Source organism: Asticcacaulis sp. YBE204, from assembly GCF_000495855.1.
Taxonomy (GTDB): domain Bacteria; phylum Pseudomonadota; class Alphaproteobacteria; order Caulobacterales; family Caulobacteraceae; genus Asticcacaulis.
The window spans coordinates 1-54372 of record NZ_AWGF01000021.1; the positions used below are offsets into that span (position 1 = coordinate 1).

General features: G+C 60.8%; 63 protein-coding genes, 1 tRNA gene and 1 pseudogene (1 of these 65 only partly in view). 43 read left to right on the forward strand and 22 right to left on the reverse strand.

From position 1 onward, the window contains the following. On the reverse strand, positions 1-656 hold a 656-nt coding region (locus AEYBE204_RS38330), incomplete at its 3' end, for a hypothetical protein (RefSeq protein ID WP_200862203.1). Between the two features lie 266 nt (positions 657-922). On the opposite strand from AEYBE204_RS38330, the gene AEYBE204_RS38335 reads away from it, so the two are divergent. From AEYBE204_RS38335 to AEYBE204_RS40490, 4 genes are all read left to right on the forward strand, one after another. Further along, positions 923-3511 (forward strand): TonB-dependent receptor, encoded by a 2589-nt coding sequence (locus AEYBE204_RS38335; protein WP_035442326.1) that lies wholly within the window; start codon positions 923-925, stop codon positions 3509-3511. A 17-nt stretch (positions 3512-3528) separates the two neighbouring features. Beyond that, a complete protein-coding gene (locus tag AEYBE204_RS38340) occupies positions 3529-4398 on the forward strand; it encodes a tyrosine-protein phosphatase (protein WP_023463966.1) in 870 nt (289 codons plus the stop codon). A 196-nt stretch (positions 4399-4594) separates the two neighbouring features. Continuing rightward, positions 4595-4885 carry a hypothetical protein gene (locus AEYBE204_RS38345; protein ID WP_023463967.1) on the forward strand — a complete coding sequence of 97 codons (291 nt, stop codon included), beginning with the start codon at positions 4595-4597 and terminating at the stop codon, positions 4883-4885. 61 nt (positions 4886-4946) lie between these two features. Next, entirely contained in the window at positions 4947-5120 is a 174-nt protein-coding gene (locus tag AEYBE204_RS40490) for a hypothetical protein (RefSeq protein WP_023463968.1), read from the forward strand. A 722-nt stretch (positions 5121-5842) separates the two neighbouring features. On the opposite strand, the gene AEYBE204_RS38350 is transcribed toward AEYBE204_RS40490, so the two are convergent. The 4 genes from AEYBE204_RS38350 to AEYBE204_RS38365 are packed head-to-tail and all read right to left on the reverse strand — an operon-like array spanning position 5843 to position 9921. Continuing rightward, positions 5843-6568 carry an SDR family NAD(P)-dependent oxidoreductase gene (locus tag AEYBE204_RS38350; protein WP_023463970.1) on the reverse strand — a complete coding sequence of 242 codons (726 nt, stop codon included), beginning with the start codon at positions 6566-6568 and terminating at the stop codon, positions 5843-5845. Next, a complete protein-coding gene (dgoD, locus tag AEYBE204_RS38355; protein WP_023463971.1) occupies positions 6562-7713 on the reverse strand; it encodes a galactonate dehydratase in 1152 nt (383 codons plus the stop codon). Before dgoD ends, AEYBE204_RS38350 begins: the two co-directional genes overlap by 7 nt. A gap of 25 nt (positions 7714-7738) precedes the next feature. Further along, on the reverse strand, positions 7739-8437 hold the full coding sequence (locus AEYBE204_RS38360; protein ID WP_031231563.1) for a FadR/GntR family transcriptional regulator: 699 nt from the start codon (positions 8435-8437) through the stop codon (positions 7739-7741). 50 nt (positions 8438-8487) lie between these two features. Further along, a complete protein-coding gene (locus AEYBE204_RS38365; RefSeq protein WP_023463973.1) occupies positions 8488-9921 on the reverse strand; it encodes a sugar porter family MFS transporter in 1434 nt (477 codons plus the stop codon). A 177-nt stretch (positions 9922-10098) separates the two neighbouring features. On the opposite strand from AEYBE204_RS38365, the gene AEYBE204_RS38370 reads away from it, so the two are divergent. Then, positions 10099-11373 (forward strand): WD40 repeat domain-containing protein, encoded by a 1275-nt coding sequence (locus AEYBE204_RS38370; protein WP_023463974.1) that lies wholly within the window; start codon positions 10099-10101, stop codon positions 11371-11373. 16 nt (positions 11374-11389) lie between these two features. On the opposite strand, the gene AEYBE204_RS38375 is transcribed toward AEYBE204_RS38370, so the two are convergent. Next, positions 11390-13774 (reverse strand): serine/threonine-protein kinase, encoded by a 2385-nt coding sequence (locus AEYBE204_RS38375; protein WP_023463975.1) that lies wholly within the window; start codon positions 13772-13774, stop codon positions 11390-11392. Between the two features lie 2 nt (positions 13775-13776). Beyond that, the gene (locus AEYBE204_RS38380) at positions 13777-14337 is read right to left on the reverse strand and encodes an ECF-type sigma factor (RefSeq protein WP_023463976.1); all 561 of its coding nucleotides are present in this window, start codon (positions 14335-14337) and stop codon (positions 13777-13779) included. Positions 14338-14518: 181 nt separating this feature from the next. Between AEYBE204_RS38380 and AEYBE204_RS38385 the strand changes: the two genes are divergently transcribed. The 27 genes and pseudogenes from AEYBE204_RS38385 (at position 14519) to AEYBE204_RS38485 (ending at position 31882) form a co-directional block, all read left to right on the forward strand. Next, positions 14519-14734 carry a hypothetical protein gene (locus tag AEYBE204_RS38385; protein WP_155908501.1) on the forward strand — a complete coding sequence of 72 codons (216 nt, stop codon included), beginning with the start codon at positions 14519-14521 and terminating at the stop codon, positions 14732-14734. Between the two features lie 2 nt (positions 14735-14736). Then, complete coding sequence (locus AEYBE204_RS38390) at positions 14737-14931, forward strand: hypothetical protein (protein WP_023463978.1); 195 nt, start codon at positions 14737-14739, stop codon at positions 14929-14931. After that, positions 14932-15696, forward strand: a complete 765-nt coding sequence (locus AEYBE204_RS0120825) for a papain-like cysteine protease family protein (RefSeq protein WP_023463979.1) — start codon at positions 14932-14934, stop codon at positions 15694-15696. 15 nt (positions 15697-15711) lie between these two features. Next, positions 15712-16569 (forward strand): SHOCT domain-containing protein, encoded by an 858-nt coding sequence (locus tag AEYBE204_RS39735; protein ID WP_155908503.1) that lies wholly within the window; start codon positions 15712-15714, stop codon positions 16567-16569. A 4-nt stretch (positions 16570-16573) separates the two neighbouring features. Continuing rightward, entirely contained in the window at positions 16574-17152 is a 579-nt protein-coding gene (locus AEYBE204_RS38395; RefSeq protein WP_023463982.1) for a hypothetical protein, read from the forward strand. Beyond that, on the forward strand, positions 17152-17658 hold the full coding sequence (locus tag AEYBE204_RS38400; RefSeq protein ID WP_023463983.1) for a hypothetical protein: 507 nt from the start codon (positions 17152-17154) through the stop codon (positions 17656-17658). The genes AEYBE204_RS38395 and AEYBE204_RS38400 overlap by 1 nt, the downstream gene beginning before the upstream one ends. Further along, entirely contained in the window at positions 17655-19139 is a 1485-nt protein-coding gene (locus AEYBE204_RS38405; protein ID WP_023463984.1) for a zinc-ribbon domain-containing protein, read from the forward strand. The genes AEYBE204_RS38400 and AEYBE204_RS38405 overlap by 4 nt, the downstream gene beginning before the upstream one ends. Positions 19140-19150: 11 nt before the next feature. Beyond that, entirely contained in the window at positions 19151-19777 is a 627-nt protein-coding gene (locus AEYBE204_RS38410) for a hypothetical protein (protein WP_023463985.1), read from the forward strand. Further along, a complete protein-coding gene (locus AEYBE204_RS38415; RefSeq protein ID WP_023463986.1) occupies positions 19777-20220 on the forward strand; it encodes a hypothetical protein in 444 nt (147 codons plus the stop codon). Before AEYBE204_RS38410 ends, AEYBE204_RS38415 begins: the two co-directional genes overlap by 1 nt. A 9-nt stretch (positions 20221-20229) precedes the next feature. After that, on the forward strand, positions 20230-20775 hold the full coding sequence (locus AEYBE204_RS38420; RefSeq protein ID WP_023463987.1) for a hypothetical protein: 546 nt from the start codon (positions 20230-20232) through the stop codon (positions 20773-20775). Positions 20776-21145: 370 nt separating this feature from the next. Next, on the forward strand, positions 21146-21532 hold the full coding sequence (locus AEYBE204_RS40495) for a hypothetical protein (RefSeq protein ID WP_155908505.1): 387 nt from the start codon (positions 21146-21148) through the stop codon (positions 21530-21532). 5 nt (positions 21533-21537) lie between these two features. Beyond that, a complete protein-coding gene (locus AEYBE204_RS38430; RefSeq protein WP_023463989.1) occupies positions 21538-22029 on the forward strand; it encodes a hypothetical protein in 492 nt (163 codons plus the stop codon). A 239-nt stretch (positions 22030-22268) separates the two neighbouring features. Continuing rightward, positions 22269-23531 carry a site-specific integrase gene (locus AEYBE204_RS38435; RefSeq protein ID WP_023463990.1) on the forward strand — a complete coding sequence of 421 codons (1263 nt, stop codon included), beginning with the start codon at positions 22269-22271 and terminating at the stop codon, positions 23529-23531. Then, positions 23528-24181, forward strand: a complete 654-nt coding sequence (locus tag AEYBE204_RS38440) for a hypothetical protein (protein ID WP_023463991.1) — start codon at positions 23528-23530, stop codon at positions 24179-24181. Before AEYBE204_RS38435 ends, AEYBE204_RS38440 begins: the two co-directional genes overlap by 4 nt. A gap of 104 nt (positions 24182-24285) precedes the next feature. Continuing rightward, positions 24286-24438, forward strand: a pseudogene (locus tag AEYBE204_RS41140) (helix-turn-helix transcriptional regulator); the annotation flags it as partial. A gap of 11 nt (positions 24439-24449) precedes the next feature. Then, positions 24450-24665 carry a hypothetical protein gene (locus AEYBE204_RS40500; protein WP_155908507.1) on the forward strand — a complete coding sequence of 72 codons (216 nt, stop codon included), beginning with the start codon at positions 24450-24452 and terminating at the stop codon, positions 24663-24665. Next, positions 24662-24943, forward strand: coding sequence for a hypothetical protein (locus AEYBE204_RS40135; protein ID WP_081724759.1), 282 nt, complete (start codon positions 24662-24664; stop codon positions 24941-24943). The genes AEYBE204_RS40500 and AEYBE204_RS40135 overlap by 4 nt, the downstream gene beginning before the upstream one ends. Further along, a complete protein-coding gene (locus AEYBE204_RS39745; protein WP_155908509.1) occupies positions 24930-25385 on the forward strand; it encodes a hypothetical protein in 456 nt (151 codons plus the stop codon). Before AEYBE204_RS40135 ends, AEYBE204_RS39745 begins: the two co-directional genes overlap by 14 nt. 346 nt (positions 25386-25731) lie before the next feature. Beyond that, a complete protein-coding gene (locus AEYBE204_RS38450) occupies positions 25732-26112 on the forward strand; it encodes a helix-turn-helix domain-containing protein (protein WP_023463995.1) in 381 nt (126 codons plus the stop codon). Between the two features lie 19 nt (positions 26113-26131). Further along, positions 26132-26302 (forward strand): hypothetical protein, encoded by a 171-nt coding sequence (locus AEYBE204_RS40505; RefSeq protein WP_023463996.1) that lies wholly within the window; start codon positions 26132-26134, stop codon positions 26300-26302. A gap of 3 nt (positions 26303-26305) precedes the next feature. After that, positions 26306-28462 (forward strand): hypothetical protein, encoded by a 2157-nt coding sequence (locus AEYBE204_RS38455; protein WP_023463997.1) that lies wholly within the window; start codon positions 26306-26308, stop codon positions 28460-28462. A gap of 31 nt (positions 28463-28493) precedes the next feature. Then, positions 28494-29516 (forward strand): phage major capsid protein, encoded by a 1023-nt coding sequence (locus tag AEYBE204_RS38460; RefSeq protein ID WP_023463998.1) that lies wholly within the window; start codon positions 28494-28496, stop codon positions 29514-29516. Next, entirely contained in the window at positions 29516-29824 is a 309-nt protein-coding gene (locus AEYBE204_RS38465; RefSeq protein ID WP_023463999.1) for a hypothetical protein, read from the forward strand. The genes AEYBE204_RS38460 and AEYBE204_RS38465 overlap by 1 nt, the downstream gene beginning before the upstream one ends. After that, positions 29821-30042: a hypothetical protein gene (locus AEYBE204_RS38470; protein ID WP_023464000.1), complete on the forward strand. Its 222-nt coding sequence runs from the start codon at positions 29821-29823 to the stop codon at positions 30040-30042. The genes AEYBE204_RS38465 and AEYBE204_RS38470 overlap by 4 nt, the downstream gene beginning before the upstream one ends. Then, positions 30039-30380 (forward strand): GTA-gp10 family protein, encoded by a 342-nt coding sequence (locus tag AEYBE204_RS38475; RefSeq protein WP_023464001.1) that lies wholly within the window; start codon positions 30039-30041, stop codon positions 30378-30380. The genes AEYBE204_RS38470 and AEYBE204_RS38475 overlap by 4 nt, the downstream gene beginning before the upstream one ends. 849 nt (positions 30381-31229) lie before the next feature. Then, a complete protein-coding gene (locus tag AEYBE204_RS38480; RefSeq protein WP_023464003.1) occupies positions 31230-31640 on the forward strand; it encodes a hypothetical protein in 411 nt (136 codons plus the stop codon). Continuing rightward, complete coding sequence (locus AEYBE204_RS38485; protein ID WP_023464004.1) at positions 31637-31882, forward strand: hypothetical protein; 246 nt, start codon at positions 31637-31639, stop codon at positions 31880-31882. The genes AEYBE204_RS38480 and AEYBE204_RS38485 overlap by 4 nt, the downstream gene beginning before the upstream one ends. A gap of 131 nt (positions 31883-32013) precedes the next feature. On the opposite strand, the gene AEYBE204_RS38490 is transcribed toward AEYBE204_RS38485, so the two are convergent. Continuing rightward, positions 32014-32104 (reverse strand) — tRNA-Ser (locus tag AEYBE204_RS38490). Positions 32105-32300: 196 nt separating this feature from the next. On the opposite strand from AEYBE204_RS38490, the gene AEYBE204_RS38495 reads away from it, so the two are divergent. From AEYBE204_RS38495 to AEYBE204_RS38510, 4 genes are read left to right on the forward strand one after another with little or no spacing between them, the layout of a single operon-like run. Then, a complete protein-coding gene (locus tag AEYBE204_RS38495; protein ID WP_023464005.1) occupies positions 32301-33878 on the forward strand; it encodes an undecaprenyl-phosphate glucose phosphotransferase in 1578 nt (525 codons plus the stop codon). 34 nt (positions 33879-33912) lie between these two features. After that, a complete protein-coding gene (locus tag AEYBE204_RS38500; RefSeq protein ID WP_023464006.1) occupies positions 33913-35376 on the forward strand; it encodes a lipopolysaccharide biosynthesis protein in 1464 nt (487 codons plus the stop codon). After that, entirely contained in the window at positions 35373-36305 is a 933-nt protein-coding gene (locus AEYBE204_RS38505) for a glycosyltransferase family 2 protein (RefSeq protein WP_023464007.1), read from the forward strand. The genes AEYBE204_RS38500 and AEYBE204_RS38505 overlap by 4 nt, the downstream gene beginning before the upstream one ends. Continuing rightward, positions 36305-37069 (forward strand): polysaccharide deacetylase family protein, encoded by a 765-nt coding sequence (locus AEYBE204_RS38510; protein WP_023464008.1) that lies wholly within the window; start codon positions 36305-36307, stop codon positions 37067-37069. The genes AEYBE204_RS38505 and AEYBE204_RS38510 overlap by 1 nt, the downstream gene beginning before the upstream one ends. On the opposite strand, the gene AEYBE204_RS38515 is transcribed toward AEYBE204_RS38510, so the two are convergent. The 4 genes from AEYBE204_RS38515 to AEYBE204_RS38530 form a co-directional block, all read right to left on the reverse strand. Further along, positions 37066-37434, reverse strand: coding sequence for a hypothetical protein (locus tag AEYBE204_RS38515; protein ID WP_023464009.1), 369 nt, complete (start codon positions 37432-37434; stop codon positions 37066-37068). The two genes, AEYBE204_RS38510 and AEYBE204_RS38515, sit on opposite strands and share 4 nt — an antisense overlap. A gap of 25 nt (positions 37435-37459) precedes the next feature. Beyond that, the gene (locus tag AEYBE204_RS38520; protein ID WP_023464010.1) at positions 37460-38764 is read right to left on the reverse strand and encodes an O-antigen ligase; all 1305 of its coding nucleotides are present in this window, start codon (positions 38762-38764) and stop codon (positions 37460-37462) included. Between the two features lie 65 nt (positions 38765-38829). Next, complete coding sequence (locus AEYBE204_RS38525; RefSeq protein ID WP_023464011.1) at positions 38830-39540, reverse strand: hypothetical protein; 711 nt, start codon at positions 39538-39540, stop codon at positions 38830-38832. Between the two features lie 122 nt (positions 39541-39662). Continuing rightward, a complete protein-coding gene (locus AEYBE204_RS38530; RefSeq protein ID WP_023464012.1) occupies positions 39663-41183 on the reverse strand; it encodes a Wzz/FepE/Etk N-terminal domain-containing protein in 1521 nt (506 codons plus the stop codon). A gap of 167 nt (positions 41184-41350) precedes the next feature. Here AEYBE204_RS38530 and AEYBE204_RS38535 point away from each other — a divergent pair, with 167 nt between their 5' ends. Then, complete coding sequence (locus AEYBE204_RS38535) at positions 41351-42049, forward strand: polysaccharide biosynthesis/export family protein (protein WP_023464013.1); 699 nt, start codon at positions 41351-41353, stop codon at positions 42047-42049. 9 nt (positions 42050-42058) lie between these two features. On the opposite strand, the gene AEYBE204_RS38540 is transcribed toward AEYBE204_RS38535, so the two are convergent. Then, on the reverse strand, positions 42059-42349 hold the full coding sequence (locus AEYBE204_RS38540) for a hypothetical protein (protein ID WP_023464014.1): 291 nt from the start codon (positions 42347-42349) through the stop codon (positions 42059-42061). A 496-nt stretch (positions 42350-42845) separates the two neighbouring features. Here AEYBE204_RS38540 and AEYBE204_RS39750 point away from each other — a divergent pair, with 496 nt between their 5' ends. Both AEYBE204_RS39750 and AEYBE204_RS38545 read left to right on the forward strand, forming a co-directional pair. Continuing rightward, positions 42846-43829 carry an RcnB family protein gene (locus AEYBE204_RS39750; RefSeq protein WP_162148420.1) on the forward strand — a complete coding sequence of 328 codons (984 nt, stop codon included), beginning with the start codon at positions 42846-42848 and terminating at the stop codon, positions 43827-43829. Positions 43830-44040: 211 nt separating this feature from the next. After that, complete coding sequence (locus tag AEYBE204_RS38545; RefSeq protein ID WP_023464016.1) at positions 44041-44487, forward strand: hypothetical protein; 447 nt, start codon at positions 44041-44043, stop codon at positions 44485-44487. Here the strand turns inward: AEYBE204_RS38545 and AEYBE204_RS38550 are convergent. Further along, the gene (locus tag AEYBE204_RS38550) at positions 44484-45875 is read right to left on the reverse strand and encodes an ABC transporter permease (RefSeq protein ID WP_023464017.1); all 1392 of its coding nucleotides are present in this window, start codon (positions 45873-45875) and stop codon (positions 44484-44486) included. The two genes, AEYBE204_RS38545 and AEYBE204_RS38550, sit on opposite strands and share 4 nt — an antisense overlap. After that, a complete protein-coding gene (locus AEYBE204_RS38555; protein WP_023464018.1) occupies positions 45875-46813 on the reverse strand; it encodes an ABC transporter ATP-binding protein in 939 nt (312 codons plus the stop codon). Before AEYBE204_RS38555 ends, AEYBE204_RS38550 begins: the two co-directional genes overlap by 1 nt. A gap of 345 nt (positions 46814-47158) precedes the next feature. On the opposite strand from AEYBE204_RS38555, the gene AEYBE204_RS38560 reads away from it, so the two are divergent. Then, a complete protein-coding gene (locus tag AEYBE204_RS38560; protein ID WP_023464019.1) occupies positions 47159-47626 on the forward strand; it encodes a hypothetical protein in 468 nt (155 codons plus the stop codon). A 40-nt stretch (positions 47627-47666) separates the two neighbouring features. Next, entirely contained in the window at positions 47667-47837 is a 171-nt protein-coding gene (locus AEYBE204_RS40510; protein ID WP_023464020.1) for a hypothetical protein, read from the forward strand. Positions 47838-47902: 65 nt separating this feature from the next. Here the strand turns inward: AEYBE204_RS40510 and AEYBE204_RS38565 are convergent, their stop codons facing one another. Continuing rightward, a complete protein-coding gene (locus tag AEYBE204_RS38565; protein ID WP_023464021.1) occupies positions 47903-48127 on the reverse strand; it encodes a hypothetical protein in 225 nt (74 codons plus the stop codon). On the opposite strand from AEYBE204_RS38565, the gene AEYBE204_RS38570 reads away from it, so the two are divergent. Next, positions 48128-48316, forward strand: a complete 189-nt coding sequence (locus AEYBE204_RS38570; protein WP_023464022.1) for a hypothetical protein — start codon at positions 48128-48130, stop codon at positions 48314-48316. It abuts the gene before it with no gap. Positions 48317-48391: 75 nt separating this feature from the next. On the opposite strand, the gene gatB is transcribed toward AEYBE204_RS38570, so the two are convergent. The 6 genes from gatB to AEYBE204_RS39760 form a co-directional block, all read right to left on the reverse strand. Beyond that, positions 48392-49894: an Asp-tRNA(Asn)/Glu-tRNA(Gln) amidotransferase subunit GatB gene (gene gatB, locus AEYBE204_RS38575; protein WP_023464023.1), complete on the reverse strand. Its 1503-nt coding sequence runs from the start codon at positions 49892-49894 to the stop codon at positions 48392-48394. A 59-nt stretch (positions 49895-49953) separates the two neighbouring features. Beyond that, a complete protein-coding gene (locus AEYBE204_RS38580) occupies positions 49954-50322 on the reverse strand; it encodes a type II toxin-antitoxin system VapC family toxin (RefSeq protein WP_023464024.1) in 369 nt (122 codons plus the stop codon). Next, positions 50319-50561: a type II toxin-antitoxin system Phd/YefM family antitoxin gene (locus AEYBE204_RS38585; RefSeq protein WP_023464025.1), complete on the reverse strand. Its 243-nt coding sequence runs from the start codon at positions 50559-50561 to the stop codon at positions 50319-50321. The genes AEYBE204_RS38580 and AEYBE204_RS38585 overlap by 4 nt, the downstream gene beginning before the upstream one ends. A gap of 96 nt (positions 50562-50657) precedes the next feature. Beyond that, the gene (locus tag AEYBE204_RS38590; protein ID WP_023464026.1) at positions 50658-51143 is read right to left on the reverse strand and encodes a hypothetical protein; all 486 of its coding nucleotides are present in this window, start codon (positions 51141-51143) and stop codon (positions 50658-50660) included. A 222-nt stretch (positions 51144-51365) separates the two neighbouring features. After that, positions 51366-51839, reverse strand: coding sequence for a glycine zipper 2TM domain-containing protein (locus AEYBE204_RS39755; RefSeq protein ID WP_023464027.1), 474 nt, complete (start codon positions 51837-51839; stop codon positions 51366-51368). Between the two features lie 191 nt (positions 51840-52030). Next, entirely contained in the window at positions 52031-52477 is a 447-nt protein-coding gene (locus tag AEYBE204_RS39760) for a glycine zipper 2TM domain-containing protein (RefSeq protein ID WP_023464028.1), read from the reverse strand. Between the two features lie 324 nt (positions 52478-52801). On the opposite strand from AEYBE204_RS39760, the gene AEYBE204_RS38600 reads away from it, so the two are divergent. Next, positions 52802-54372, forward strand: the 5' portion of a protein-coding gene (locus AEYBE204_RS38600) for a TonB-dependent receptor (RefSeq protein ID WP_023464029.1). The gene runs 658 nt beyond the window's last position; the window shows 1571 of its 2229 coding nt (coding positions 1-1571); the start codon lies at positions 52802-52804; the stop codon falls past the right edge of the window.

Below are 54372 nucleotides of genomic sequence, written 5' to 3' on the forward strand. Positions count from 1 at the left end.
CGCGCATGGACCGAGCCGTCGACCAGAACCGGCGCGGCGAAGCGCTGGGTTTCCCGGCGGGCATGATCGCGCAGAGGCCCCGCCCCCGCCTCGCCGTCGCGCAGGGCCCGCGCCCACGCCACGCAGGTTTCGGACAGGCAGGCCCGGTCGAAGGTCTCGCGCCAGCGAATGCGGTGCAGAAAGCTTTCGCCATTGAAAAAGAGGCGCAGTAGTTCGGCCTGCGCCGTCATACCCGTCCGCTCGGCCACCTCGTCCCAGAAGCGCACCCACAGACCGTGCCATTGACGGCGGGCATCGATAAAGTCCGGGTTGCGCGCCGCCAGCATCTGACACTCCGTCCAGGCAAAGGCCAGATCGGCCTGCCCCCGGCACCAGTCGTCGATCAGCGCCGCCAGCATGTGCCCCAGAGCCTCCGGCGGCAGGGTCCCGGCGTCGAACCGTCCAAATCTGGACAGGGTTTCGTCGCACCACAGGATCGCCTGTGCGATGGCGTCGGCCTGAGCCGAACATAACATCTGTTCAAAACTGCCAAAATAGTAATTAATTTGTGAGGCCTGGGCATGAGCATTTTGCGCCACAAGGCGCGCGCTCATCTGGTCGCGCCCATGCGTCCGCCACAGACTATTGACCGCCCCCAGAAGGCGATCGGCCGCCATGATCTTTTGATCCGAAACGCTTTTTACGCCAACATAGTGTTCCAAAAGACCGACCGACCCTGCGTACGTATATAATTACCACCTCCCCTCTATAAACCGCTTCGGGCCGGTCGCGCCACAATCAAATGTGGTTAACGTACGTTATAATTCTTTTATATAATCGTTCAAATTATTACATACAAACGTTCTAATTCGCACCCCACGATCTTTCATGCCTGGGGCACATCATGTTCACTTCCTGTAAAAACAACTTCCGGGCGGCCGCCATGGCCAGCCTGTCCACGCTCGCCTTTACCGCCGGTATGGCGTCGGCCAATGAGGCACCCGCGCCTGCGCCGACCGACGACGTCACCGACGTCGTCGTCTATGCGCCGTTGCGCGACTCGCAACTGGCCGCGCTGCGCGAACAACGCAACGCCGACAACCTCGTCAGCGTCATCGCCTCGGACACGGTCGGGCGCTTCCCGGACCAGAACTCCGCCGCCGCCCTGTCGCGCCTGCCCGCCGTCGCCGTTCAGCGCGACCAGGGTCAGGAGCGCTATATTCAGGTGCGCGGCGCGCCGAACCGCTGGACCAGCGTCTCTTTCGACGGCGTGCCGGTGATCGGCGTCGATGAAGGTGGCGCGGGCCGCGCTTTCCGCTTCGACGCGGTCCCGGCGGTCATCCTGCAATCGCTGGCCGTCAACAAGTCGCTGACGCCGGACCTCCCCGCCGAAGCCGTGGTGGCGCAGATCGATCTGCGCACCTATTCGCCGATGAACCGCAAGGGCTACGACGTTCAGGGCGAACTGGGCCTCGGTCAGATGGAACTGGGCGAAGGCGAGCAGCGTCAGGGCAGCCTTCGCGGCGCGTGGTCGAACGGCACCTTCGGCGTCATGGCCGCCGTGTCGCACTACCGCCGCGAACAGATCACCGACAACCGCGAATTCGCCTACGACACCAACCACGTCCTGTCGTCGTTCGACGCGCGCAACTACCGTCTGGTGCGTGAAAACAACGGCGCGTCGCTGGGGCTGGAATGGCGTCCCGCCGAAGGCCACGAACTGTTCCTGAAGTGGGTGTCATCGGAATTCAACGACGACGAAGAGCGCAACCACTATACCTTCCAGCTCGGCAGCGCCCTGTCCGGCACGCGCACGGCGACCGGCGGCGATCTGGTCGGTGTCCCCGTCCGGTCGACTGCCGAATTCGGCGAATACCGCACCAAGAACGAACTGACCACGCTGGGTGGTCAGCACGCTCTCAACGACGGCTGGGGTCTGAGCTGGCGTCTGAACAGCACGAAGATGACCAACGACACCTATCTGCCGTTGCTCATGCAGAACCAGCAATTGAACCCGCTGCTCCGTCCGTCGATCTCCTATAAGCTCGATGACCCGAACTTCCCGATCATCAGCCTGTACAAGACCGTGACGGGCGCGACCGCCGGGACCTACGCCCGCGGCGCGGCGACGACCGGTTTCGACCAGAGCGCCTTCGATTTCAATATCGCCCTGCCGATCGTCTCGAACATCAAGGCCGATAGCTGGACCGCCAAGGCCGACCTGACGCGCGACACCGGCAACTGGGTCTACAAGCTGGGCTATCAGCACGATCACCGCGAGATCGAAGGCAATACGATGGGGCAGCCGACCGTCATTCTGACGGCGCTTCTGCCGCGCATCGGCCAGAGCGATCTGAAAGCCTCGGACTATGTGACGGGCGAAGCGTGGAGCACCGGCTTCCCGCTCGGCATCAGCCTGAACTATCTCGACAACCGCAAGATGCGTAACGATATGGAGACCAGGCTGAACGCCTTGGCCGCTGCGGGGCTCTACAACCCCGCCGCCAATATCGACCCGACCAGCCGCTACGACATCACCGAAAAGCTGACGGCAGGCTACGGCATGGCCAAGGTCGTCTTCGACGGCGGTCAGGTCGTCTTCGGTGCCCGCGTCGAGACCATGAACCAGCGCATCGCCGGCTTCACCAAGTCCGGCACGGTCATCACCCCGCTGGTGGTCGAAAACGACTATACCGACCTGTTCCCCAGCATCAACGCGAAGTTCGACCTGTCGGACAAGATCGTCCTGCGCGGCGCCATCCAGCGCGGCATCGCTCGTCCCTCCTTCGGCGCCATCCGTACCGGGGCCTCGATCAACGACACCTCGTCGCCCGGCACGATCTCCGGCGGCAACCCATACCTCAAGCCGGAATATACCTGGGGCACGGATGTTTCGTTCGAATATTACATCGCGAAGGATAGCGTCGCCTCGGCGGGCTTCTTCTATCGTAAGGTTGACAACGTCCTCTACGACTCCAAGACCAAGATCACCACTGACGCCTACGACGCCAATGGCCTCGACCGTACCGGCTACGACTTCACCTCGACCCTGAACGGCGACAACGGCAAGCTCTACGGCCTTGAGTTCAACTATCAGCAGACCTTCTCGACCTTGCCCTCGCCCTTCGATGGTCTGGGGGTCAGCGGCAACCTCGCCCTGCTCGACGGCGAATTCGACACCCCTGCGCGCAAGGGCGTACCCTTCCCCGGCACCTCGAAGACCATCGTCAACACGTCGGTTTCTTACGAGAAATACGGCGTCTCGGCGCGGCTGTCGTACCAGTGGCGCGACGACTGGGCCGATACGCTCGGCGGTCTGGGCCTCGGCTCGGGCGGCGACGAATACCGCAAGGCCTACGGCAATCTCGACCTGACCCTGCGCTATGCGGTGAACAAGAACATCACCGTCTTCGCCGACGCCTCCAACCTGACCGACGAGACCTACATCGCCTATGAGGGCGACGTGAGCCACCCGTCGGAAGTCGAACAGATCGGCCGCCGCGTCCTCGTCGGCCTGCGTTTCAACTACTAAAATAAAGGATAAAACACATGAAACTCCGCCTCAAAAGCGTCGCCGCTGCGGCGCTCCTCTCCACCGCGTCGTTCGCGCCGATCGCCTTCGCGCAGACGCCCGCCGCGACCGCCGAAGCCCAACCGCGCCTGATCGCCATCGAGGGTGGCAACAATTTCCGCGACCTCGGCGGTTACAAGACCACCGACGGCCACGAAGTGAAGTGGGGCGTCCTCTACCGCTCGGCGGCGATGAACCGCATCACGCCCAAGGGCTTCGACGAGCTGCGCCAGCGCGGCATCAAGACCAATGTCGACTTCCGCGCCACGCAGGAACGTCAGGGCGCGCCGATGGTGTGGCCCGCCGATATGGGCGTCACCGTCTATGCGCAGGACTACGACATGGACACGACGCCGTTCATGGCCTTCTTCGCGCAGAAGGACGTCACCGCCGAACAGACCCGCGCCATGATGGCGACCTTCTATCGCGACGCGCCGTTCAAGTTTGCCGGTCAGTACAAGCGCCTGCTGCGTCTGATCATCGATGGCGACACGCCGCTGGTCTATAACTGTTCGGCGGGCAAGGACCGCACGGGCGTCGCCACGGCCCTGATCCTGACGCTGGTCGGCGTACCGCGCGCCACGGTGACCGAGGACTACCTGCTGTCGAACCGGTACTACAAGCCCGAAATACCCGCCGCCGGGGCCAAGGAAGACCCGCAGATGGCCGCCTTCCGCCGCCTTCCGCCGGAAGTCCTTCAGGCCCTGATGGGCGTCGATGCCCGTTATCTCGATGCGGCGTTCGCGGCGATTAACGAACGCGAGGGCGGCTGGCAGCGCTATGTGCGCGAAGACCTCGGCCTGACCGCCGAGGACGAAGTCAAGCTCAAGGCGCGCCTTTTGAAGTAAGGGTTTGAGGCAACTGCGCCGATTCTCCGGGTCGGCGCGGTTTCATTTTTGACGCAAACGACAACCTTTTGTTAAGTTTTGACTTGCGGTTTCATTTTTGACGCAAACGACAACCTTTTGTTAAGTTTTGACTTCACGCCACACGGGACTTGAGCCATAGTGGGCACAGTAAGGCAAAAGTCGACGAAGGTGCGTAATGGCATTGAATGGAGACTACGTGTTCCGGCCGGGCGAACTGTCCGATCCGGTCAGGGCTGATCTGGGGCTGCCGGACAATGCCTGGTTTATCGTCCTCGATCCCGACCATCACCGGGCCTATTATATCGACCGTCAGGGTTCGCTTTTCGAACAAACCATCGTCCATGACACTCCGGCGACGCTTGAGGCCGCCGTCAGGGACAAGCCGGTGCAACCCGCCCGAAGCCTGCCCTATCGCATACGCGCCCCCAAGCCATCCATCGATAGCGACCGCCTTATGTCGGTTTAGCCGGGAGTCTGCCTCAGCAGGCTTACTATATAATGGAAGAACACTGACTGCCGCAAATTTTGTGACTCGCGAGCAAGCGCGTCAGGCCTTCGACCGGCTACGCCGTGCCAATGTCGAGGCCAGATATTCCGCCGATTACACCGTCAGCGACGAAGAACTCGACTGGCTCACAGACCGCGTCACCCGCCTGCAAGACACCGTCAGGGCCCTCTGCGACGAGCGGATCAGCCGTTAAAGGCGACAGTGCCGTCAGGCGCATTGATTAAATGGATGTTTTGCCAAGACACAGCACGCGCTGCGACCGACGGCACTGTAAATAGGCCCATCAAGTCAAGGATCTATGGCCTCGACAACTACATGCCTCCTGATATCTTGCCGATCACCGGCAAGATATCAGGAGGCATGTTTAAGTTCATAAACACAGGTATTTAGTCAAAACAGCCTCATGGCGCAATCACGAACTCCCTGTGTGTAGACAAAAATTTAACCAAATTAGGAAAAGTTGCTTTTATATTATGGTAATAATAAAATTTACATCACAAAAATAAAGTCAATTTAATTTTATTTTTTAATCTTAATACTCCAAAAAATACTTGAAACAAGAAAAGTTCCTATTGCCGCTATATATATATTGCATTTAATTCATTATTTTGTTTTTTTGTCATATATAAAAATCCATCACCTTTTTGCGAGAAAACGTAGCTAAAGGTTGAATCTTTTTCCAAAACCCAACTTTCATTTATTTCTGATGTTATCTTCGAATATGAAAATAGCAGGTAAGCCGCTATCAAAGATGTTAAAATTCTCATAGAAAACAATATGTACATTCTCATTTTAATAATCCCGAAATTAGCAATCTTTAGGCCTAAATCCCGTGATATTCCTGCACTCTTGCGCTTTAGTTGGCTTTGGGGCGGGCTCATTTAGTGGTGCGGTTTGAGGAGGCGAGTGCGGCACTCAGAGCTTGGCCAGACGTCCGCCGTCCACGACCATCGACGCCCCGGTAACGAAGCGCGCTTCGTCACTGAGCAGGAAGGCCACGGCGGCAGCGATGTCCTCGGGCTGGCCGATATCGGCGGGGTCGATGATCTCAGCGCCGGATTTGATGTTCGGGCTTTCGCGCAGCATCGGCGTGTCGATGGCGCCGGGCAGGACCGCATTGGCGCGGATAGCTTTCGGCTTGCCCTCGATCGAGGCCGTGCGTGCCAGAGATGACAGAGCCGCCTTGGCTGCCGCATAGGGCGCAACCAGCGGCGAGGTCTGGTGCGTGTGGATGCTGCCGACAAAGACGAGGCTACCGCCCCGGTCCATTGTGGCAAAGGCGCGTTGCGTCAGGTGCGCGGCAGCGTAGAAGTTGATCGACATCAGACGATGCCAGTCGTCGCCGGTCAGCTCAGCCAGCCCCTTGTAGATCATGGCCCCGGCGACATTGACCACACCATCAATATAGCCATACCGAGCTATCGCCTCGTCATAGGCCGCCTTGACCGCTGCCTCATCCGACACATCGCACGGCAGAGCCAAAACCCCCAGTTCGGTCGCCACGGCCTCAAGCGCTTCGGCATTGCGGTCGATCAGGGCCAACTGTGCCCCCTCGCCCGCCAGATATCTGGCCGTCGCCTCACCGATACCGCTGGCCGCGCCGGTAATCAGAATCATCTTGCCGGAAAACCGCTTCACCATTCCCTCACGAAACCATCCGGGCCGCGCCAGACCGGGTTCCGCCACGGCGGGCAGTCGCGGCTCAGACGGCGCACCTTGTCTTCATCGACTTCGACGCCCAGACCCGGCCCGGTCAGGGCGGCGACCATGCCGTCCTTAACCTCGAAGATTTCGGGATTGGTCATATAGCTCAGCAGGTCGTGCCCGCCGGTATTGTAGTGGATACCGAGCGACATTTCCTGAATGACGAAGTTGGGCGTCGCCAGCGCGATCTGCATACAGGCGGCCAGAGCGATGGGCCCCAGCGGACAGTGCGGGGCGATGGCGACGTCATAGGCCTCGGCCATGGCGGCCATGCGGCGGACCTCTGAAATACCTCCCGCGTGGCTCAGATCGGGTTGCAATATATCGACCGAGGCCGCTTGCAGAAACGGCTTGATGTCCCAGCGGCTGTAAAGGCGTTCACCCAGCGCGATGGGGATGGTGGTCAGTTTCGACAACTGCTCGATGGCTTCGGGGTGTTCGCTAAGCAACGGTTCCTCGATGAACAGCGGTTGCAGCGGCTCCAGCGCGCGGGCCAGTTGTTTGGCCATCGGCTTATGCACCCGACCGTGGAAGTCGAGTCCGGCGTCCATGCCCTCGGCCTTGACGGCTTCGAGACGACCCAGCGTGGCGTTCAGGGCGCGCGGGCTGTCGAGCCAGCCCATCTCCTCGGTACCGTTCATCTTGACGCAATTGAAGCCCTGCGCCTTACGCACGCGGGCGGCCTCGACGACGTCCGATGGGCGATCGCCGCCTATCCACGCATAGACCGGCACGAAATCGCGCACCTTACCGCCCAGCAACTGATGTACCGGTACGCCCAGCGTTTTGCCTTTCAGGTCCCACAGCGCCTGATCGAGGCCGGAAATTGCCGACATCAGGACCGGGCCGCCGCGATAGAAACCGAGGCGATAGGCGGTTTGCCAGACATCCTCGATGCGTTCGGGGTCGGTGCCGATAAAGCGGTCGCGCAGGGATGCAAACGCCCCTTCGACGGCCTCGGTGTGGCCTTCCAGCGACGCCTCGCCCCAGCCGACACGCCCGTCTTCGGTTTCGACACGCACGAACAGCCAGCGCGGCGGGACAGGGAAGGTTTCGATCTTTGAAATAGGCGAGGCAAGCATTTGAAATTACACACTGAGTTCGGGTTTACTTAATCTGACTTCTAACGAGGTCCAGCGCCCCTTCGAGCAGACGGAACATCGCCGTTTTGGCACCGTCGGCGTCGTTGGCAAAGATGGCCTGTGCTACCGCATCGTGGTCGGCGGCGCTGGCCGTGCGGCCCTTGACGCGGTTGGTGTAGCGGATGCTGATGGTGAGCGCCGTGGCGATCATGACGCGAGTCTGTTTCAGAAAGCGGTTATTGCTGGCGTCGAGCACCGAGACATGGAACGCGACATCCGCCGACAGGTCGTCGTCTTCGCCGCGCTCGGCGGCATACATCCGGTCGATGGCCTTGCGAATGGCGGCTTTCTGATCGGCGCTGGCATGGACCGCCGCCAAAGCCGCCCCCGCCGGCTCGACCGCCAGACGCATCTCCATGAAATCGAGAAGCAACTCCGGCGAGAAGCGTCGCCCCAGCAGCCAGGCCAGCACATCCGGATCGAACAGGTTCCAGTCGTCTTCGGGCGCGATACGGATGCCCTGACGGGGTCGCGAAGATATAAGTCCCTTGGCCGACAGCATCTTCACCGCTTCGCGCACGATGGAACGCGCGGCATCGAACTGTTCCGCCAATGCCTTTTCGGTCGGAAAGGCCTGCCCGTCATACTGGCCCGTCACAATCGCCGCGCCCAGAGTCTGGACGATGGTGTGCGTGGCATTACCGGTACGGACGGGCGTGGTCATATCCGCAGGCATAGTCAGATGCGAGGATTCATACAAGCGTCAGGCCCTCATCACCGCAGACCCAGCTGCGTTTCGATCTCTTCCAGCGACTTGCACTTGGTTTCCGGCACGAAGCGCGCGATCAGGGCAAAGCCGATCAGGCAGAATATCCCGTAAACCCAGAAGGTACCCGCCGCCCCCAGCGCCTTGTTCATCAGCGGGAAGGTGAAGGTGACGCCAAAACAGGCGATCCACAGGGCCGAGACCGAGATCGACATGGCCAACCCCCGAACACGCGTCGGGAAAATCTCCGACAGCAGCACCCAGGTAATCGGCGCCAGCGACATGGCGTAAAGCGCGATGACGGCCAGAGTCAGGCCCAACACCAGCGGCCCGGTCAGCCCCATGAAAAAGGCTCCACCCAGCAGGGCATGGATGATCGCCATACCGCCTGCGCCCCACAGCATCAAGGCGCGCCGTCCGGCCCTATCGACAAAGGCGGTCGCCACCAGCGTGAAAATCAGGTTGATCGCGCCGGTGATAACGATATTGAACATGATGCCGCTGAGGTCGTAGCCTGCACCGCGGTAGATTTCTTCGGCATAGTTGAAGATGACATTGGTGCCGCTCCATTGCTGAAGCACGGCCAGCCCGATCCCCATCAACAGCACGGCAAACACGGCGGGTTTGAGCAGCTCGCGCCAGTTAGCTTGCCCCGTGTCGCTACGCAGACCCTGCGCAACGTCTTCCGTCTGGGCCTCGGCGTAGGCCTCGCCGCCGATGCGAGCGAAGACGGCCTTCGCCTTGTCGGCCTTACCCGCCTTGACCAGCCAGCGCGGGCTTTCCGGCACAAGGAAGGCGCAGACGAGGAAGATCAGCGACGGCACGGCGACGGCGGTGAACATCCAGCGCCAGCCGAACTGCCCGACCCACGACGCGCTCAGCGCCTCGGCCGATAGCTGCGTGCCCGATCCGGCGATCAGCAGATTGACGATCTGCGCCCCCAGAATACCGACCACGAGCGTCAGTTGGTTGAGCGTTACCAGACGCCCGCGCCACGCCGGCGGCGCGACCTCGGCGATATAGGTCGGCGACACGTTCGAGGCCATGCCAATCGCGACCCCGCCCAGAATGCGCCAGACGATGAACAGGTCGAATGAGGTCGCCCAGCCGGTCAGGATCGACGAGACCGCAAACAGAAACGCCGACAGGATCAGCAACGGCTTGCGCCCGAAACGATCCGACAGCAATCCGGCGATGATCGATCCGACCAGACACCCCAGCAGCGCGCAGCTATTGGCCCAGCCGATCAGGGCTTCGGAGGTCAGATTGAAATAGGCTTCGTAAAAGGGCTTGGCGCCGCCGACCACGACCCAGTCGTAGCCGAATAACAGCCCCCCCAGCGCCGCAACGGCGGAAATCATCCAGATATAGATAAGATTGAGCTTCGCTGGCGGCCCCCGTCCCTCAGCCGATGAACCCGCCGCACCTGTGACCACAACCATTTCCAACCCCTGACCTGTTTGCTTTTTTTGTCTTTATTGAGGACATGAAACCGCGAGTCAATATTTATAATATATATATTATAAAAATGAATACCCCTCTGCCTTTCGAATTCGCAGATGGAATTCACGCGCGTTTACCGTTAGCCTGCTCGACAAAATACCGGGGAGCGTGTGGGGATGAAAAGCAAAACAGGTTATCAGTGGGTCGTGGTATCGGTCATCCTGTTTATCGGACTGTTGGGGCTCGGATATCTGGCCGTCACGATGGCGCAGACCGCCGCTGAAGACCGGTCGAAAACCCTGACCGTGCTGGCTCAGGAGGCTCTCGACCGATCGGATTTTGAAAGCGCCGCGCGTTTTGCCCTTGCCGCGATGCAAGGGCACGAGTGGCCTGTGATCGGCGTCGATGTCGACACGGCGGAGGCGGTTCTGGCTGAAACGGTCGCCAGGTCTCCGGCCCTGGGTAAGCGAATATATTTCAAGCACAGCGTGGACGCGGTGGCCTATTCGCCGGACGGCCAGTATCTGGTCACTTCCAGTCCTCCCGACGGCCTACAGATATGGGAGGCCAAAACCCATCATTTGCTGGATTCCGCCCCGTTGCCGCAAGAGGCCACAGGCGTCACCAACCTCGCCTTTTCCGCGGACGGTCGGTCGCTCGTCTCCGACGAAGACTGGAGCTGGACGCTCCATCCGCCGACCGACGGCAAGCCCGGCCCTAGCCTGAGCCAGACGCCAAAAGGCGCCCCATCCAAGGCCTACACCCTGATCATGGACCTGAAAAACAGCGACAGGGAGACCTATCTGACGCATTCCCCGGATGGACGCACGGTGCTGGCGGCCGAGGACCTGCGCCTGCGGGTCTGGAATGTGCGCGACCATAGCGTGATCTCACGCGATCTGAGCCCGGACGTCTATCTCGACCATGTGATCGAAGGGGCGTGGTATTCGCCCAACGGCAAATATGTGGCCATCCATTCGGGTACGGCGATCATTATACTCGACGGCAAAAGCCTTGCCTATGCCGGGGGCATAGTCCGTCTCGACGACAGTCAGACGGTCTGGTCGGCTAAATTTTCACCGACGGGCGAGCGCCTTGCGGTCATGACAGATTCGACCACCGTCCAGATATTCAGAACCGCAGATATGGAGCCTGAGGGTCCGCCTCTGCGGCAAATCGGTTTGGTTCAGGATGTCGCCTTTTCTCCGGACGGCAAAACCCTTGCTGTGGCGGGCGGCGACGGCCAGGTCAGGTTCTGGGACGTGACAAAAGGACGCCCGAGCGGTCGGAACGCCTTAAAAGGTCAGGCTCTGATCGATGAAGCCTGTCGTCGCCTCCTACCGGGAGCGGTTTCCCGTTTCCGTGAACAGGAACTCGATCACGCGCCGTTACTGAGTAAGCAACGGAATGCCGATGCCTGCCACGAGTCGCGGCAAATCTCTGCGCGTTGATTATGGCGGACCGGTCTTATATTTCCTTCCCCAGTCCCGCCCGCGGCGGCTGACAGGCCCTGGCGAGGAAATCCTTCACCTCGGCATAGCCGTTATCGCGATCGGTTGCGGTGAGCTGACCGCGCCGGGCCAGCAAGGCGAAATTGTCGCGCGTCTGAACCCAGGCTTCGCAGGCCTTGTCATAGCGTCCGGCGTTATAGAAGTTCCCGCCGCGCGTCGCCATAGCCGTCGTCTGACTGCGGATAGCGCCCGGTGCATCCCCAGCCCGGGCGACCATGGTCCGGTGCGCCGCCATGACCTCGTCGCTGATGCGCTCGGCGGCATCATACTGCTTTTGATCGGTCAGGACCTGCGCATAGACCTCGCCGGTAATCGCCACCAGTTGCAGCACCCCGTTGTCGTCGGGATCGCGTTTCGCCCAGTCGCGCGCTAAGCCATAGGCCTCCGAAATGGCCGCCTGCGCTTCCGGGTCGCGCATATTGGTCCGGTGGACGACGGCGCTGTACCACAGGGCGATGATCAGGCCGCGTTGCGTCTTTGGATTGTCACGCTCCAGCTTCACCCGCGCCCTGTTGACGCTGACCGCCTCGGCTAGGGTCGCCTTCGCCTCGTCGGCGCGTTTCAGCTTGTGCTGAGCTTCGCCCAGCAGCCGAAGGCTGGAACTGCGCGCCCCCAGCACAATGGGATCGTCGCGCAGGGTCGCGGGCAACCCCTTGTAAAAGCTATCCGCCCGCAGCATGACCGTGCGCATGGTCTCATAGTCGTTGTCCCAGCCATAGGCATCGCCCTCGGCCTGAATGGCGAGAATATAGGCATTGGCCAGTTTCGCATCGCTGGTCGCACGGTCCTTGAGCAGGGCCTGTACCTTCAGCGCCTGTTCGCGCGCCGCCTTCGGATCGTTGTTGTTGTAGAGGTTGGTACCCGACTGCTCCAGCAGCAGGTCGGCATAGGCCTTTGCGGCATCGGCATTGTCAGGGTTTTGCTCATGGACGGCTTTCAGAATGCCCTCGCCGCGCGCCAGCAGGGCATTGGCGTCGGCATAGCGCCCCAGCGAGCTTTCCTGTCCGCCGCCGACGACCTGCGCCAGACGCACGAAGCCCTGACCGGCCTCGATGCGCACCGCCACCGGCGCGCGGGCGTCGTTGGCCAGTTTGTCGAGATAGTCGACGCCGGTTTTCGCCAGCATCTCGCGCGCCTGCGTGGCGCCGGAGACCTTGCTCACCTCGTCATAGACGTCGAACAGCAATGTATTGGCGATGGCGCGCGTCTCGTTGAAGCGCTGCTCGGCCTCGGCCAGAGCCGCCTCGGTGCGGGCATTGGCCACCAGCACCCCGCCGAACGCGACGACAATGGCCACGCCCGCCGACACCCCGGCCAGCACCGGCAGGCGATGACGACGGAAGAATTTGCGGAAGACATAGGTGCCCTCGCGGCCCACGGCCTCGACCGGATAGCCCGTCCGGTAGCGCTCGATATCGGCCAGCAGCGCATCGACGCCGGGATAGCGGTCGGCGATCTCCGTCGCCGAGGCGCGGGCGGCGATGGCACTCAGTTCAGGCGATGCCGGCTCGATCAGCTTCGTCAGCAACCGGCCCAGCGAATAGACGTCCGCCGCCGTCGTGACCTCCGTATGGGTCAGGCGCTCCGGTGCCGCGTAGCCCGGCGTCAAGCTGAGCCCCGCAATCGACGCCGACCCGCTCATATGGGCCTCCGCCGGGTCTTCGGGCGGTTTGGCGATGCCAAAATCAATCAGCTTTACCACCCCCTCGTCGGTGACGAGGATGTTGGACGGCGTCAGGTCGCGGTGGACGATCAGGTTGCGGTGCGCAAACGCCACGGCGCGGCAGACGTCGCCGAACAGGCGCAGCCGCGTGTCTTCGTCCGGACCGCGCTCGGTCACCCAGTCGAACAAAGGCAGGCCGTCGACGCATTCCATGACGATATAGGGCGCGCCGGTGTCGGTTTCGCCACCGTCATAAAGCTGCGCGATGTTGGGGTGGCTGAGGCGCGCCAGGGTCTGGCGCTCGCGTTCGAACCGCTCGATCAGCGGCGCGGACATCAGTCCGGTCTTGATGATCTTGATGGCGACCGTGTGGTGAAAATCACCCGTCATCCGCTCGCCGCGATAGACCGCGCCCATGCCGCCGCGCCCGATCAGGCCGGTGATGCGGTAGGCGCCGATGCGCGCCGGGTCGGCTTCGGGCTCCAGCGCGTCGGTCGCCGCGCCGGTCTTCAGGCTGATCAGCGAATCCGCCCGCAGCATGGCCAGCAACCGCTCGCGCAGGGCCGTCTGGCCTTCGGTCTGGGTTTCGATCCACGCCAGACGGTCAGGCGACGGGATATCGAGCGCCTGACCGAAAAGGGCAATCGCCTGGCGTTCGGTTTCAATAGGGTCGATCATACTCAGGCCTGCTCGACCGGGTGCATCAGGGCATCGGTCAGCCACGCCCGCGCCACCAGCCATCGCCGCTTGACCGTCGCTTCGGACAGGCCGCTCACGGCTGCGATGTCCTCGACCGTCATTCCACCGAAATAGCGCATTTCCACCAACTCCATCAGGGCCTCGTCTATGGCCTTCAAACGGATTAGCGCAGAATTGAGCGCATTCAGGTCAAGGCGCTGATCGCCTTCGATGCGAGTGGTCAGTTCGACCTTCTTATGCTGACGCTTGTCGCTCTGTTTCGAACGCACATGGTCGATCAGGATATTGCGCATCATGCGCGAGGCCAGCGCGATCAGATGCGCCCGGTCGGAGACCTCGATGCGCTCGACCTTCATCAGCTTCAGCACCACATCATTGATCAGGTCGCCGGTCGACAGCGAAGAATTGACCTCGCGCCGCAGCCGCGCGGCGGCAATCTGGCTGAGTTCGGGATAGAGCCGTCCGATCAGGCGGTCGCGCGCCTCAGGCAGACCGTCGCGCCATTGTCCCATCAGGACGCGCGTATAAAATTCCTCGGCCATCCCTTACCCTCGCGCCCGGTCCGGTCCTTATTTTACACCACGCTTTCGCGCTTTTGTCGAAACGAAAATCAGCGTTCGCCGAGCGTCGTGATTTTTTTATACCTCCTGTGAGCCGTTTTGCCGCGATGACACGCTGAACCTGATGAAAGGCCCTGATGAGGGCCGCTTCGGGGACTTCGCCATGAACGACAAGCTCGCGAAATTACGACATTTCGATTTCAGCTCGCTGGTGCTGGGCAATGGCCCGGCGCGCTACCTGATCGTCGCCGCCCTGCCGCTGGTCTTCTACCTGATGTCGATGTGGGCCATGCAGGCGCAGATCAACCAGATGCAGCAGCAGATCATGCAGCCCATGATGCCGCAACAAGGCTTTCAACAACAACAGCCGGGGTTCTGAACATGACCCGCCCCTATGACCAGCCGAGCTTTGCCGACAGCCGGTTCCGGACGCTTAAGATACGGCTGCTGCTGTTCTTTCCGATCATATTTGCGACGCTCTTCGTCATCGGTGTCTGGAACCGGTATGTCGCCCCCGACAGAGCCATCGATAACAGCGCTTACGTGTCGTCCGCCACCGCCACGCGAGAGAAGTAGATGGACCAGCCGCCGTTTCCCATCACGAAAGACTACCGCTCAGGCTCGCGCGCCGGCCTGTTCGGCAATCCGCTGGCGCTCGGCCTCGTGGTTCTGCTGGTCATCGTTCTGGGCGGGCTGAGCACGGTCTATGTTCAGCTCATGCCGAAACCGGCGCCGGCCATCACCCCGGATCTGCGCGGTCCCGGGCCGATACCCGGACCGACGCCGGGGCCGATCGTCCCCGCCGCCACGACGCTCGACCCGGCCAACGTGCCGGAAGACCTCAGCCCCGTCGACCTGCCGATCGAGAACCTGCGCCAGGAAACCCAGGTCTGGTGCTGGGCCGCCGTATCGCAGCAGATCATCGCCGCCAGCCGTGGAATGCCGCAAACGCCTTCGCAGTGCGCGCTGGTCGCCATGGCCAACGGGCAGCCGCCGGAGGTGTGCTGCGGCGGGCAGAACCCCAACTGCGTCACGACGGGCTCGCTGCAACAGATTCAGGGCCTGATCCAGCAGTTCGGCGGCCGCACCTCGACCTATGCCGAGCCCACCGACGCCATGACGCTCTATCGCACCCTCAAGATGGGTCACGCGGTGATCATCGGCATCGACGCCGGTCAGGGCATGGGCCACGTCGTCGTGGCGCGCGGCATGTCGTTCCAGCAGACGCCCAACGGCGTGGTGCCGCTGGTCCATATCAACGACCCGATGGCCTATTACACGCAACCCGTTCCCTTCAATCAGGTCGCCGCCGTCTGGCGCATGGCCATCATCGTCAACTAGATCGGGATTTTTTCCATGAACCAGATCGCCCCCACACCGCCAGCGTCTGCCTCCGATGTGCCGTGCCCCGGCTGCGGCGTCGCCAACCGCGCGGGCACCCGCTTCTGCTCGGCCTGCGGCACCGCCCTCACCCCTGCACCAACCCCCGTGCCGCCACCGTTGCCGCCTCAAATCCCCGGTCGCAGCTTCGCCCCCGGCGCGGCGGGACTGGGGCACGTGACCGTCGATAAACACGCCGATGTCGCCCTGCCCGCCGATCAGGCCTATCAACGCGCCGAAGCCATCCTGAGCGAGATGAAGGCCGATATCGCCGCACCGATCCCGCCCGCGAGCCTGATGGCCCTCATCCCGCACAAGGGCTTCGGCAATCCGATCCGCTTCCGCTGTCAGGTCATGATCCAGCCGACCGGCCCGACCTCCAGCCGCGTCGCCTTCGGCATCAGGACCGACTGGAACTCGACCTTCCTGACGCTGGGGATCATGGGCGGCATCTGCCTGTTCAATATCTTCTTCCTGACCGCCGCCGTTGGGCTTCTGGCGCCGCTGTTCTCGATCGCCGCGATGGGGTGGATCGTCTACGACTATGCGACCGCCATTCCCAATCGTATCGGCAAGCAACTGGGGACGCGCCTGACCTCCGGCGTCAGTGCGCCCGCACCGCAACCCGCTCCCATAGTCGCCATGACACCGGCTGCCCCTCCGCCGCAGCCCGCAGCCCCGCAAGCGCCCGTGCCTGTGCCGCCCGCTCCCCTGCCGACGGAAGAAACCGACATCATCGCCCGTATCGAGAAGCTGGCGGTCTTGCGCGACAAGGGCCTTCTGTCACCGGAAGAATACGAGTCGCGCCGCACCGCGCTTCTGGACCGGCTCTAAGACCATGCCCCGTCGCACCGCATCTGACACCTACTGGAAAACCGTCGAAGCCGCGACGCTAACCCCGGCGGGCGCGGTGCAGGCGCAGATCGACCGCGCCGTGCTGACCTGCGGTTTCCAGCCGCAAACCCTGTCCGGCGAGCCCCTGACCCGGACCTGCGAGCGACGCGAATGGCCTTTGGGGGTGCCGACGCGCTATCAGTGGCTGATCCGCGTGCGCAGTGACGCCGACGCGACCATCCTGTCGGTGCGGGTCGGGCTGCGCACGGGGCTCGACTACTATCTGGCCCTGCTCGTCGCCTATGCCGCCGCGATGGGCTGCGTGCTGGTCATGGCCGAACAGCCGGGCCTTATGGTCTGGCTTGTACCGGTAGCCGCGGCTTTGTTCCTGTGGCCGGCATTGCATGCGGTTGCCACGCGGCTGAGGGCGCGTGTGCTGGAAAAGCCGCTGTGGACAGCGCTGGAAGTACTCAGGCCGTGGCTGTGGACGCGCACGATCCGCCGTTCGCTCAATCAGGCCTATGGCGAGGATCAGATCACCGACAGCCGCGAACTCACCATGCCGTCCAAAGGGGGCCACTGATGAGCGTCCATACCTATGCCAGAGTTTCGCGCGCCCAATCGCGTCAGTCGGTTCAGCGCCTCGATCCCGCCGTCCGCGCCGCCTTGACTGGGGCCGGGTTCCGCATCTGCGCCCGCGACCTCGACGATGACGAAGAGGCCGATACCGACGTCTGGATCGGCGCCGAAAAGATCGCCGCCCTGCCGGACCTGCCCGTCCGCCATTGCGGCAGCGTATGGATGGACACCGAAGGCCGCCGCACGCACATCCAGTTGACGCTGGAACTGAGCGCCACCGCCGGCACGTGGCAGACCGTCGTTGCCTTGTTCGTCAGCCTGCTGATCTTCGGACTGGCCGAGTTTCTCATGCCCGGCCTGATCTGGTTGTCGCTGATCCCGTTATTCTGGTTCCTCGTCGCCACCGTCGCGCTGAACCGGCAGCAGAGCCGTCTTGAAAAACGCTTCTGGGCCGCCCTGTCCGGCGCCGCGGATCTCAGCCCGCTTGAGAAAAGCTGGGTGCAAAGATGACCGACAACGCACCCCGTTTCTGCACGCATTGCGGCCATAGCCTGCTGCCCGGGGAACGCTTCTGCGGCAGCTGCGGTACGGCGGTCGGGGCCGAGCCCGCGCCCGTCCAACCGTTCCACGGTCATTACGGCCACTGCCCGACCTGCGGCGGCGATGGCGCGCGCCTGCCGAAATCGAAGCCCTTCTGCGTCACCTGCCGCTGGCTGAGACCCTTATCGGCCAATTACCACATGCCGGTCGACTACCTGATGTGGGACCTCGACGCGGCGGCGATGAACGCGCTGCGCAATTCCGGCCCAATCAATGCGGCGGCCCAGGCCATATCGCAGCGCGTGGGCCGCCCGTGGCTGGAGGCGGCGGTTAACGGCCTGCGGCTGGGGCCCGATCAAATGCCGGACCTGTTCGATCAGGCGGTTTTGGCCGCGCGCATCGTCGGGCTCAACCACATGCCGGAAATCTACACCTCCGGCGATCAGATGTGGGACTGCGTGACGCTGGGCGACGAAACCGGGGCGTTTGTGGTCGTGGGCTCCGTCCTGCTCAATTTCGGCCCGCGCGAGTTGCTCTACCTGCTGGGGCGCGAGATGGGTCACGTCGCGGCGGGTCACGCCATGTGGAACACGGTCGCGCGTTTCATGACCGGTCAGTCGTCACAGCGCACCATCATGGGCGAAGGCGTGATGCAGTTCATCAACCCGGCCAAGATCGTCGAAAGCGCGGTGGAAGCGCCGCTGATGGCCTGGGCACGGCAATCGCAGATCACGGCTGACCGCGCGGGCGCCATCTGCGTCGGCGACCCGGCCATCGTGCGGCAGGTGACCCTGCAATGGGCGATGAAGTCGTTCCCCGTCATCAAGAAGCTCAATCTCGACGCCCTTGAGCGTCAGATCGCCGACAGCGTCAACGGCGCGCATCAGATGGCCGAGATGACGCTCGGCAACCAGCCGTTCCTGATGCGCCGCCTGCGTCTTCAGGCCGAGTTTTCGGCGACCTCCGACTTCACCCAGTGGCGGCGCGTCATCGACCACTGGATCGCCGCCGAAAAGCCGCCGGAGATCGTGAACACCGCCAAGCCGTCCGGTCTGAAGGCCGAACCGGTCGACGACGGCCACGTGCGGCTGAGCTGCATTGCCTGTTCGGAGCCCCTGCGTTTCGACCGCTCGAAGTTCCAGAACGAGGTCGATGCGCTCAAGGTGCGCTGCCCCAATCCCGACTGCCGCAAGGTGCTGGAGGTCCGCCCCGCCCCGCCGAAATCGGCCAAGATCGAACGCATCGCCCCGGAACAGGACGACAATTCGCTCAGCCTCGACTGCGCCGCCTGTCACCGGCCCCTGCGCGTCCTGCGCGCGGCGCTGGCGGGCAAGGCCGAGGCGAAGATCCGCTGCCCCAACCCGGACTGCCGTACCGTGCTGACCGTGCGCCCGCCGCCTGAGAAAGTGCCAGAGAAACTACCTGACAACCCTGACCTTTATGCCGATTGAGGAGACAGACCATGGCTGAGAACCCTTACGAAGCCCCCGACCTGCCCGATACACCGCCCGCGCCGCCGGGCTATATCATCGACCCGGTCACGGGTCTGCCCGTGCCCGACCCGCAACCCTCGGACGCGCAGTTCGCGCCGGGTCAGGACCTGCCGCCGGGCTACAGACAACCCGACGAACCGGTGGCTCCGCCGCCAGTCGAGGCACCGGTGATCGTGCCGCCGTCCAACCTGCCGAACCATATCGAGCGTCCTCAACCGGACGATGAGATCATCGACGCTGCCGATGGCGAGATCAGCGAGGCCAGCCCGGTCGATGGAGGGATTGTCGATGAAGGCGAGGTCGCCATGGGCGGTGGTCTGAACGTCAATATTCAGGGCGTGCTGGACGCGGCCAGAAACCTCGACGGCGGCGACGGTGCCCTGCCACCGGAAGCACGCGAGGCGACCGGCAGTGTGTTCGACGGGATGCGTGAGGCCGCAGGCCATATCCGCGAGATCGGCGAACAGGTGCTCGACGCCAATCCGGCGCACGACGACATCTATGAGGCCGCGCCTGCCGAGGTCCACGAGGCCGAGGTCGCCGCGCCCGATACCGACGAAGACCCCGCTGACGATCCTTACGATACGGATCAGTAATGCCGCACGGTTCCCAAATTACAGAGAGGGGCATCACCGACGCCGCCGACGGGCGCATCTTTGAGGCCGGGACCGACCCGGCCATCGAGGCGGCGGACGGCAACATCCTCGACGCCGAGCCGTTTTACGGCAGCGACGAGGAACGCCGCACGCAGACGCTCGGCGGCGCGGCGGCGGCACAGGCGGCGCAAGCCACCGCGACGACTACGGCGGACCCGGACCATACCTCGACCCAGACGCCGCAGGCCCGTCAGCGCGACCCGCTCGACAATCCCGCCGACGACAATCCCGTCTATGGCGGCGACACGACCCCGGAACCGGCGGCGACCGCCGAGGAACCGACCAATCCCTACCTCGTCCGCGACGATCCAGCCGACGATCCTGCCACTGCTACAGATGACACCCCCACAGACGATGCGTCCGCTGATGCCGGCGGCGAATAGGAGACGACCATGCCTGAGAACGAAACCCTTGAAGAAACCTACCGCGTCGAAATCGCCAACCTGTCCGAGGAGGGCCGTGAGGACGTACTCGACGCGATCGAGGCCAACCCCGCCCTGTCGGCGGACGAAGCCGAGGCCCTGATCGACCGCACCGAGGCCGCCGACAAAAACCGCGAGGACTTCGACGCCCTGCAAAAGGATCAGGAGCAGCTGATGAAGGACGGCGAGTGGGAAACCGCCCGCGACCGCGCGCAGGAGGCCGAATACGAGATGCGCGAGGTCGAGGACCTGGGCGGCGATGCCGATACTGAAATCCTCGAAGCCGAAACCGATGTCGCCGAAATCGACGAGGCCATGGACGAACATGAGGCGAGCGAACAGGCCGCCGATGACGCCGCCGACTTCGCCGATCGTGGCATGGAGGGTGCGGCGGAAGTCTACGGCGAAAGCGCCGCCGATCACGCCGCCAATTCCGCCGACAATGCCGGCGCCGCCTCACCCAACGAATATAATGCCGACCACGACGTCGATGGCGACGGCACCTACGACGCTTAGATTTTTGTCGCGATATTGTCGTCGAAAACCCCAAAGACACTTCTTGGCACTTTTCGACATATCGCTCTGAATTTGAAAGAGACAGACGATGCAAACCCTTCGAATCCTGTGCCTTCCGCTGGCCCTCTGCGCGGCACTGAGCGCCTGCGACCAGCCCGGAACGCCGATGCAGGGCCAAAATCAAAACCCTAATCAGAACCAAAACCCCAACAACCAAAACCCCGCCTACGCCAATGGTCCGGCCCCCTATACGGGACAGCAGCCGGGCCAACAGCCCGGTCAAAACCCCTGGCCTGGACAGGGTCCGGCGAATACCCCCCCAAATCCGCAAAACCCCCAGTTTCCGGTTAACCCCAACGGCCCGGTGAATATGCCGGGCACCGGCGCGGCCACGGGTCAGCCGCTTCAGCTTCAAGGCGCACCCAATGGCATGACCCGCCTCAATTCGCAGGCCGGTCACGTCTATCGTCAGCAACTGAGCGGCAACGGCCCGGTCCCGCAGCAGTCACGCACCTATTACGACGTGCTGGTCAAGTATTTCGACGCCCCGCCTCAGGTTCTGGGCTATCAGGACGACCCTTCGGGCCGTATGGCACAGGTGGGCTTTTCGGCGACCAAGAACGGCGCACCGGTCATGGCCATGCTTACGGTGACCGGTACTGGCAACGGTCCGGCGACGGCGTTTTTGTTCATGGACTCGCCCGAGCGTTTCCAAAGCTCGATGCCGGCCATGATGGCGTCGGTTCAGGGACAATAGGCGACATGGCGGAAGGGCTGGGCCTTGTCTGGCTAATGGCGCTCAGCCCCCTCACCGACCCGCCCCCCAGCCTCATCGACATCGAAGACGGCCCCGTGACCTTCGCCATGAGCGAATATCTGCCGCCCGCAAAGGTGAGCGCCCCCTATCCGCTGGGTCGGGCGTGGCTGATCTTCCCCGACGGCACGCCCGATACCGAAGGTCGCGCCGTGCCGGTGACCCTCACCCTGACCTTCGCCTATGGCGTCGATTTAAGTAGCGTGTCCGGCACTTGCCGGGCCGAAGCGCGACTATGGAGTTGCCGCCTGAAAGACGGCTGGGGTGGTCGCATGACGATTCAGGCCGGGCTGAGCGGCCTCAAGGTCGATTTCCCATCACCCGTCAGGTTGATGGAGGACCGGCAACGCTGGTGGTCATCACGTCATCCTTACGACGACGATTTCTACGCCCACTGGATTGAGGGCGGCATGTCTATGCGTCACAGCCCCGCATTTTGAAGGTTGGCGGCCTCTAAAAATAGCAATAAAAAGCCGCCCCTTAAGGCGGTTACAAATCTCATAAATCAGATGGCGGAGACGGTGGCCGCCATTTTCCTGTTCCACGCAGTCACGTACGCCGCCAAACATTATATAAGCATCGGTTTTATAACGAATTTAATATCCCCTTGTGTTTCTATCCGTAACCACCATAATGGATTAGTCACATCTGTTTAGGCGGGTATTTAGAAGGATAAGCCATGCCCCGCGTCGCGCGCGAATTGAGCCCGTTAGATATCAAACGTCTTCAAAATCCGGGTCGCGGCAAGAACGTTTCAGTTGCGGTGGGTGGTGTCTCCGGCCTTCTGATTCAGATCACGCCAGCAGGTGGTAAGAGCTGGATACTCAGGACCCATATTGGCGGCAAGCGTCGTGAAATTGGTTTGGGTGGGTTTCCAGACGTGTCTCTTTCCCAAGCCCGCGACCGCGCGCGTTCTGCCAAGGAACAGGTTTGGAATGGCGTGGACCCGATTGAGGAGCGTAAGAGCAAGAGATCGGCCCTCGTCTCAGCGCAAAAGCGTGGGTTAAAATTTAAGGATGCAGTCGAGAAGTATCTTGAAACCAAGCTTGGCGAGTTCAAGAACGAGAAGCACAAAAAGCAATGGCGCTCGACGCTTGACACATACGCGGCCCCTGTTCTGGGAGACATGCTCGTCTCTGAAATTCAAATCACAGATGTCCAACGCGTCCTAACGCCGATCTGGAATGAAAAGACGGAGACCGCCGTTCGCTTGCGCGGTCGGATAGAACTGGTCTTAGCCTGGGCGACCGTGGCCGGAAACCGGACGGGCGATAACCCGGCTAGGTGGCGCGGCAATCTGGACGCTGTTTTGCCGAAGCCGGGAAAGGTCGCAAACGTTGAAAATCAGCCAGCTATAGGTCTCGCAGACGCCGCGAAGTGGTTTGCCGCTCTTAAGGACAGAAAGGGCACCAGCGCCAGAGCCTTGGAATTTCTCGCGATGACGGCATCAAGATCGGGAGAAGTTCGCGGCGCTAAGTGGTCAGAGTTCGACTTCGAGGCCGGTATCTGGACCGTACCGGCTGAGCGAATGAAAATGAAGCGGGAGCATCGGGTTCCGCTCACGCCAGAAGCCGTGAGCCTTATTCAGGGTATGCCAAAATTCAAAGACGTTGAATTTGTTTTTGCCGCTGTGCGCGGTGGCACTCTAAGCGATATGTCGATAAGCGCCGTCATGCGTCGGATGCATCAAGACGCAATAGATGCGGGCCTACCGGGATGGATAGACGCGAGGTCAAAGCGTCCCGCCGTGCCGCATGGCTTAAGATCCACTTTCAGGGACTGGGCCGCCGAACGCACAGAATACCCTCGCGATATGGCAGAAATGGCGCTGGCGCATAATGTCGGAAGCGAGGTCGAACGCGCTTACAGACGGACTGATATGGTCGAGCGTAGGCGGGCAATGATGGCAGAATGGAACCGCTTTCTAGCGGGCGGTGCATGATGCACAACGATCCGGCATTTGAGGTCATTATGCGCCATTTGAACCTCAATGAAGAGGCGGCCCATGTATGGGTCGATTACATCGCAAAATTTACCTACGGAGAGTCTGCACCTATTTACGATTTATTACATGATATTAATAACTTGGAGAACCTTGACCGCGCCCTGACTACCGTCGTAACCGCCCTCGAACCCTCAACAATGACGGGAGCCGCCCATAACAGATTAAACATGAGAATCTCTTTCGGTGCGCATTTAGAAAACATTTCAGGCCAACGGCTCGACACATTGGACGAAAGCATTCTCAAATATATCGAAATAGATGGTAAAGCGGCGCATGGATCATTGCGCGCGCTCGAGGAGAATATTGCTAATATCCGAACAGCAATTCGTCTTACAAAACGGGATATAGAGCAGTCCAAATCTTCAGTTAAAGGAATATCGCGCATAAATTTGGATGGCGTTCAACTAGTAAACTCAGCGCGAGATGTGTGGAAATTATCAACTGGAAAAACCGCTCCGGCACGAGGATTAAACCCGGCATCGCCTTTTGGAAAATTTCTCTACGACTTATTTGAAGCATTTGAAATCCCTGGCGATGCAAAGTCCGCGTTCACCGCTTGGGTAAAGCATGTGCATACTTCCGGCTAAAAAGACCGCGCACCTGAGAACGACCGACGGCGAAAGCGCCTAATATTGGAAGACCTCAATCAATGAGGTTTCACCATGTATCTATCTGAGACAAACAAGTAGCCGACCGCTTCGGCGTTTCTCGCATCTCGATTTGGCGCTGGGCCAAGTCGGACGATATTGCTTTCCCCAAGCCTGTTTCTCTCTCCCCCGGCTGCACACGCTGGAAGCTTTCCGACATTGAAACGTGGGAATCCTCCCGCCCGGTCGCGGCGTAGGGAGACGAAACATGATCGTAAAAAATGAAACCCCCGCAGCCGGTGGCACGGCAAACGGGGGCGCAAAATCTGTTCAGCTTGGCGGCAAGAACAAATCCCACATTATCACCAGTGAACGCGCCGAACAAGCGCCTTGGGTTGCGGCTAAGGTCCGGGCGCGATTTGGCCTCACCAATGCTCATGCTCGCCTCGTGGCGGAACTGGCCTATGCCGTAGGTGCGGCATGACACAAAAAGGAGAACTTGAATCACGCGAGACGCCCCTGAACTGGCGGACAGAAAACCCGAAGGCGATCTGGGCGCATCACTCATTGAGATCGGCACTCCGGCGCGGTCTGATCGAACGCAAGCCGTGTGAAGTCTGCGCCGCCGTTCACGGTGTCAACGATGCCGTCATAGATGGTCATCATGAGGATTATGACCGCCCAATGGATGTGAAGTGGTTGTGTCGCAAGCATCACCGCCAAATCCACGCTACTGAGAAGGTGGCGAATGGCCAAACATGATCAAAAGGGCCGCCGCAAAGGCGGCCCTCCATTCGTTATGATGCGATACGACGTGATTGACTCCGCCGCATGGAAAAGCCTCACACCAGCCGCCCGCTCTATCTACTTGCAAATCGCAAGACGGTTTAATGGCGAGAACAACGGCTATCTGGCGGCCTCGGTTCGCGATCTTGCGCTTGAGTGCAACGTCGCTCCAAACACCGTCACGGCCTCAATCAATCAGCTAATCAGTGTCGCCTTGATCGACCGTACTCAGGAGGGTTCATTTACGACCAAGGTTCGCTTGGCGGCTGAATATCGCTTGGCATGCATCAAGTGCAACAGAACCGGGAGGGAAGCCTCGAACGACTTTCGGAGATGGCGACCGGCAGGCCCTGCGACGCTTCGCGCCGAGAAAGATTCAGATTGTGTGCAGCCGAGCAGAGCGGGGAGCGCCGCTTGATGAATAGCTTCGCCCCCGCTCCTGCTCTCTCTCAAAAGACAGTGCCTATGGCTAGATGTATATGTGTGCCGTATTTTGCGACCGTGGTCTTTTGCAAGTTGTCCGCCACGGTGTCACATTTTGCGACCGTGAATGCTGCTTTGCCGCCTGACGGTGTCACATTTTGCGACCGTCGCCGAATATTTTGCGACCGTGAAATGCGTATCAACGTTACGCTGACCTATGTAGGGGGGCGGGATGAAGACCCCTCTAGTCCCGACTGTCACACCCGGTCCCAAGGTCCGTTCGCACCAGAGGCAATTTCAAACACAAAAGTTGGGGCCATCCCCGTAGGGGATGACCTGTCATGAGCGATCAAACTAACGCTCTCCTAGCCGCGATCCTGTCCGAAATGATCGCTTCGCGCGCACAACAGAATGCGGTCCTGTCCGAACTGTCGGCGATCCGGCAACTGATCAGCCCTTCGCTCGCGCCGCAAACAGCGCCGCCCCCAGAGCCTGAAATCTGGCTTTCCGCGTCGGAAGCCTCGGCGCTCCTTGGCATCACTACCCGACAGGTTAGGCGCATTGCTCATGAACAGGGGCTTGGTGAAAAAGCCGGTGGGAGGTGGGAAATCCGAAAATCTGAACTTGTCCGCGTTCGGCGCTATGTCCGGCAAACGGACATTTCGGACATGGAAACGGACATATCGGACGTATCGGCAACCCGCGAACAATGGGATTCTTAAATCAGAAAAAGGAGCTTTCATGACCGGCAAACAGAACAAACAGACTGAAGCCGACGACGATCTTTTCCGGCGCGTTGTTTCGCATCCCGGCTTTCAGGAAGCCGTCGTAAGGGTTTTGGGGAAGTCCCAAACTGCCGCCCTTGCCGTCGATGAAATCATCGCGCGTTCGCGCAAGACGAAGGGCGCGTAAAACATGGCCCGCGATTCCGACGCCCTCGTTCTTCAGCTTTCCGCCGACATACGCCGCCTGCAAAAGGGCATGGAAAAAGGCGCGAACACGGTTGACCGAGAAGCGGCGCGCATGGAGAAGCGAGCCCAGAGGGCCGCTCAGGAAATGAGCCGTTCTTTTGGCCGTGCTTTCGATACTGCGCAGGCATCGGCGCAAATCGCGTTCCTCGGCATCGCCGCCTATTCAGTGAAGGCCGCGTCCGATGCTGCTGAACTGCAATCAGCCTTCGAGGTCGCTTTCAAGGAATCGACCAAAGACGCGGAAGCTTTCGCCAAGACGCTCGCCGACAAGGTGGGCCGTTCGGTCACAGACGTGAAAGGCCAAATGACCGGGCTTCAGCTTGTGCTTTCCGGCATGGGTTTGTCCGGTCAACAGGCTTTGGATATCATCCAGAAGCTGACTGCGCGCGCGGTTGATATCGGCTCCCTTTTTAACGTTTCCGACGCCGAGGCGATGCAGGCGGTTATCTCCGGAATCACTGGCGAGACGGAGCCGCTTAAGCGCTTCGGGGCCGTGATTAACGAGGCGGCGGTCAAGGCCGAACTTCTGCGCCTCGGCTTCAAAGGCAATGCCGAACAAGCGCCGGAGGCTGCTAAGGCGATAGCCAGGACGAACCTGATCCTGCAAAAAACAGCGGTCGCCGCCGGTGACGCGGAGCGCACGCAGGGCTCGCTGGCGAACCAAACCAAGCGGATGCAGGGGGATTTTAAGGACGCGGCCATTGCTCTCGGTAATTCGCTCCTTCCGGCCATGCTGAGTGCGACGAAGACGGCGACAGGCCTGACGAACGCTTTCACCGACCTTCCCGAAGGCGTTCAGCTCGCATCGCTGGCCCTCCTTGGCCTTGTGGCGGCGTCGGGCCCCATTTCCCGCGTCATCACCGGCATGAAAGCCCTGATCGCGTGGACTGGTAATGCGCGCATTGCTCTGGCCGGTCTTGGCGCTATCGGTGTTGCTGGCCTGAGCGGCGCGACCGCATTGCTCGCTGACAGCTGGATGAGCCAAGCGGCGACGAAGGAGAAGTACGACCTGCGCGACAAGGTTCTGGCCAATCCGAACGGGGCGACCGACGAGGACTTAGCAAAGGCCCTTGCCGTGGCAAAGTCTGATCGTGAAATGGCCAAAAAGCTGAACGGTGACGTGAAAGGTAAGCCGGTCGATCAAACCTATCAGAATCTTTTGGCCGAACAGCGCCGCCGACAGGCAGACGCCGCCCAGACACAGACGGTCATGCAACTGGCCGCCCAGCGCCGGGAGCAAACGAAGATCGACGCCGAGTCACAGGGCGCGCTTGCCCTATTGGAAGGCCAAAAGGTAGGCGTCGGTGGTGCTGCAAAGACCGCAGCAAAGGCGGGGGCGACGGCAAAGACAACGCCTAAATCTGCCCTTGCAACCGCCCAGCGCTCTGACTTCGATAACAGCTCTTTGGGTGTTTATACCGAAGATCAGCTTCGGACGATGGCGATTTTGGCGGGGGAAATTCGCCTAGATACTGAATTGTTCAACGATGAGCTGGAAGCCACGGGCGGCGTTCTCGACCCCATTATTGCCAAGCAACAGGAGTTGGCGCGGCAGGCGGCTTATGTCGGGCAAGGAATTTCGTACGCCTTCGGTGACGCTATCGCACGAGGTGAAGACTTCGGTGCGACGATGACTCGCGTTTTCCAGAACATGCTTGCGGAATGGCTTGCCCTCAAAGCAGCGGGCTTCCTCGGCGTCGATCTTGAAGGCGGCGGCGTCACGAAAGGCGGGCGTCTGGATAAGATCCTTTCCAAAATCCCAAGCTTCGACGGGGGCGGATCGACGGGCAACGCGGCGCGGGCCGGTGGGCTCGACGGTAAGGGCGGGTTCCTCGCCATGATGCACCCGCGCGAGAATGTAACTGACTTCACCCGGAACATGCCTTCGGCCTCTCAGATGGGTCGCGCCGCCCCTACTATGGTCAATCAAAGCCTTCGCTTTGACATGAAGGGGGCCGTCGTAACCGAAGACCTCTTGAGCCAGATGCAGCGCATGGCATCACGCGCGCAAGAAACCGCGATCAGACAGGCTGATCGCAACGCCGGGAAGTCGTTCGCCGGTCGCGTCCGTTCCCTCAACACCCTTGGCACTGTGCGGTAACACCGCGCCCTTTATCACAGAAAGAACAGAGATGAGCATTCAAGACCTACGACACGGCGATGTCGCAATGATCGCCAAAGCGAAGATGATGGCCGAACTGAACGGCGGGGGAGACTTCGGCGCTACGGCGGCGCGAGGCTTCGGTGCGTCGGATCGGGTGGTTACCCTTCTTCAAAAAGCAATCATCCCCGGCCTTCACACCCATGACAACGGCACGGGCGATGCGCTGGCGGACTGGCGTATTTCAGCAAACGCATGGTTCAGCACCCTGCGCACGACGTCAGTTTTCTTTCGTCTCTGGGATTCGGGCCTTCGCCGCGTGCCACTGAGAACGCACCTCGGCGTCACGACGATGAACGCTACCGGCTGGATTGTCGGTGAAGGTCAACCTATCCCGCTATCCACCATCACTTTGTCATCCCCCGAACTCACGCCCGTAAAGGCCTGCGCCATGCTCGTCGCATCCGATGAGCTTATCAGGTCGTCCAGCACCGAGGCCCTGAACACGATCAACGCCGAACTGAGGATCGCGGTAAGCACCGTGGTCGATCAAAAATTCTGGGAACTGATCATGCCCAGCCCGACTTTTGCCGATGCGTCGTCTGGCAATACGGAGGCCAATGCGCGCGACGATGTGAAGGCATTGCTCGCCGCGGTTAACACGACGGGCGCGGGATATCTCGTTTGGGCTATGTCGCCGGACGTTGCGAACGGCCTGAGCCTGTTCCCTGACCTTGGCGAAGGCATGACCCCGCAGGGCGGCGAACTCCTTGGCCTGCCCGCAATGGTGAGCAACGCAATTCCGGCCGGAACGCTTCGCCTCGTCAATGGCGCGGCTGTGGCGGCGGGGCTGGGTGACTTCTCCCTCGATAGTTCGGGGCAAGCCTCGATCCAGATGAACGACACCCCCTCGCTTGGCGCTGATGGCGTTCTGACCTCGATGTGGCAAACCAACTCCGTCGCGATGAAGGCTGTTATCGACTTCGCCGCGCGCCGCACCCGTACCGATGCGGTAGCCCAGATCACGGGAATTGGCTGGGGTGAGGTCGCGTAATGGGCCGGGTAACGATAAAAGGCGTTCCTGACGACGTTCTTGCTGAGGCCGAGGTGCTGGCTGGGGCGTGGTTCGACCGGCTCAATGAAAAGGCTGCCGAACTGGCTGCGGCGCATTTCGCTCCCGGCGCGCCCCTTACCAAGGGCAAGGACGCCAAGGCGTGGCAGGTTGAAGTCTTGTTTAAGGCGATGATGCGCCGGTGTCTCGTCGAAATAGAGGCCCGCCATTTGATGCGCGAAAACGACCTAACCCGCAGGCTTCAACTTCTAAAAAACGATATCGACCACCTCCAAAGGAACAGCAAATGACCGCCGACGAGATCACCGACGCCATGCTTGATTTGCAGTTGGCGAACTTTCGTGATGAAGCCTTGGGCAAGTATCTTGATCAAGGGACGCCCATTGATGTCGTCGGCGCGGCCCTTCCCGCCTTCGACAGGATGATTGCAGAAGCCCGCGCTCGTCTGCGCCCTAAAATCCTCTCACAGGTCATGCTTCAACAATGTTTGGACAGGATGGACAAGTGAGCAAGAATACCACTTACACCGCGTCCCTTGGTGGCGAGGCCCATGACTTCTGTCTGCGGGCTTCAGACCTTCAGGCGCTGGAGTTCCAGCTTAATGGCGGGATACCTGCCGCGCTTCAAAGGTTCATCGGTCGCCAGTGGAAGGTGCATGAGATCAAGACCGTCCTAACCTATGGCCTTATCGGCGCAGGGGAATATAACGCGCGTGACGCGGGCTCTTTTGTCGAGGAGGAGGTCATACCCGGCAACCTCGACGTTTGCGCCCAGATCGCCACTATGACCCTTGGGGCGCTGATCTACGGCATCAAGGACGGAAAGCTGGATATCGGCGAGGAATAGGATTCGGGCGGCTCCTTACCGTCCGGACACCGGGGGGGGCGGGTGTAGCGTTCGGACGCTCGCTCCCTCAAATACCCGCTGCCCCAGCATTCAGAGATTTTTTTCTCCAATAGCGATAGGGGGGTGTTCACAAGGCGCGTACCGGCCTCAAAGCCTTGTGAAATAAGCTTTTCGAGCGGTACGCAGTACGCACTTGGTTCGCAGATGTAAATGCGAACTGGCGGGGTGCAGGCAGAGGGTTTGCCGACCTCAGCCTTACCAAGGATGCGCTCTACCGGGAACCTGTGACCCCTACGATGTCAACGTAGTGCTTGGGGTTCGAGTCCCTCTGGGCCTGTCCCCCAGTTTTGGGGGAAAGTGGTGTCACCATTTGATGTCGTCCATGCCGTCAGCGGCTCGCCCGCTCGCTATCAGGCGCAGGTCGTCAACAACCCACCGGACGAAACCGGGCGCAATCTCTCTCCCGCGTGGCAAGGAGCCAGCTTCGACCAGCGAGCGAAACTCTGAGACGGACATATCCATAAGCTTCGCCGCCGTCGCTTCCTTAGCGAGTATGGGTAAGAATTTTGTCACTTCTTCCCGAAATGCAAAGAAAGGATCTGCCGGATTGCTTCAGGTCTTGTTGGCAAATCTGATTGCGCGCGGCGGTAGTTATCTACGGCGGCGATGAGGTCGCGCGGCAGACGCAAAGTCAAAGCCTCCGAATCTACGGACGGCCTACCTGTTTTTGACTTTTTAACGTTATCAATTGACGACATGACTTTATGATGTCATAAACTTAGCGGTCACGCAAGGTGTTGGAAGCACCCGGCGCGACCTAACCGCAACCGATCCGAAGGAGATACGGTCATGGCTGATGGCAGCTTTAGCACCCCTGTGTCTGGGGTGTCCAATATCCTTATACACCCCCGCGAACAACTCCGGCAGCTACGCGAACGCATGGCGCAAGCTATTGAAACGCTCTTGGCGGCAATGGACGCCATAGACGGCGATCCGGACGTTGAAGACGGATTCGACCGCGAACAGGTCTCCGAGGACGAAGGCGCGCAATGCGACGACGAGGGCCACGACAGCGACACCGAACCAAACGGCGATGAACTGGACTTCAGCCAATCCGAGGACGAAAAGTCGTCTTGGGAAGTTGCCCGCAAGGCATTCACCAATCAACGGTCGCCCGTTCACTCGTTCGCAACTGACGGCAAGGGCAACACGACGTTTATCAAAGATGGCGAACTTTGGATGGGTGGGAGTGTCAAATGAACCGGCGCAAACTCTTACAGGGCCTGCCCTTCATTGGCGCGGCGGTCGCTTTGCCGGTGGCAGTCGCTCACGCGGAAGGGCCTCAGTCTTTTGACGACAAGCTTCAATTTCACATCGACGCGATCAAAGCGCTGATGGAAGCCAAGGACGAAAAAATTACCGGCTGGAGCCAACACTCAAGCGACAAGGTAACGGGCAATTTCGGCTACACGATGATTCTTGTAGCCGAACGCAAAGCCTAACCGGCATTTTCGGCGTTGCAGCCCGTATCAATCAGTCACCAACAATACCGATTAAGAAGGCGGCATTTTAGGCGGGAAGGAAGCCGTAAAAACGTAAAAACCGTTTAAAATTAATAAGATATAAAGGAAAATGGCGGAGACGGTGGGATTCGAACCCACGGTACCCTTTTGGGGTACGCTCATTTAGCAAACGAGTCCCTTCGGCCTCTCGGGCACGTCTCCGTTACGGCTGACTTAACCCGACACACGCCAAAAGGCAACGGGGCGCGTCAGGAAAAGTGTGAACAGTCCGCCACACCCCGCGCCTTCCCGGCCCCTTAAGGAAAAAGGCCCTGCGTTAACGGTTGTCTAAACCCCTTGGGCTATGGTGTCCTCAACGCATAATGCTACCACGCCCCAAAGAGTGTTCAGAACGGACATGCTTGACGCCCTGAAACGCGACACCCTGGCCCATCGGGCCGGTGGTCAGGCCACAGCAAAGGATCAGACCGATCCGTCGCTGAAGCCGCAGATGCGCGCCGTGCCGACCCCTGAGCCTGTCGATCCGCGCGACCGCCGCGGGCCGTTTCGTCCCGAACGCCTGATTTCCCTGCGCGAGCGCCGCTCGAACGACCGCTATGCCCGCCTGTTCCGTATCGGCGACATTTTGCTGATCACAGGCTTCACCATGGTGCTGGCCCAACTGATCGCGCCGCTGGGGTGGATGCGCTCACCCGTCTCCGAAGTTCTGCCGTTCCTGACCGCCGTCATGGTCACCGGCTGGGCGTTGAAAAGCCTCAACCTCTATCAGTTTCTGCGCACCGAAAACCTGCTGGTTCACGTCGGTAAGGTCGCCGCCGCCGTGTTCCTCGGCGCTCTGGGTGGCGTCTGCGCCTCGCAGTTTTCGCCCAACGAGTCGCAGGAAGTGCCCTTGCTCGGCCTGTGGACGCTCACCGCCCTGTGTACCCTGACCCTGATGCACGTTTTGTGGTTCGAGGTCGTGCGCAGCTGGCGCAAGCGCGGGCTTCTAACGCCGAACATCGTCATCGTCGGCGCCACGCGTCACGCGCAAAAGCTGATAGATACGGCGCTGGAACGCCGCGACGTCAACATCCTGGGTATCTTCGACGATCGTCTGGCGCGCAACCCGGATGCGGTGTCCGGCGTGCCGATCCTCGGCGACACGCAGGCCCTGCTGAGCCACAAGATCACGCCCTATGTCGATCAGATCGTCGTCGCGCTCGACCCGTCGGCCAAGGCGCGCGTCAACCACCTGATCGAAAAGCTGAAAATGCTGCCGAACGACGTGTCGCTGCTGGTCGACGTCCATAACGAGACCGGCCGTCAGGCCGCCCTGTCGCGCCTGTCAGACATGCCGCTGGCCAAGGTGTCGGGCATTTCCGAAGACGAGCGCAAGGCCTTCAACAAGCGCTTTCAGGACATCATTATCGGCCTGATCGCGCTGGTCGTCTTCGCGCCGCTAATGGCGATCGTCGCCCTGATCATCAAGCTGGACAGCCCCGGCCCGGTCTTCTTCCGCCAGCGCCGGCACGGTTTCAACAACGAAGCGATCAATGTGTGGAAGTTCCGTTCGATGCGCAACGAGGCCGCCGATGCCACCGCCTCGCGTCAGATCTCGCGCAACGACGACCGCGTGACGCGCGTCGGCAAATTCATCCGTAAGACCTCGATCGACGAACTGCCGCAGTTGTTCAACGTCCTCAAGGGCGAGATGTCGCTGGTCGGGCCGCGCCCCCACGCCATCGGCATGAAGACCGGCCCGGACGAATCCGCGCGCCTTGTCGCCGAATATGCGTGGCGCCACCGCATGAAGCCCGGCATGACCGGCTGGGCGGCGATCAACGGCTCGCGCGGAGCGCTGGAAACCGCCGACGACGTGCGCCGCCGCATCCAGCTCGATGTCGACTATATCGAACGCCATTCGCTATGGCTCGACCTCTATATCATGGCCATGACCATTCCCTGCGTATTGAACGACCGCAGCGCAATCCGCTAAATAAACAAAGCCTTAGGGCCGAAAGCTGAGATATATGTTCTGGAAAGGCCTGTGGGGCTATCTCCCTGCCAATGTGCTGCAAGGCCTGATCGGGTTCGCCACCCTGATCACTTTCACGCGCATCCTGTCGCCGGAAGATTTCGGTCGTTATGCCCTGGCTTTCGGGATTTCGAGCCTCGCCCAGACCCTGTGCTTTACGTGGATCGAAGCCGCCATGGCGCGATTTTATCCCGCCGAAGCGCGTGAAAATGCGGAAGCGCCGGAACTCTATGGCACGCTGTATCGCCTGTTCGTCGTCGTGACGCTGGCCTTCGCGGCTATTGTCGGCATGGGTTTATGGCTGTGGCCAATTCCGGACGCGCACGGTCAATCATTGAAGCTGGCTGTCGGCTGCGGACTGGGCGTCGTCGTCTTCCGCAGCCTGATCAAGATGGTGCAGGAGCAACGCCGATCCGAAGGCCGCGTCGGTGCGGCGTCGTTCTTTGATATGATCCAGACCGCCGGGGGCTTCGGCTTCGGCGCGCTGTTGGCGTGGGGGGGATTAGGCGGCGGCTCACCGCTGCTGGGGGCCGGGATCATCGCCGCCCTGACCCTGCCGTTCGTGGTACGCGAAGACTGGGGCCGCGCGATCAAAGGCCGCTTCGATCCGGTGCGCGCCAAGCAATACGCCCATTACGGTCTGCCGTTGTCGGCCAGCCTGATCCTGACTCTGGCGCTCTATACCGCCGACCGTTTCCTGATCGCTGGGTTTCTGGGTGAAGCCGAGGCCGGGGCCTATCACGCAGGCTACAGCCTCGCCTCGCGCATCCTCGACGTCTTGTTTATCTGGTTCGGCGCAGCGGGTGGCCCGGCTCTAGTCCATGCACTGGAAAGCGGCGGATTGCCCGCGCTGAAAGACAGCGCGCGTGAACAATTCCGCACCATGGCGCTGGTCCTGTTCCCGGCGGTGGGCGGGCTGATCGTCGTCGCCGATCCGCTGAGTCAATTATTGATCGGAGAAGCTTTGCGCGTGCAGGCCTTGTCGGTCACCGCCCTGATCAGCGTCGGCGCGCTGTTTTCCGGCTTCAACACCTATTACTTCCTTCAGGCCTTTACCCTGTCGAAACAGACAAAGTTGCTGACCGTCGCCATGATCGTCCCGGCCGTGGCCAATATCGGGTTGAACGTGGCTTTGATTCCGCTCTACGGCCTGTGGGGCGCCGGCATGGCGACGGCGCTCAGTTTCGCCATCGGCCTGATCGGATCGTGGATACTGGGCCGCAAGGCGATCGCCCTGCCCGTGCCGTGGGTGGACCTGCTCAAGACAGCCGCCGCGACCGGCCTGATGATGGTCGCCGTACGCCTGATCCCGGCGTTCGGTGGCATTATCGAACTGATCATCAAGGGCGCGGTCGGCGTCGTCGTCTATGCTGGTCTGGCTTTGACGTTGAATTTGAGCGGCGTGCGCCACCACGGCCAACGGCTTCTTAAGCGTTTCGGGGGTAAGGTCGCCGCATGAACGCACATGTCAAATCCGCTCAGGTCGTTTTGAACGCCGCCTATGACGAGGCCGCGACGCCGCACCTGTCGGTACTGATCCCGTTTTATCGCGAAAGCCCCTCCGCGTTGCTCAAGGCCCTGACGCCGATTCCGGGGGTTGAGATCATCCTGCTCGACGACGGTTCGCAGCAACCCGATCTGACGCAGGATGTTTTGTCAACGATTGACGATCTTGCCCTGCCGGTGAAGTTCATCACCCTGCCCGCCAATGAAGGCCGGGCGCGTGGACGCAATCGCCTGACGACAGCGGCGCGCGGCGCCTACTTCCTGTGTCTCGATTCCGACATGCTGCCGGACCATGCCGATTTTCTCGAACGCTGGATCTCCGTGACGCAGGACAATCCCGCCGTGGTGTTCGGCGGCTTTTCGCTGCTTCAGGCGCCGCAGGACAAGGCCTTCGCCGTGCACCGCCTGATGGCCGGCAAGAGCGACTGTCTCGACGCGGCCACGCGATCCTTGCAGCCGGAAAAATACGTTTTCACCTCGAACCTGCTTATCCGCCGCGACGTGTTCAAGGCGCAGGACTTCGACGCCAGCTTCACCGGCTGGGGCTGGGAAGACGTCGAATGGGCCATGCGCGTGGCCAATGACTTCGGCGTCCGCCATATCGACAATACGGCGACCCATATGGGCCTTGATCGCGCCGAGACTTTGGCCCGCAAGTACGAGCAGTCGGTCAGCAACTTCGCCCGCGTGATCAAAAAGCACCCCGATGTCGTAGCCCAGTACCCGAGCTACAAGATCGCCAAACTGATCCGTCGCTTGCCCTTGCGTGGCCTATTGCGCAAGACGGTCAAGTCGATCGGGCTGAACGACGATATGCCATTGAAATTGCGGGCCCTGGCGCTGCGGGTTTATCGCGCGGCGCTCTATGCGGAGGTGGTCTGATGGCCGACGACGTCTATGCCGCCGACCGTTCGCTGTATGGCAAGTTGCGCCGCCGCGCCTCGAAACTGCTCTATCGCAAACCGGCGAAACTGTCGGGTCTGACGCGGCCCCTGCTGACTTTCTCGTTCGACGATGCGCCGCAATCAGCCGCCACGGCGGGTGCCGAGATCATCGAAAAGCATGGCTTCAAGGCGACCTATTTCATCTCAGCCGGGATCATGGGCGAGGACAGCCATTTCGGCCCGTATACGACGGCGGAACAGGTCCGGGATTTGCATACGCGCGGCCATGAGATCGCCTGTCACACCTTTACGCATATCGACTGCGGTCAGGCATCGGGCTCGGAAATCGCCACAAGCGTCGATCAAAATCAAAAAATAATTCAATCGCTTGGCCTGCCCGCTTCAACCACCTTCGCCTATCCCTATGGCGACGTGTCGCCTCAGGCCAAGGCGCAATTGTCAGCGCGCTACGCCTCGGCGCGCGCCCTGCACCACGGCCTGATCACCACCGGCACCGACCTCAATCAGGCCCCGGCGGTCGGCATCGAAGGCGTAGATGGTGAGACTCTGGCGCTCGACTGGATGCGCCGCGCGGTGGCTACACCGGATAGCTGGCTGGTGCTTTATACCCACGATGTGCGCGATAATCCGTCGCCGTGGGGCTGCACGCCGGAGGCGCTGGACCGACTGGCTCAGGCGGCGATCGAAATGGATTTCGAGGTCGTCACCTACGCCGAAGGCGCGCGCCGCGCCGGAGGTTAAACCTCTACCCGATTCTCTGGCTCGCGGACCCGACCATTAATCATCACGATGGCCGTTTCGAACTCCTGTAAATGAATTTGCAGAGAGTCGGCATATACTGCGGTATGCAATCCCAATCCAAGCCACTTGGGATCTTGCTCGTAGATAATCGTCATTTCATCACCCGGTTGAAGCGTATAAAGATCGGGGTACATTTCGATCCAAACCTCCATTGGCTTTTCGGTCTTGTTGACGAATTGCTGGATAAGTTTTCCCGGCTTGTATTCAAAATCGCGGTCATAGCAAAATGCGTTTTCATAAAGCTTGCTCTGTCGTTTCTGAACACGAGCATAGGCCCAATTTTCAAGCCATTGTATAAAACTCAAGGCCCCTCTCCCCTTGCTTAAAACCTCAACTATAGAGTTTTCTGTACTTCGTCTCCGGTGTATCGGATAGTAACCGCGCCTTTGGTCCGTCCCCCGGCAGGGCCAGCTTGACCACCATGATCACAATCAGACACCAGCGGATATCGTTCCAGCCGATAGCGATGCTTTCGGTCAGGCTCATCAGCGAATAGATGGTGATAAACGGCAAGGCGAAATAGCCCCCGTCCCCGCGATAGGTGCGGTAAAACGCCTTAAGCCACGTCTCGGCGAACAGGCACGCCCAGATCGTCAGGCCGATATAGCCTGTCGCCAGCCACACCTCGTACCAGCACGAATGGGCATGATAGGCACGGAACCCGGCCACCTCGGTGATCCAGCGCAGCGGCGTCCACTCGCCCTCCGTCGACCAGACCACACCGTAGCCATAGCCCGTCAGCGGCTGTTTCTGCATCACGAAGTCGATGCCTTCCCAGATATTGGTCCGGCCCGTCAGGGTTGCGTCCTTGCCCAGCAGCAGAAACAGCTTTTCCGGCATGAGGACGATAAAGGTCCCCAGCGCCATCAGGACACACACCGCCAGCCAAGTCAGGACGATCCCCAGAATCGGCCCGCGCCGTGACAGCCAGATAAAGCTCATCGCCCCGGTGCCGAGGATCAGGGCCAGCAACGAGGTCTTGGAGGTGGACATGAGCACCAGAAACGCCGCCCCCGCTGCTGCTGCCGCCCACAGCCAGCGCCGTTTCGGCACATGGATCGCGGCAGCGACGCAGGCCAGATACCCGACGTCCATCACCGCGCCCAGATTGTTCTTTTCGGCGAACACCCCGCGCCACGCCCCAACGAACAAGGTCGTCATACGGCCTTTGTCGGGGAACAGAATCGCCATGATGAAAGACCCGGCGATCAGGATCAGATAGGCGATGGCCACGACCTCGATCAGCTTGGTCCACGAAAAGCGCGCCGCGATGACATAGCCCGCGAGGCACGTCATGGCGAAGGCGATAAACCGGCGCATCGTGGCGCTGGGGTCCACCGACCATAGGTAGGACGCCGCGCAGATGACGATCAGCGCCACCAGAATCGGCGTCCGCATGACCCCCGACAGTACCTGCCGCCAGCTCAGGGCCAGCAGGACAAAGGCACAGACATATACCGGATAATAGATGTTGCGGATGATCGCCCCGGCCCAGGCGGGTTGTTCGGTCGAATATCCGAAGACTGGCGACACCCAACCCTGCGAGAACATGAACAGGATACCGACGGCGAGGATCAGCGACAGCCAGTCGCCTTCCCAATCCTCGCGGATGCCATCGATGATGTCGCGAAGCACGGCTAGATTCCCTGTTGGCGCATGCTTGGCGCGAAAAACCGGTGTCCACTTTTTCGCAGCATGCGCTAGACCGCCGAGCGGCTGGCCGGACGCTGGGACGGCTTGGCTACCGTCCGCGCCTTGTTATAGACCATGCCGAGGATGCGACCACCGGCCTGCTCGATCTCGTCCTTGAGCGCCAGACGGGCATTGATCTCGCCCTCGCCTTCGCTGATGACGATGACCACGCCGTCCATCAGCGGGGCCAGTTGCACGGCGGCATTGGCGCGTTCCGCCGAAGGGACATCGACGATGATCGACTGAGCGTGCTGACGCAGAGACTGCCAGTAGGAACTCTGTTCGAACAGCTTGACGCGCTGCCCCGGCATCAGCAGGTGGTCGCGCAACCGCGTCACCCACAGGCGCTTGTCGAAGAACGGGCGAGCGATGAGATACTTGGAATCCGGCACGGGATTGCCTTCGGCGTCCTTGCCCTTGGGCGACAGGGCGAAAAACACCGAACCGTCGGGCGTCGCCGCCGACACCGGACCCGGCGGGCCGAAGCGGTCGGGCTCTTCAAGCACGGCGTCGAGTTGCCCCTGACGGCGCAGGTCGGCGTCGATCAGCCACACCGGACGCTTGGCATAGGCCGCGTCGATACGGGCATATTCGCGCGCGACGGTCGACACGCCTTCGCCGGCATAGGCCGAGACGAACATGAGCGCGCGACCGCGGTCGGACTGAGGACGCCCCAGTGCCGACATCAGGTCCGCCATCTCACGTGTTAAATCGACCATATACCCACATACCGAATCGCACGCTTACGGCGGCTTGAGCGGACCATAAGCTGTTTCGTATCAAAAGCCTATCGGACAACGCCCCTGCGGGACGGGGTTTGGCCGGTTTTATTTTTCATCGCTTATTTTGTCTTGGCCTGAGCTAAAACGGGCAGATCAAGCGTTTTGGACGCCATTTCCGCGCTGGAAAAACCCTTGCGCAGGAAGACCCTCAACAGACCGGCACAGAGCGCCGTGAACCCACCGAACAGAAACGCCAGAATCAGGACCGGCTTTTTCAGGCTCTTGGCCTTGTCGGGCGGGCGAGCACGGTTGACGACGCGGACCGTGTCTTGCGACTTCTCGGCGATTTCCTGCGCGGCCTGGGTTTCCTGAATGCGCTGGGTGAAGGTCGCGATATTGGTTTGCAGCGCACTTCGCTCGGTCGACAGGCTGTTATATTCGGCCTCGATCCCGACCAGACCTTGCAGCTTGGTCGTCACCTGATCAGCCTGCGCCTGCAATTGCGCCCGACGGCCCGATGTGGCGGCGATCTCGGCTTCGAGCGTCAGTTTATCAGTGAGAAGCTGCTGATAGATCGGATTGACGCCGATCTTGTGTTCCTTTTCGCCGATGGCGCGGCCGGACGCCTGCATGGCCTCCAGCGAGCGGATCTGCTCGTCGATGTCGCGTACCGGCTGGGCGTTCGGCGTATAGCGGACCAAAAGGTCTTCGCGCTGCTGACGGAGCGCCAGAATTTTCGTCGGGATGCTGAGGTCGAGCTGACGCTCGGTGCTCATTTCCGGAGCTTGCTGGCGCAGACGCGCATTGACCGCCGCCAGACGCGAACTGGCCGTGGCGATTCCGGCGTCGGCGACGTAGATCTCGGACGTGATCGTGTCGTAAAGCTTGCTGTAGGTCGCCTTGGCCGCAACGAAATCGCCGACCCCGTTGCGCAGCAGGAAGTCCTCATAGGACTTGTCGGCCTCGTGCAGACGACGGTCGAAGGCCTCCTTCTGGTGCTCCAGCAGCGGCGCGGTGACGTCGCTGAACACCTCGTGGCGGTACTTCTGATAGATGTCGATCAGGGTGTTGAGGATCAGCGCCGCCGATTGCGCATTCTCATGCTTGAACTCCAGCCGCACGATATTGCTCTGCGGCGCGGTCGCGGTCTTCAGCGCCCCCAGCACCTTCATCGCCTGCTGATCGGCCTGTTCCTTCTGCGCCGCCGTGCGCGGCACGAAGCTGACCGGGATGGACGGCACGATGGCGTGGTAACCCAGCTTTTCGATAGCGCGGTGTTTCAGTTCGGCGGAATTGAGGATTTCGACTTCCGACTGCACCACCTCGTCGATGGTGGCGATCGCCCCGCGCGCCGCGTCGCCCGCGTGCGGCACGTAGACATAGTCCTGCCCCAACTGCATCAGCAGCGAGGCGTCGGCGGTATAGGATTTCGACAGGGTCATCGAAAAGGCGACGCCCAGCCCCAGAATCGTCGCGAAGACGATCAGCATCAGCCACCATTCGCGCAGCAACAGGCGCAGGATGTCGTCGATGCCGTACTGGAATTTGGGCGCGGCCTTGGCCTTGCGCGCGGCGTCTCGACGCGCCGGCCCGGTAAAGCCGTCGTCTTCCTCCGCGTTCCACACCCCTTGAGACTGCATAAAGTCCAAACTCACTGACCACCGCAGGCGTTTCCCGCTTTTGCAGGCCGCGCGCCGACTCGGAACGCTTCGCGCACCCGTTGGACCTTAGTTTCTTATGCAGGCGTTAACCAACCCTTACCTATTTTCAAACATTGTTAAGACTTCAAGCATTTTGCGGTAAAACCATGATTTCGAAGCGCGCGTTTCTGATGGGTATCGGCGGCCTTGTGGTCGCTGGCAACGCGTGGGCCGCCAAAGCGCCCGAAGCTTCAAATGTGCGCTTTTCGGCGTGGACCGACGACGATCCGCTCTATCTTTTCTACCCATCGGACAAGCTGGAAATCCAGATCCCGACCGCGCCGGAACTCAACCGCTCGACCGTGGTGGGTCAGGACGGCCGCATCACCCTGCCCCTCGTCGGTCAGGTCATGGCGGCGTTCAAATCGGTGCCGCAACTGCAAACGGAAATCACCGAGCTGTACCGTCCACACCTGCGCCACCCTGAGGTCAGCGTCTTTCCGGGCGATACGGCCAATAATCGCGTGCTGGTCGGCGGCGAAGTGCGCAATCCCGGCTGGGTCGAGGCGCCGGGCGATTTCGACGCCCTGTCGGCGGTCTTCGCGGCGGGCGGCTTCACCAATGCGGCCAAATCGAAGCAGGTCATCGTCATTCGGCGGGGTGCGGATGGCGCGGTCATGCAGCGGATGATCGATCTGAAAAGCCCGCTCAAGGGCAATGGCGGAGCGATGGTAGCGCTCAGGCGCTACGATATTCTCTATGTGCCGAAAACCCGCGTGGCCGAGGCCGGCGTCTGGGTCGAGCAGAATATCAATAATATCGTCCCTGCGGGGATCATGAACTGGCTGCTCTACAGCCAGAATTGATCCAAAAACCTAGGCGGCGTAGGCCGTGTGACCTTGATCCAGCCAGCGGCGAGCGGCCTTCTGGGCTTCGGCGACGTCTTCGCGATCCATTTCCTTCGACAGTTCGCGGCGGTAGAGGCTGGCTTCCATCGACCCGCGCATCGAGGCGAGGTTGAACATCATGTGGGCCGAGATCAGGTCCAGCGGCGCACCGTTCTGGCCGGTCGAATACATCAGGCCCAGCTTGAACAGGTCTTCGCCGTTCATGTCGGCGGTCGGCAGCGGCAGGGCTTCGGTCGAAACTTCGTTCATCATCGTCATATCCGCGCCTTTTGCACGGCCCCATCGGGTTGTTGATAAGTCGAATTTGATCCCCTCAAGTGAAATTAAAGTTAACAACGATATTTACTGTGAATTTTTTATGTAAATAATGATTTAATATTCATATTTAAGTTTACTATTTGAATAATATTCATTACTTGTTCGATAATTTATCAGTTTAAATTATTTATAATTCATAAAAATTAAAACAAACTTCATTGATTGCTTATGCGCCGGTCGTTAAGACTCAGGTTGAATCCGAAGCATACGCCTTGCATATCTAAGATAATACCATTGCAAACCACGTTCCTAATCTGGCCGTCCCGCCTGAATCGGATACCCCTGTGCTGACACAGTTCATTCAGTTTCAGTTCAGGATGGACGGCGCATAGTGGGGGCAATCGGAGAAAAAAGTCTCCGTTCATCGAGTCCCGGCAGGTCTCAATGACCGCCACACGAGGAAACCATGCAAAAACGTCATTTAATGGCGACCACCATGTCCGCGATAGTCGCCTTGTCGCTCGTCGCACCGATGGCTCAGGCCGGCACCGTACGTCCGGCCGAACAGGCCCGAGAACGCGCTCAGGCGGAAACCCAGCAACGCGAACAACAGGTCGCCCAGCGTCAGGAAGCTCCGCAAAGGCAGGAGCGTCCTCAACGTCAGGAGCAACCGCGTCAGGAGCAACGTTCGGAACAACGCCAGGAGCGTCCGCAAGGCCAGTCCGGCGGCGATCGCGGCAATGCTCAGCAGCGCCCGACCAACCCGAACCCCGGTGCGGACACGCGCGGCAACGGTGGCGGCCAGTGGCAAGGCCGTCCGGGCCAGAATGCCGGTCAGAATCCGGGCAATACCGATAATCGCGGCACGCAGCAGCGCCCCAATAACCCCGGCAATGACGGGCGTAACAACGAAGGACGCGGCACGTGGCAGAACGGCTCTCAGCAGCGTCCGACCCGTGACGGTCAGAACCAGACGCCAAATCCGGGTCAAACCCAAAACCGTCCTGATCGCAACGACAATAGGGGCAACGACGGGCGTGGCAATGATCGCGGCGGTTGGGATCGTAACGACAATCGCGGAAACGACGGACGTGGTGGCTGGAACGATAATCGCAACAGCGACAATCGCGGCGGCAACTGGAACAATAATGGCCGCAACGACCGCTATGACTGGAACTCGCGCCACAGCTACAACTGGCGTACGCACCGCGACTTCCGCTCCTATTCCGGCGTTCGCATAGGCTTCTATTTCGCCCCGCGCTACGGCTATTACCGCGTGCCGACGGAATATTACGGCTATCGCTATGAGTATGGCGACATCCTGCCGCGCTATTTCTACAGCTACCGCGTCTACGATCCGGACTACTACTACCTGCCTACAAAGCCATACGGCACGGAATACTACTTTGTCGGCAACGACATCGTCCTTGTCGATCTGAGGACCGGCCGGATTATCGACATCTTCTATGATGTCTTCTGATTTGGCAGCGCTTTAAGCCAACCCCTCCGGTGTCATGCCGGAGGGGTTTTTGTTTGGGCGTATCAAAACACCGATTTATCCCGCCATTATGAGTCCGCAGAACCTTCCCGGCTTGGCGCTTATTTTTGCACCGCATTTCAGCCGGAATAGCGGCGTTTTCTGCCTTGCGTCAGCGCGGTCCTTCGCGCGCCATCCATTCAGGAAACGCACAATGAAATCGCAATTTATCATCTCCGCCGCCGCAGCCCTCAGCCTCGCCGTCGCTCTGCCCGCCTCGGCGCAACTGCTGGGCGGGTCCGGTCAGGCGACGGGCGGGCTCACCGGCCCCCTCGGTCAGGCGTCAGGCTCGCTGCAAGGTCAGGGTCAGGTCGATCTTAAACCCGGCGAAACCCTCAGCGAGGCCCGCGCGCGTACAGGCGCCGCCTTCGACGCTACGAAGGACAACGCCTATAATGCAGCCAATAAGGCCAAGAACAGCGCTTCCGACACGACCACCGCCACGAAAAATGCCGCTCAGAAAGCCATCGACGAAGCCGCCAACGCGGCGCCGACGGCGGACGCCAACGCCACCGTCAACGGCGATGTCAGCGCCAATAAGGACGGGGTTTCGGCCAATGCGGACGCCAAGGCCGACGCGAAAGTCGAAAAGAAGGACTAAGCCTTCACCAGTCCCGCCAGGGTGCGCCAGCTGAACTTGCCGTTCCCCAGCGCGCCCTGCATGAAGGCTCTCGTCCCCAGTCGGATCATGATCCACGCTGTCAGCCCCATGCCGCCCAGCGTCGCGGCGATTTCCCACCACGGCGCGCCTTCCATCAGGCGTAACGGCATGAGGAACGGCGTGAACAGCGGAAACCACGACAGGTAGCGGATCAGCGGCAGGTCGGGCGACATCATAGCTGCCTGCAAGCTCAGCATCGGGATCATCAGTACGATAACGATCGGCCCCATGATCGCCTGGGCGTCCTTCTGCGACTCGCAGAACGCGCCGATGGCGATAAAGGTAATCCCGAACATCAGGTAGCCACCGACGAAATAGGCGACCATCAGCGCCACCTGATGCGGCGCGAAGATCAGCCCCAGAAGGGTGCGGATATTGTCCACCGCGTCCGGTGGCATGAAGACCACGCTGTACCCGAAGACGCCCATGCCGACGCCGCCCCATACGGCGGCCACCGTTACCATGACCATGAAGACGCCCAGCACCTTGCCGAGCAACAGACTGCCCGCAGGTGCCGAGGTCAGCAGCACCTCCAGCACCTTGGACGACTTCTCCTCGATGATCCCCGACAACAGAATCACCGACGACGAAAAGATCGCCATCCAGGTGATATAGCTCATGATCACCCCGGCGAAGCGCGGGCCGTTTTCCTTGAGATTTTCGCGGAACGAAGCGCCCTTGTCGCCCTTGGCGGCGGCAATGGCCGGCGTCAGACTGCGGATTTCGGCGTGCGTTTCCTGCAAGGACCGCGCGACTTCGGGCGCTATGCCTTGTTGCTGCGCCGCATAGCGGAATTGCAGGGCATCGAGATCGTCCCCCAGCCGGTTTTCCAGCCGTCCCTTCTTCTTGGCCGACCACAGGTCGAAGGCCAGACGCGGCGTGGGCCCGGACGTCAGATAGGCGACCACGACGTGTGTGACGGGCGGCGATTCCATCGACATGAGCTGGGAAATCTTCACCTCGGCCGCGTCGCGCGTCATCGTCGCCGACAGACCGTCCGGCAAGGGTGCGACCTTGAGTCCGCCTTTTTTAGCCATGCTGGACGCTACCGTGCGCGCCATAGTGTCATTTTTCACCGCATCCGACATCTGTATGGCCTTGAGCGCCGGGTCTCGCGCCTGAACCAGGCCGGTCAGTTCCGGAGTCAGGTTCTGCCCGGACAGGTCGAGGACGGCCACCGTCTGCGGCGCCTCGCCCGACCGGCTCATCATCAGCGGGATCAGAGCCGAGCCGAGCATCAGCAGCGGCAGGGTGACCAGCGACAGCCAGAAACCGACGGTCTTGACGAAGGCGAGATATTCGCGTTTGGCGATCAGCAGGGTTTTCATCAGGCGTCTCCCCCCGCCAAAGAACTTGTAAGCACAATGAAAGCGTCGTGCAGGGTCGGCTCGTGCGCCTCGAAGCGCCGCACGTCAAGCCCGGTGAGAAACGCCGCTTTCAGCGCTGCGTTGGGGCTGACGCCAGTGGCGAATTTCAGCCGCCACAGATGCGCGCCCTCGTCTGCCGCGCCCCCGTCTACCACCTCGGCCACACCGGGCAGGGCAACGACCTGTTCGCGCGACACCGCGCCTTCGAGTTCGAGGTAACGCGGGGCGGCGGCGCGCGCCTGTTTCAGCGTACCTTCGAACACCTTGCGTCCCTTGGTCAGCATGACCACGTTTTCACACAAACGCTCGGCGTGTTGCATGACGTGGGTCGAAAACAGCACCGTCGCCCCGCGTTTGGCCAGATCGCGAATGACGTCCTCAAGCCCCTGCTGATTGACGGGATCGAGACCGGAAAACGGCTCGTCGAGGATGACCAGTTCCGGTTCGTGAACCAGACAGCCGATCAGCTGCACCTTCTGCGACATGCCTTTCGACAGGGATTTGATCGGTTTGGTCATGAATTCGCCGAGGCCCTGCGCCTCCAGCATGGCGATGGCGCGCTTGCGGGCGACCGACGACTTGACGCCCTTGAGCCCAGCCAGAAAGACGATCATGTCGACCGGCGTCATCTTGCGGTACAGGCCGCGTTCCTCAGGCAGAAACCCGATGCGGTCCAGCACCTTGGCACCTTCGCCGCCCAGTACGGTGATCTTCCCTGCCGACGGGGCCGACAACCCCAGCATCATGCGCACGCTCGATGTCTTGCCCGCACCGTTCGGCCCCAGAAAGCCGCAGATCGAGCCCCGCGCCACCTGAAAGCTCAGGTCGCGCACCGCAGTGAAATCGCCATAGGTTTTCGATACGCCCTCAAGGCTCAGAGCGAATTCGCTGTGCGGCATATGGACCGTCCCCCGTATATTCCGGCCTCAAGTGTCTCATGCCGCCCGTCCGCGTACAAGATTAATGTGGGAAACGCCCCCGGCGGCATAGGGATAAGATAAGGGCTGTTCACGTCGGATAAGCACCGCGATGAAAGCGTGCGGCTTTTCGTAAAACATGGATCGGCCAATAACGCCGTTAGGAGTGGATAACGGCGCTTTTTTACCCTTTCCGGATTAAAAAATAAAAGTCGCAAAGCGCGGATAAGTTCGGGCAAGCCTTTCACAAGTTTACGAAAATTGCGTGGCGCGCCCACACGTCTAAACTCTGGTTCCGTTATCCGCACCATCCCTCCAGAGGACATCATGACACTCAAGCATACCCTCGCCGTGGCCGCACTGCTGAGCGCCGTCGCCGCCCCCGTGACTTTTGCGCAAACCCTGACCCCGGCACCCGATGCCGAACCGCTGGCCACCGACAAGCCGCAACAGGCCCCGATGACCGATGAAGCGCCGATGGCCAAGCAGGCTCCGACCGCCAAACAGGATCTGAAGTCGCAGAACGACGCCACCGCCATGCTGAACGCTCAGGCCCTGCGCGCCGCTCAGGCCGAAGACGCCTCGATGCCGGCCAGCGACACGACCAATGTCCCGCCGCCGCCGACCGATACGCAAACCCGCGAACCCCTCAATAGCGCCGATCCGACAGCAGCCCCCGATCCGCAGATGCCGATCGACCCGAACGCGCCCAAGACGGAGATGAAGGAGCCGGTGCCGCCCCTGCCGCGCACCGATACCCCGGTTCAGGAAGACATCCCGCCGGTCAACAAGTAAGCCTTTCCAACCCTCCTGATCCTTCAGGAGGGTTTTCCTTATGGGGCAAGGCTATTCGATCGAAAACGAATGTCACATCCCCGATCCCATCGTGGGGGCCTATGCCATATCCGGCCTGATGTACGATACCGATCGCACGACCCTGACCCCGCAATTGAGCGCCTGCGTTCTCACCGCTAGCGGCGACTGGTACCTGATCCAGCTGACGTAGATGAGCCGTGCCAATAATGTAACGCGGGCAACCCTGCGCTGGTGGCGGTTTTAACTTTCAGGGTTTTATTGCGGCAACGACATGCCGATCCGGGCTTTTTCCGGCGTAATTTCCCGCCTGCCGGGCAGATTGAGGCCCTTTGCGGGCGATTGCATCAGAATTGCTGCAATCGTTTGTAGCGTCGCCGCAATCGCCATAATCGCGGTCTTAATCGCGTCGCAAAGCGGGCGCTTCCTCTGCCGCGCCGCCCCCAAATCTCGGAGGGACGGCATGGCAAAAGGAACATGCATATGTCCAAAATCGTTACGTCTGTGGCCGCCGCGGCGGTCGTTCTGGGTCTCAGCTTCGGCGCCGCCAATGCCGCGACCGCCCCTAAACCGGCTGAGAAGCCCGCCGCTGTTCAGGCGGTGAAGAAGGCCGAAACGCACAAGCATCACGCCAAAAAGGCCGCGACCCCGACCAAGGCCCCGACCAGTTAATTCGTTCCAGATTGCCACTTAAGCAGAAGCCCTCCCGAGTCCACCTCGGGAGGGCTTTTTCTGTTCCTGGCGCGCTTAAAGGCCCAGCTTCGCCTTGAGTATTTCATTGACCGCCGCCGGATTGGCCTTGCCGCCGGTAGCCTTCATGACCTGCCCGACGAACCAGCCGATGGCCTGAGGCTTGGTGGCGACCTCGGCGGCCTTGTCCGGATTGGCGGCGATGATGTCATCGACGGCCTTCTCGATCGCGCCGGTATCGGTCACCTGCTTGAGGCCGTGCTTTTCGACGATCTCGGCGGGCGTGATCGCGCCCTGACCGTCCCACATGTGCTCGAACACCGTCTTGGCGATCTTGCTGGAGATGACATTGGTCTCGATCAGTTCGACCAGACCGTTGATGTGCGCGGGCGGCAGCGGGCTGTCGGCGATCTCCAGCCCGTCCTTGGTCAGACGCGCCAGAAGCTCGTTCGTCACCCAGTTGGCGACCAGCTTGGCGTCGCGGCCCTTGGCGGCGGCTTCGTAGTAATCGGCGCGCGCCTGTTCGGTGATCAGCACGGTGGCGTCGTACTGGCTCAGGCCGTACTGCGTCATCAGGCGCTGGCGCTTGTCGTCGGGTAATTCCGGCAGGGACTTTTTGATGTCCTCGATCCACGCCAATTCGAGTTCGAGCGGCAGCAGGTCGGGATCGGGGAAGTAGCGGTAATCGTGCGCCTCTTCCTTCGAACGCAGGGAGCGCGTCTCGACCTTCACCGAATCGAACAAGCGAGTCTCCTGCGTGATCGACCCGCCGTCTTCGAGGATTTCGATCTGACGGCGCGCTTCGTACTCAATGGCCTGTTGCATGAAGCGGAACGAGTTGACGTTCTTGATCTCGCAGCGCGTACCGAACGACGCCCCGACCTTGCGGACCGAGACGTTGACGTCAGCGCGCATATTGCCCTTTTCCATGTCGCCGTCGGACGTGCCGAGATAGACGAGGATGGTGCGGATCTTCTTGAAATAGGCCACGGCCTCTTCCGCCGAGCGGATGTCGGGCTTACTCACGATTTCCATCAGCGCCGTGCCCGCGCGGTTCAGGTCGACATAGGTGGCGGTCGGATCGAGGTCGTGGATCGACTTGCCCGCGTCCTGTTCAAGGTGCAGGCGCTCGATGCGTACGATCTTCTGCGAACCGTCGCTGAGGTCGATCGACACCTCGCCCTCGCCGACGATGGGGTAGAAGAGCTGCGAAATCTGATAGCCCTGCGGCAGGTCGGGATAGAAGTAGTTCTTGCGGTCGAAACGCGAGTGGGCGTTGATCTGCGCCTTGAGGCCCAGCCCCGTCTTCACCGCCTGTTCGACGCAGAAACCGTTCAGCACCGGCAACATGCCGGGGAAGCCCGCGTCGATCAGCGACACCTGCTCGTTAGGCCCCGCGCCGAAGCCGACGGCGGCGCCGGAAAACAGCTTGGAGGTCGAGGCGACCTGCGCGTGGATTTCCAGGCCGATCACGAGTTCCCACGGACCGGTCCGGCCCTGAATGAGTTTGGCGGTTTCGGCCTCGCGGCCTGAGTCGAGCGGAGAAGCAATGTTTGTCATAGGCGATCTATAGCGATTGCCGACGCGCGCGAAAAGAGGGGAAGTCAGTAATTACTTACTTATAAATACTGCTGAACGACCGGATCGACCGTGATCAGTTCGATGCCTTCGACCACCGACTGCGCGACCAGTATGCGGTCGAACGGGTCCTTGTGCAGCGGCGGCAGGGTATCGACCAACACCGCGTGCAGGCTGAGGATTGGCAATTCCTGATAGCCATTGTCCAGAAGCCCCCGGCGTAAGCGGCGCGGATCAACCTGAAAATCGTCGCGGCCCAGACCGCGCTTGATCGCCACTTCCCACAGGCTGGCGGCGCTGAATAGCAACTCGTTGTCGGAATTTTCAAGGCGAAGGCGGATATCGGCAGGCAACCGGTCAGGTTCCCCCGCCGCCCACAGCAGGATATGCGTATCGAGCAGCAGCTTCATTCGCCACCGAACAATACGGCGATCTCAACTTCACCCATACGGTCGAAATCGTCCGGCACCCTGATCTGACCTGCCATGAAACCAAGTCGTCGCACCTGATTTCGTGTCGGTGCATCGAGCGCCGTTACCTTGGCCACAGGCTTACCGGCCTTGGCGATGATGATGCTTTCGCCTTTTGCGGCTTGTTCGACCAGACGCGACAAATGCGTCTTGGCCTCGTGAATATTGACCGTCGCCATGCGTCACCCATTAAACTAAGTCTTATTAGTTTAGTCTAAAAATGACTCTCAGGCAATATAGCAAAACGCCCGGTGTTTCCACCGGGCGCCGTGTGCTTAGTGACGGTCGGGACGGTCGCCACCGGGCCGGTCATTGCGATTATCGTTGTTGCGGTTATCGTTGCGGTCGTCGCGGCGGTCGTCCCTGCGATCATCATGACGATCATTGCGCGGGTCCCACTTCATCGACTTGCCGTTCTTGTGGGTGTAATAGACCTTGTAGGCCGGACGGTCGTAGAAATAGGCGATGCGGTAACCGCGCGGCGCCTTCGGCGGGTCGTAGCGGTTGCCGCTGAACACGTAATACTGGCCGTTCAGGCAATTGGCATTGGTCGTATAGGTCGTGGTCGTGGTGCGCGAACCGCCGGGACCCCATTCGGTGTTGCGCGTCTGACGGTAGGTTTCCTTCTGATAGCAGAAGCCGTCATAGGTGCGGGTTTGCGTCTGATTATAGGGACGCGGCTGAGCGCTGGCGGTCGTCGCCATGCCGCCGGTCATCAGGGCCGTGGCAGCGATGGCCATCATCGTCTTGGTCGTGTTCATAGCTTTAGCCTTTCGTGGGTTGCGCGGGCCGTTGGCTTGCCCTCGAACGAGTGTGAGCCTTGCGGCTTGAACCTCATCTGAACGAAGCATGACCTTTAAAGCCGCGGCATTACGGCGCTGAAACTATTCGGTTTATGCGTTGCGGAACTATGGCTGAGTCCTTTCGGAATATAAAAAACGCCCGCTGTTTCCAGCGGGCGTCGAAGGCGTCAGGCGTGGTGATTAGTGCTTGTGCTTCTTCGGCGGGGCCCAGGTCTGCACCTTGCCGTTCTTGTGTGTGTAGTAGGTATTGTAGACCGGACGCTCGCCCGCATTATAGTAGGCGACACGGTAGCCCTTGGGCGCCGCCGGCGGGGCGTATTCGCGACCGTCGAAGACGTAATACTGGTTGTTCAGGCACTGACGGACGGCCTTTTCCTTCTCGTGCTCGCCGATCTGGTTGCCGATGATGCCGCCGACGACCGCACCGGCCACTGTGCCTTCGGTCTTGTTGCCCTTGCCCGCAACGACATTGCCGATCACCGCGCCGGCACCGGCACCGATCAGCGTGCCCTTCGTCTTCGTGTTCTGCTCTTTTTCATAGCAGAAGCCGTCGAGACGGTTTTGCGCCGAGGCCGGGGCCGAAACCATGAGGGCGGCGGCCATGACGGCCAGACCGAAGCCGGAAGCGATACCTTTGTGAGCGGACGTGGTCATGTGAAACTCTCCTTTGAGACCGGATTCTGTGAGGCCAATATAGCCAGTGCGCCTGAACCCAAACTGAACAGGCTGAAAATCTTTCAATGATTGAGCCTATGCCGCCCGCCTGCGGCAGAATTCGGGCAGGGCCGGGTTTCACGCATAAAAAAGCCCGGCATGAGACCGGGCTTTTCCGTTATATTGATCGCTTAACGGCGATAGGCATAGTCCTGACCGTCGCGACGGACCCAGTAGCGATCGTAATACGGACGCTGAGTGAATTGGGCGACACGATAACCTTCAGGGGGCGCTTCCGGCGTGTAATATCCGCGATCATAAATATAGTAGCGGCTGTTGAGGCAGTTGGCCGCCGACGTTTCTTTTTCCTTGTTTTTCTTACCGACCTGATTGCCGATCACGCCGCCGACGATGGCGCCCAGAATCGTGCCTTCGGTCTTGTTGCCCTTACCGGCGACGACATTGCCGACCACGGCACCGGCGCCGGCGCCGATCACCGTCCCTTTGGTGCGGGCCGAGCTCTCTTTCTGATAGCACCAGCCGTCATAGCTCTGCGCAGAGGCGGAAGCGGTCGCGGCCAGAGACAGGACACCGGCCAAAGCGGCAGCGCTCAACAGGATTTTCGTCTTATGTGTCATAGTGCACCTCTATATTTAGGCCCGCCGGTTTCCGGTTACGGGCAGTGTGCCCGTGCATGGGCGCTTCGTGATATCGAGACAGTGAACCTGACGAGCTAAACTTTCGATGCCCAAGCCGGGGGGTGAAATAAGGATAGGGGAAAGAACCTTCCCTTACGGAAATGGCAAAAAAGCCATAGATTTCGCGCTTGCAACAAAACCGCCACGATCCCGTTGCAAAAGCGACATCCTGTGTTAGCGTAACCCCGCTACCCCTGACCAACAAAGGGGCGCACAGGGGTAAATCGCGGGGGAAGGACATGAATCCATTGAGGAAAACCCAGCATGTCCAAACTGAATCAACGCGCACCGAATAAACTGACCGCTGCCCTGAGCGGCGCTTCCCTCCTCGTCCTCAGCCTGTGCGCCGGTCAGGCCGTCGCCGAAGACGCCCCGCCCGCTGAAGACGGATCGGTCACCGAAGTCGTCGTCACGGCTTCGCGCCGTCTGGAAAAAGCCATCGACGTGCCGATCGCCGTCACCACCATTTCCGGCACCAAGCTCGACGTCATCAATTCGTCCGGCCTCGACATCCGCGTCCTGTCGGCGCGCACCCCGTCGCTGACGGTGGAATCGTCCTTCGGCCGCACCTATCCGCGCTTCTATATCCGCGGCCTCGGCAATCCCGATTTCGACGTCAATGCCGCCCAGCCGGTATCGGTCGTCTATGACGGCGTGGCGATGGAAAGCCCGATGCTGAAGGCCTTCCCGATCTTCGATCTGGCCTCGGTCGAAGTCCTGCGCGGCCCGCAAGGCACCCTGTTCGGTCGCAACACCCCCGCCGGTGTGGTCAAGCTCGATTCGGCCAAGCCGTCGGACATCTTCGGCGGCTATTACAGCGTCGCCGCCGGCAACCTCGGCACGGTCAATGCCGAAGGCGCGATCACCGGCCCGCTCGGTCACGGCTTCACCGCCCGCCTGTCCGGCCTCGTTCAGCGCCGCGACGACTGGGTCGACAATATTTCGGGCTCGGCCATCTCGCCCAAGAAACTCGAAGGCTATGAGGACAAGGCCCTGCGCGCGCAACTGGCCTATGAGAACGGCAATTTCAATGCCCTGCTCAACGTCCACGTCCGCGACCTTGACGGTACGCCGCGTATCTTCCGCGCCGGTGTGTTCCAAAAGGGTACCAACGACTTCATCGCCGGTTTCGACATCAAGAAGGTGTCGCTGGACGGTCTGGCCAGCCAGAGCCTGTCGTCGGGCGGCGTCGGCCTGACGATGTCCTATGCCTTCGAGGGCATGGGTACGCTGAACTCGATCACGGCCTTTGAAACGGCCGAGGTCTCTTCGACCGGCGATATCGACGGCGGCAGCATCTATAGCGGCACCGGCCTATATCGCGGGGCCTTCCCATCCAATACCGGCGGCACGTCGAAGCCGACCGAGTTCTCGCAGGAACTGCGCTTCGAGACCGAGCAATTCGGCAAGTGGCGCGGTCAGTTCGGTGTCTATTACTTCACCCAGACCCTGAAATTCTCCGAAAAGGGGTACGATAGCGCGGGCAAGCAGAACCAGAACGTCCTGCACGACAACCTGAACATCAACTACGGCCTCTTCGGTTCGGCGGAATATCAGGCGACCGACAAGCTGACCCTGCGCGGCGGCCTGCGCTATTCGTCCGATCGCAAGAAGGATCTGGTCGGCGGTCAGGCGACCCTGCCCGGCGTAACCCTGCCGGTGACGACCCGCGTCGACGGCGACAACGTGTCGGGCGATTTCAGCGCCACCTACGTGCTGACGCCGTCGGTCAACCTCTATGCCCGCGTCGCCACCGGCTATCTGGCCCCGGCGATTCAGGATCGTGTCAACTTCTTCGGCGCGCCGACCACCGCCACGGAACAGACCTCGACCTC

Coding starts and splice junctions, on each gene's coding strand:
- AEYBE204_RS38335 (WP_035442326.1), top strand. CDS start 923: ATGGCCAGCCTGTCCACGCTCGCCTTTACCGCCGGTATGGCGTCGGCC.
- AEYBE204_RS38340 (WP_023463966.1), top strand. CDS start 3,529: ATGAAACTCCGCCTCAAAAGCGTCGCCGCTGCGGCGCTCCTCTCCACC.
- AEYBE204_RS38345 (WP_023463967.1), top strand. CDS start 4,595: ATGGCATTGAATGGAGACTACGTGTTCCGGCCGGGCGAACTGTCCGAT.
- AEYBE204_RS38350 (WP_023463970.1), bottom strand. CDS start 6,568: ATGGTGAAGCGGTTTTCCGGCAAGATGATTCTGATTACCGGCGCGGCC.
- dgoD (WP_023463971.1), bottom strand. CDS start 7,713: ATGCTTGCCTCGCCTATTTCAAAGATCGAAACCTTCCCTGTCCCGCCG.
- AEYBE204_RS38360 (WP_031231563.1), bottom strand. CDS start 8,437: ATGACCACGCCCGTCCGTACCGGTAATGCCACGCACACCATCGTCCAG.
- AEYBE204_RS38365 (WP_023463973.1), bottom strand. CDS start 9,921: ATGGTTGTGGTCACAGGTGCGGCGGGTTCATCGGCTGAGGGACGGGGG.
- AEYBE204_RS38370 (WP_023463974.1), top strand. CDS start 10,099: ATGAAAAGCAAAACAGGTTATCAGTGGGTCGTGGTATCGGTCATCCTG.
- AEYBE204_RS38375 (WP_023463975.1), bottom strand. CDS start 13,774: ATGATCGACCCTATTGAAACCGAACGCCAGGCGATTGCCCTTTTCGGT.
- AEYBE204_RS38380 (WP_023463976.1), bottom strand. CDS start 14,337: ATGGCCGAGGAATTTTATACGCGCGTCCTGATGGGACAATGGCGCGAC.
- AEYBE204_RS38385 (WP_155908501.1), top strand. CDS start 14,519: ATGAACGACAAGCTCGCGAAATTACGACATTTCGATTTCAGCTCGCTG.
- AEYBE204_RS38390 (WP_023463978.1), top strand. CDS start 14,737: ATGACCCGCCCCTATGACCAGCCGAGCTTTGCCGACAGCCGGTTCCGG.
- AEYBE204_RS0120825 (WP_023463979.1), top strand. CDS start 14,932: ATGGACCAGCCGCCGTTTCCCATCACGAAAGACTACCGCTCAGGCTCG.
- AEYBE204_RS39735 (WP_155908503.1), top strand. CDS start 15,712: ATGAACCAGATCGCCCCCACACCGCCAGCGTCTGCCTCCGATGTGCCG.
- AEYBE204_RS38395 (WP_023463982.1), top strand. CDS start 16,574: ATGCCCCGTCGCACCGCATCTGACACCTACTGGAAAACCGTCGAAGCC.
- AEYBE204_RS38400 (WP_023463983.1), top strand. CDS start 17,152: ATGAGCGTCCATACCTATGCCAGAGTTTCGCGCGCCCAATCGCGTCAG.
- AEYBE204_RS38405 (WP_023463984.1), top strand. CDS start 17,655: ATGACCGACAACGCACCCCGTTTCTGCACGCATTGCGGCCATAGCCTG.
- AEYBE204_RS38410 (WP_023463985.1), top strand. CDS start 19,151: ATGGCTGAGAACCCTTACGAAGCCCCCGACCTGCCCGATACACCGCCC.
- AEYBE204_RS38415 (WP_023463986.1), top strand. CDS start 19,777: ATGCCGCACGGTTCCCAAATTACAGAGAGGGGCATCACCGACGCCGCC.
- AEYBE204_RS38420 (WP_023463987.1), top strand. CDS start 20,230: ATGCCTGAGAACGAAACCCTTGAAGAAACCTACCGCGTCGAAATCGCC.
- AEYBE204_RS40495 (WP_155908505.1), top strand. CDS start 21,146: ATGCCGGGCACCGGCGCGGCCACGGGTCAGCCGCTTCAGCTTCAAGGC.
- AEYBE204_RS38430 (WP_023463989.1), top strand. CDS start 21,538: ATGGCGGAAGGGCTGGGCCTTGTCTGGCTAATGGCGCTCAGCCCCCTC.
- AEYBE204_RS38435 (WP_023463990.1), top strand. CDS start 22,269: ATGCCCCGCGTCGCGCGCGAATTGAGCCCGTTAGATATCAAACGTCTT.
- AEYBE204_RS38440 (WP_023463991.1), top strand. CDS start 23,528: ATGATGCACAACGATCCGGCATTTGAGGTCATTATGCGCCATTTGAAC.
- AEYBE204_RS40500 (WP_155908507.1), top strand. CDS start 24,450: ATGATCGTAAAAAATGAAACCCCCGCAGCCGGTGGCACGGCAAACGGG.
- AEYBE204_RS40135 (WP_081724759.1), top strand. CDS start 24,662: ATGACACAAAAAGGAGAACTTGAATCACGCGAGACGCCCCTGAACTGG.
- AEYBE204_RS39745 (WP_155908509.1), top strand. CDS start 24,930: ATGGCCAAACATGATCAAAAGGGCCGCCGCAAAGGCGGCCCTCCATTC.
- AEYBE204_RS38450 (WP_023463995.1), top strand. CDS start 25,732: ATGAGCGATCAAACTAACGCTCTCCTAGCCGCGATCCTGTCCGAAATG.
- AEYBE204_RS40505 (WP_023463996.1), top strand. CDS start 26,132: ATGACCGGCAAACAGAACAAACAGACTGAAGCCGACGACGATCTTTTC.
- AEYBE204_RS38455 (WP_023463997.1), top strand. CDS start 26,306: ATGGCCCGCGATTCCGACGCCCTCGTTCTTCAGCTTTCCGCCGACATA.
- AEYBE204_RS38460 (WP_023463998.1), top strand. CDS start 28,494: ATGAGCATTCAAGACCTACGACACGGCGATGTCGCAATGATCGCCAAA.
- AEYBE204_RS38465 (WP_023463999.1), top strand. CDS start 29,516: ATGGGCCGGGTAACGATAAAAGGCGTTCCTGACGACGTTCTTGCTGAG.
- AEYBE204_RS38470 (WP_023464000.1), top strand. CDS start 29,821: ATGACCGCCGACGAGATCACCGACGCCATGCTTGATTTGCAGTTGGCG.
- AEYBE204_RS38480 (WP_023464003.1), top strand. CDS start 31,230: ATGGCTGATGGCAGCTTTAGCACCCCTGTGTCTGGGGTGTCCAATATC.
- AEYBE204_RS38485 (WP_023464004.1), top strand. CDS start 31,637: ATGAACCGGCGCAAACTCTTACAGGGCCTGCCCTTCATTGGCGCGGCG.
- AEYBE204_RS38495 (WP_023464005.1), top strand. CDS start 32,301: ATGCTTGACGCCCTGAAACGCGACACCCTGGCCCATCGGGCCGGTGGT.
- AEYBE204_RS38500 (WP_023464006.1), top strand. CDS start 33,913: ATGTTCTGGAAAGGCCTGTGGGGCTATCTCCCTGCCAATGTGCTGCAA.
- AEYBE204_RS38505 (WP_023464007.1), top strand. CDS start 35,373: ATGAACGCACATGTCAAATCCGCTCAGGTCGTTTTGAACGCCGCCTAT.
- AEYBE204_RS38510 (WP_023464008.1), top strand. CDS start 36,305: ATGGCCGACGACGTCTATGCCGCCGACCGTTCGCTGTATGGCAAGTTG.
- AEYBE204_RS38525 (WP_023464011.1), bottom strand. CDS start 39,540: ATGGTCGATTTAACACGTGAGATGGCGGACCTGATGTCGGCACTGGGG.
- AEYBE204_RS38530 (WP_023464012.1), bottom strand. CDS start 41,183: ATGCAGTCTCAAGGGGTGTGGAACGCGGAGGAAGACGACGGCTTTACC.
- AEYBE204_RS38535 (WP_023464013.1), top strand. CDS start 41,351: ATGATTTCGAAGCGCGCGTTTCTGATGGGTATCGGCGGCCTTGTGGTC.
- AEYBE204_RS38540 (WP_023464014.1), bottom strand. CDS start 42,349: ATGACGATGATGAACGAAGTTTCGACCGAAGCCCTGCCGCTGCCGACC.
- AEYBE204_RS39750 (WP_162148420.1), top strand. CDS start 42,846: ATGTCCGCGATAGTCGCCTTGTCGCTCGTCGCACCGATGGCTCAGGCC.
- AEYBE204_RS38545 (WP_023464016.1), top strand. CDS start 44,041: ATGAAATCGCAATTTATCATCTCCGCCGCCGCAGCCCTCAGCCTCGCC.
- AEYBE204_RS38550 (WP_023464017.1), bottom strand. CDS start 45,875: ATGAAAACCCTGCTGATCGCCAAACGCGAATATCTCGCCTTCGTCAAG.
- AEYBE204_RS38555 (WP_023464018.1), bottom strand. CDS start 46,813: ATGCCGCACAGCGAATTCGCTCTGAGCCTTGAGGGCGTATCGAAAACC.
- AEYBE204_RS38560 (WP_023464019.1), top strand. CDS start 47,159: ATGACACTCAAGCATACCCTCGCCGTGGCCGCACTGCTGAGCGCCGTC.
- AEYBE204_RS40510 (WP_023464020.1), top strand. CDS start 47,667: ATGGGGCAAGGCTATTCGATCGAAAACGAATGTCACATCCCCGATCCC.
- AEYBE204_RS38565 (WP_023464021.1), bottom strand. CDS start 48,127: ATGCATGTTCCTTTTGCCATGCCGTCCCTCCGAGATTTGGGGGCGGCG.
- AEYBE204_RS38570 (WP_023464022.1), top strand. CDS start 48,128: ATGTCCAAAATCGTTACGTCTGTGGCCGCCGCGGCGGTCGTTCTGGGT.
- gatB (WP_023464023.1), bottom strand. CDS start 49,894: ATGACAAACATTGCTTCTCCGCTCGACTCAGGCCGCGAGGCCGAAACC.
- AEYBE204_RS38580 (WP_023464024.1), bottom strand. CDS start 50,322: ATGAAGCTGCTGCTCGATACGCATATCCTGCTGTGGGCGGCGGGGGAA.
- AEYBE204_RS38585 (WP_023464025.1), bottom strand. CDS start 50,561: ATGGCGACGGTCAATATTCACGAGGCCAAGACGCATTTGTCGCGTCTG.
- AEYBE204_RS38590 (WP_023464026.1), bottom strand. CDS start 51,143: ATGAACACGACCAAGACGATGATGGCCATCGCTGCCACGGCCCTGATG.
- AEYBE204_RS39755 (WP_023464027.1), bottom strand. CDS start 51,839: ATGACCACGTCCGCTCACAAAGGTATCGCTTCCGGCTTCGGTCTGGCC.
- AEYBE204_RS39760 (WP_023464028.1), bottom strand. CDS start 52,477: ATGACACATAAGACGAAAATCCTGTTGAGCGCTGCCGCTTTGGCCGGT.